The 48460-nt window shown below is 60.3% G+C and carries 47 protein-coding genes and 1 tRNA gene (1 of these 48 cut by a window edge); 18 read left to right on the top strand and 30 right to left on the bottom strand.

Features of this window, described 5'->3' with window-relative positions; genetic code table 11:
* Positions 1-284: 284 nt before the first annotated feature.
* Positions 285-1406, top strand: coding sequence for a serine/threonine protein kinase (locus tag RBB29_RS08540; protein ID WP_306114414.1), 1122 nt, complete (start codon positions 285-287; stop codon positions 1404-1406).
* Positions 1407-1749: 343 nt separating this feature from the next.
* On the opposite strand, the gene RBB29_RS08535 is transcribed toward RBB29_RS08540, so the two are convergent.
* The 4 genes from RBB29_RS08535 to RBB29_RS08520 form a co-directional block, all read right to left on the bottom strand.
* Positions 1750-2505: a LuxR family transcriptional regulator gene (locus RBB29_RS08535; RefSeq protein ID WP_306114413.1), complete on the bottom strand. Its 756-nt coding sequence runs from the start codon at positions 2503-2505 to the stop codon at positions 1750-1752.
* Positions 2502-2945: a type II 3-dehydroquinate dehydratase gene (aroQ, locus tag RBB29_RS08530; protein WP_306114412.1), complete on the bottom strand. Its 444-nt coding sequence runs from the start codon at positions 2943-2945 to the stop codon at positions 2502-2504. Before aroQ ends, RBB29_RS08535 begins: the two co-directional genes overlap by 4 nt.
* Positions 2946-3254: 309 nt before the next feature.
* Positions 3255-4652, bottom strand: coding sequence for an MATE family efflux transporter (locus RBB29_RS08525; RefSeq protein ID WP_306114411.1), 1398 nt, complete (start codon positions 4650-4652; stop codon positions 3255-3257).
* 157 nt (positions 4653-4809) lie between these two features.
* Positions 4810-6033, bottom strand: coding sequence for an acyl-CoA dehydrogenase (locus RBB29_RS08520; protein ID WP_306114410.1), 1224 nt, complete (start codon positions 6031-6033; stop codon positions 4810-4812).
* A 117-nt stretch (positions 6034-6150) separates the two neighbouring features.
* On the opposite strand from RBB29_RS08520, the gene RBB29_RS08515 reads away from it, so the two are divergent.
* Positions 6151-7056, top strand: a complete 906-nt coding sequence (locus tag RBB29_RS08515) for a LysR family transcriptional regulator (RefSeq protein ID WP_306114409.1) — start codon at positions 6151-6153, stop codon at positions 7054-7056.
* Between the two features lie 21 nt (positions 7057-7077).
* Here RBB29_RS08515 and RBB29_RS08510 read toward each other — a convergent pair.
* From RBB29_RS08510 to RBB29_RS08455, 12 genes are all read right to left on the bottom strand, one after another.
* Positions 7078-7154, bottom strand: a tRNA-Arg gene (locus RBB29_RS08510).
* Between the two features lie 180 nt (positions 7155-7334).
* On the bottom strand, positions 7335-7463 hold the full coding sequence (locus RBB29_RS08505) for a hypothetical protein (protein ID WP_306114408.1): 129 nt from the start codon (positions 7461-7463) through the stop codon (positions 7335-7337).
* Between the two features lie 205 nt (positions 7464-7668).
* Positions 7669-8889, bottom strand: a complete 1221-nt coding sequence (locus RBB29_RS08500; RefSeq protein ID WP_306114407.1) for a cysteine desulfurase — start codon at positions 8887-8889, stop codon at positions 7669-7671.
* Positions 8890-8892: 3 nt separating this feature from the next.
* Positions 8893-9495: a Yip1 family protein gene (locus tag RBB29_RS08495; protein ID WP_306114406.1), complete on the bottom strand. Its 603-nt coding sequence runs from the start codon at positions 9493-9495 to the stop codon at positions 8893-8895.
* A complete protein-coding gene (locus tag RBB29_RS08490) occupies positions 9492-9977 on the bottom strand; it encodes a YIP1 family protein (RefSeq protein WP_306114405.1) in 486 nt (161 codons plus the stop codon). Before RBB29_RS08490 ends, RBB29_RS08495 begins: the two co-directional genes overlap by 4 nt.
* Positions 9977-11260 carry a SufD family Fe-S cluster assembly protein gene (locus RBB29_RS08485; RefSeq protein WP_306114404.1) on the bottom strand — a complete coding sequence of 428 codons (1284 nt, stop codon included), beginning with the start codon at positions 11258-11260 and terminating at the stop codon, positions 9977-9979. The genes RBB29_RS08490 and RBB29_RS08485 overlap by 1 nt, the downstream gene beginning before the upstream one ends.
* A complete protein-coding gene (gene sufC / locus RBB29_RS08480; RefSeq protein ID WP_306114403.1) occupies positions 11260-12015 on the bottom strand; it encodes a Fe-S cluster assembly ATPase SufC in 756 nt (251 codons plus the stop codon). Before sufC ends, RBB29_RS08485 begins: the two co-directional genes overlap by 1 nt.
* Before the next feature lie 50 nt (positions 12016-12065).
* Positions 12066-12380 carry a heavy metal-binding domain-containing protein gene (locus RBB29_RS08475; RefSeq protein ID WP_306114402.1) on the bottom strand — a complete coding sequence of 105 codons (315 nt, stop codon included), beginning with the start codon at positions 12378-12380 and terminating at the stop codon, positions 12066-12068.
* 12 nt (positions 12381-12392) lie between these two features.
* Positions 12393-12653: a hypothetical protein gene (locus RBB29_RS08470; protein ID WP_306114401.1), complete on the bottom strand. Its 261-nt coding sequence runs from the start codon at positions 12651-12653 to the stop codon at positions 12393-12395.
* Between the two features lie 6 nt (positions 12654-12659).
* Positions 12660-14183, bottom strand: a complete 1524-nt coding sequence (gene sufB, locus RBB29_RS08465; RefSeq protein ID WP_306114400.1) for a Fe-S cluster assembly protein SufB — start codon at positions 14181-14183, stop codon at positions 12660-12662.
* A gap of 17 nt (positions 14184-14200) precedes the next feature.
* The gene (locus RBB29_RS08460; RefSeq protein ID WP_306114399.1) at positions 14201-15235 is read right to left on the bottom strand and encodes a cysteine desulfurase family protein; all 1035 of its coding nucleotides are present in this window, start codon (positions 15233-15235) and stop codon (positions 14201-14203) included.
* Between the two features lie 115 nt (positions 15236-15350).
* A complete protein-coding gene (locus RBB29_RS08455; protein ID WP_306114398.1) occupies positions 15351-15812 on the bottom strand; it encodes an Rrf2 family transcriptional regulator in 462 nt (153 codons plus the stop codon).
* Between the two features lie 158 nt (positions 15813-15970).
* On the opposite strand from RBB29_RS08455, the gene RBB29_RS08450 reads away from it, so the two are divergent.
* A complete protein-coding gene (locus RBB29_RS08450; RefSeq protein ID WP_306114397.1) occupies positions 15971-16624 on the top strand; it encodes an alpha/beta hydrolase in 654 nt (217 codons plus the stop codon).
* A 4-nt stretch (positions 16625-16628) separates the two neighbouring features.
* Positions 16629-16880 (top strand): hypothetical protein, encoded by a 252-nt coding sequence (locus RBB29_RS08445; RefSeq protein WP_306114396.1) that lies wholly within the window; start codon positions 16629-16631, stop codon positions 16878-16880.
* Positions 16881-17440: 560 nt separating this feature from the next.
* Here RBB29_RS08445 and RBB29_RS08440 read toward each other — a convergent pair.
* Together RBB29_RS08440 and hemB are read right to left on the bottom strand one after the other, a co-directional pair.
* On the bottom strand, positions 17441-18001 hold the full coding sequence (locus tag RBB29_RS08440; protein WP_306114395.1) for a YSC84-related protein: 561 nt from the start codon (positions 17999-18001) through the stop codon (positions 17441-17443).
* 117 nt (positions 18002-18118) lie between these two features.
* Positions 18119-19123, bottom strand: coding sequence for a porphobilinogen synthase (hemB, locus tag RBB29_RS08435; protein ID WP_306114394.1), 1005 nt, complete (start codon positions 19121-19123; stop codon positions 18119-18121).
* A 121-nt stretch (positions 19124-19244) separates the two neighbouring features.
* On the opposite strand from hemB, the gene RBB29_RS08430 reads away from it, so the two are divergent.
* Both RBB29_RS08430 and mfd read left to right on the top strand, forming a co-directional pair.
* Entirely contained in the window at positions 19245-19775 is a 531-nt protein-coding gene (locus tag RBB29_RS08430; protein WP_306114393.1) for a component of SufBCD complex, read from the top strand.
* Between the two features lie 32 nt (positions 19776-19807).
* Positions 19808-23263, top strand: coding sequence for a transcription-repair coupling factor (mfd, locus tag RBB29_RS08425; protein ID WP_306114392.1), 3456 nt, complete (start codon positions 19808-19810; stop codon positions 23261-23263).
* Between the two features lie 82 nt (positions 23264-23345).
* Here mfd and RBB29_RS08420 read toward each other — a convergent pair whose 3' ends face one another.
* Positions 23346-24224 carry a LysR substrate-binding domain-containing protein gene (locus tag RBB29_RS08420; protein ID WP_306114391.1) on the bottom strand — a complete coding sequence of 293 codons (879 nt, stop codon included), beginning with the start codon at positions 24222-24224 and terminating at the stop codon, positions 23346-23348.
* A 127-nt stretch (positions 24225-24351) separates the two neighbouring features.
* On the opposite strand from RBB29_RS08420, the gene RBB29_RS08415 reads away from it, so the two are divergent.
* Positions 24352-25092: an SDR family oxidoreductase gene (locus RBB29_RS08415; RefSeq protein WP_306114390.1), complete on the top strand. Its 741-nt coding sequence runs from the start codon at positions 24352-24354 to the stop codon at positions 25090-25092.
* Positions 25093-25467: 375 nt separating this feature from the next.
* On the opposite strand, the gene RBB29_RS08410 is transcribed toward RBB29_RS08415, so the two are convergent.
* The gene (locus tag RBB29_RS08410) at positions 25468-25737 is read right to left on the bottom strand and encodes an usg protein (protein ID WP_306114389.1); all 270 of its coding nucleotides are present in this window, start codon (positions 25735-25737) and stop codon (positions 25468-25470) included.
* Positions 25738-25929: 192 nt separating this feature from the next.
* Here RBB29_RS08410 and gyrA point away from each other — a divergent pair, with 192 nt between their 5' ends.
* The 4 genes from gyrA to RBB29_RS08390 all read left to right on the top strand — a co-directional run bounded on the left by gyrA (position 25930) and on the right by RBB29_RS08390 (position 32478).
* Entirely contained in the window at positions 25930-28671 is a 2742-nt protein-coding gene (gene gyrA / locus RBB29_RS08405; RefSeq protein WP_306114388.1) for a DNA gyrase subunit A, read from the top strand.
* 172 nt (positions 28672-28843) lie between these two features.
* Positions 28844-29443 (top strand): hypothetical protein, encoded by a 600-nt coding sequence (locus RBB29_RS08400; RefSeq protein WP_306114387.1) that lies wholly within the window; start codon positions 28844-28846, stop codon positions 29441-29443.
* Between the two features lie 72 nt (positions 29444-29515).
* On the top strand, positions 29516-30388 hold the full coding sequence (locus tag RBB29_RS08395) for an NAD(P)-dependent oxidoreductase (protein ID WP_306114386.1): 873 nt from the start codon (positions 29516-29518) through the stop codon (positions 30386-30388).
* Positions 30389-30600: 212 nt separating this feature from the next.
* Positions 30601-32478: a nucleoside-diphosphate sugar epimerase/dehydratase gene (locus RBB29_RS08390; protein ID WP_306114385.1), complete on the top strand. Its 1878-nt coding sequence runs from the start codon at positions 30601-30603 to the stop codon at positions 32476-32478.
* A gap of 365 nt (positions 32479-32843) precedes the next feature.
* Here RBB29_RS08390 and tsf read toward each other — a convergent pair whose 3' ends face one another.
* The 4 genes from tsf to RBB29_RS08370 all read right to left on the bottom strand — a co-directional run bounded on the left by tsf (position 32844) and on the right by RBB29_RS08370 (position 36333).
* The gene (gene tsf, locus RBB29_RS08385) at positions 32844-33716 is read right to left on the bottom strand and encodes a translation elongation factor Ts (protein WP_306114384.1); all 873 of its coding nucleotides are present in this window, start codon (positions 33714-33716) and stop codon (positions 32844-32846) included.
* A 76-nt stretch (positions 33717-33792) separates the two neighbouring features.
* Positions 33793-34605: a 30S ribosomal protein S2 gene (gene rpsB, locus RBB29_RS08380; RefSeq protein ID WP_306114383.1), complete on the bottom strand. Its 813-nt coding sequence runs from the start codon at positions 34603-34605 to the stop codon at positions 33793-33795.
* Between the two features lie 173 nt (positions 34606-34778).
* Positions 34779-35378: a GNAT family N-acetyltransferase gene (locus tag RBB29_RS08375; protein WP_306114382.1), complete on the bottom strand. Its 600-nt coding sequence runs from the start codon at positions 35376-35378 to the stop codon at positions 34779-34781.
* A complete protein-coding gene (locus RBB29_RS08370) occupies positions 35368-36333 on the bottom strand; it encodes a homocysteine S-methyltransferase family protein (RefSeq protein WP_306121126.1) in 966 nt (321 codons plus the stop codon). Before RBB29_RS08370 ends, RBB29_RS08375 begins: the two co-directional genes overlap by 11 nt.
* Positions 36334-36687: 354 nt before the next feature.
* Between RBB29_RS08370 and RBB29_RS08365 the strand changes: the two genes are divergently transcribed.
* On the top strand, positions 36688-37596 hold the full coding sequence (locus tag RBB29_RS08365) for a pseudouridine-5'-phosphate glycosidase (RefSeq protein WP_306114380.1): 909 nt from the start codon (positions 36688-36690) through the stop codon (positions 37594-37596).
* Between the two features lie 124 nt (positions 37597-37720).
* Complete coding sequence (locus RBB29_RS08360; protein WP_306114379.1) at positions 37721-38413, top strand: DUF502 domain-containing protein; 693 nt, start codon at positions 37721-37723, stop codon at positions 38411-38413.
* Positions 38414-38486: 73 nt separating this feature from the next.
* Here RBB29_RS08360 and RBB29_RS08355 read toward each other — a convergent pair whose 3' ends face one another.
* Positions 38487-39509, bottom strand: a complete 1023-nt coding sequence (locus RBB29_RS08355; protein WP_306114378.1) for a patatin-like phospholipase family protein — start codon at positions 39507-39509, stop codon at positions 38487-38489.
* 92 nt (positions 39510-39601) lie between these two features.
* Positions 39602-40375, bottom strand: coding sequence for a 3-hydroxybutyrate dehydrogenase (locus tag RBB29_RS08350; protein WP_306114115.1), 774 nt, complete (start codon positions 40373-40375; stop codon positions 39602-39604).
* Positions 40376-40646: 271 nt separating this feature from the next.
* On the opposite strand from RBB29_RS08350, the gene RBB29_RS08345 reads away from it, so the two are divergent.
* Together RBB29_RS08345 and RBB29_RS08340 are read left to right on the top strand one after the other, a co-directional pair.
* The gene (locus tag RBB29_RS08345; protein WP_306114114.1) at positions 40647-42476 is read left to right on the top strand and encodes an extracellular solute-binding protein; all 1830 of its coding nucleotides are present in this window, start codon (positions 40647-40649) and stop codon (positions 42474-42476) included.
* A gap of 128 nt (positions 42477-42604) precedes the next feature.
* Positions 42605-42790 carry a hypothetical protein gene (locus RBB29_RS08340; protein ID WP_306114113.1) on the top strand — a complete coding sequence of 62 codons (186 nt, stop codon included), beginning with the start codon at positions 42605-42607 and terminating at the stop codon, positions 42788-42790.
* Here the strand turns inward: RBB29_RS08340 and RBB29_RS08335 are convergent.
* Positions 42787-43509 (bottom strand): RlmE family RNA methyltransferase, encoded by a 723-nt coding sequence (locus RBB29_RS08335; RefSeq protein ID WP_306114112.1) that lies wholly within the window; start codon positions 43507-43509, stop codon positions 42787-42789. The two genes, RBB29_RS08340 and RBB29_RS08335, sit on opposite strands and share 4 nt — an antisense overlap.
* Positions 43509-44624, bottom strand: coding sequence for a Ppx/GppA phosphatase family protein (locus RBB29_RS08330; protein ID WP_306114111.1), 1116 nt, complete (start codon positions 44622-44624; stop codon positions 43509-43511). The genes RBB29_RS08335 and RBB29_RS08330 overlap by 1 nt, the downstream gene beginning before the upstream one ends.
* A 237-nt stretch (positions 44625-44861) precedes the next feature.
* On the opposite strand from RBB29_RS08330, the gene RBB29_RS08325 reads away from it, so the two are divergent.
* The 3 genes from RBB29_RS08325 to RBB29_RS08315 are packed head-to-tail and all read left to right on the top strand — an operon-like array spanning position 44862 to position 47182.
* Positions 44862-45158, top strand: coding sequence for a virulence factor (locus RBB29_RS08325; RefSeq protein ID WP_306114110.1), 297 nt, complete (start codon positions 44862-44864; stop codon positions 45156-45158).
* Between the two features lie 26 nt (positions 45159-45184).
* On the top strand, positions 45185-46117 hold the full coding sequence (locus tag RBB29_RS08320; RefSeq protein ID WP_306114109.1) for a methylenetetrahydrofolate reductase: 933 nt from the start codon (positions 45185-45187) through the stop codon (positions 46115-46117).
* Positions 46118-46120: 3 nt separating this feature from the next.
* Positions 46121-47182: a methyltetrahydrofolate cobalamin methyltransferase gene (locus RBB29_RS08315; RefSeq protein ID WP_306114108.1), complete on the top strand. Its 1062-nt coding sequence runs from the start codon at positions 46121-46123 to the stop codon at positions 47180-47182.
* Positions 47183-47260: 78 nt separating this feature from the next.
* Here the strand turns inward: RBB29_RS08315 and RBB29_RS08310 are convergent, their stop codons facing one another.
* Together RBB29_RS08310 and RBB29_RS08305 are read right to left on the bottom strand one after the other, a co-directional pair.
* Positions 47261-47896: a hypothetical protein gene (locus RBB29_RS08310; RefSeq protein ID WP_306114107.1), complete on the bottom strand. Its 636-nt coding sequence runs from the start codon at positions 47894-47896 to the stop codon at positions 47261-47263.
* A 314-nt stretch (positions 47897-48210) separates the two neighbouring features.
* On the bottom strand, positions 48211-48460 hold the final stretch of the coding sequence (locus RBB29_RS08305) for a response regulator transcription factor (protein ID WP_306114106.1). It continues 356 nt past the right edge of the window; the window shows 250 of its 606 coding nt (coding positions 357-606); its start codon lies beyond the right edge, outside the window; it ends in the stop codon at positions 48211-48213.

The raw sequence follows: 48460 nt of genomic DNA, 5'->3' as shown, positions 1-48460 counted from the left end.
GCGATCGCCAGACCGCCCGCAAGGGCTGGCGATCGCGCGGCTCATGCTTGGATATCTGGTTAGTCCGCATAGCCGGTATCTGCATTTAGCAGATTATTTGGCCCCAAATAGCCTAACGCATTGAAGTGACTTTATACCCAATGCTATATCTCGATCCGGCAATCGACGATGGCGTCGTCGGAGAGCATGTCTCTTGGCCGTCTCAAACGTTCCTGTACGCCGGGACTTTCAATCGGGAGATTGAGGGGCCCGCCTTCATCTCCGTAGTCGGAGGAGGCGTGGCCATGTCATGGTCGCCGGAAAAAACAGTCGTCAATAGCTGGAACGAATGGGATCCGCTGAAACATGTGATCGTGGGCCGCGCCGACGATTGCCATATCCCACCCGAAGAACCGGCGCTCGATGCCAAGGTGCCCGAGGACAGCGATATGCGCGGCCAATGGGGCAGGCGACCTCAGGAGACGATCGACCGCGCCAACGAATTGCTCGACAACTTCGCCGACATGCTTCGCAAGCGGGGCATCCGCGTGGATCGCCCGACGCCGATCGACCACAGCCTGCCCGCGACCACGCCGGATTTCCACACCGATAGCCAGTTCGGCTGCATGCCCCCGCGGGACGTTTTGCTGACCGTCGGGCCAGAGATGCTCGAGGCGACGATGTCCTACCGCTGCCGCTGGTTCGAATACCTGAACTATCGCCCGCTGATGCAGCAATATTTCAACGAGGATCCGAATTTCCGTCACGAATGCGCGCCCAAGCCACGCCTGACGGACGCGGATTACCAGCCGGATTACCTCAACGAAAAGATCGGTGTCGAGAAACGCCTGAAATGGACCGCGGAGAAATTCTTTGTCACGACCGAAGAAGAACCGCTTTTTGATGCGGCCGACGTATTGCGCTTTGGCCGCGATCTGGTGGTGCAGCATGGGTTCACGACCAACCTCAAGGGCATCGAATGGATCCGACGGCATTTCCCGGACCACCGTGTACATGCGGTCAATTTCCCTGGCGACCCGTACCCGATCCATATCGACGCGACCTTTACGCCGCTGCGTCCGGGTCTCATCCTGAACAACCCGCAGCGTCGGCTGCCGGATGATCAGCGCAAGATGTTCAATGACAATGACTGGGAAATCGTCGACGCGGCGCAGCCTGCGCATAACACGCCACCGCCGCTCTGTTATTCGTCCACATGGCTTTCGATGAACGTGCTGGTGCTGGACCCCAAAACCGTCTGCGTCGAGAAATCCGAGGTCTACCAGGCCGAACAGATGGACAAACTCGGCATGGAAGTGGTCGAGGTCGAGTTGCGCGATGCCTATGCGTTCGGGGGCGGCCTGCATTGCTGCACCGCGGATGTTTACCGCGAAGGAAGGTGCGAGGATTACTTTCCCAACCTGTAACGCCGCCGGGGCAGGGGGATCGCCTTAAACGGGAGCGGTGTCGCCTTGAGGAGCGACACCGCAGGTAGTAGGACTGTCCTCTGATTGGGGATGAAACGACAGTCTTGGTAAGCGTCGGCCACCAACCCGACCAATAAGATCGGCGACCGACATCCGGTAGGACCGGCAGACCCGAGTGCCCTGATATCACAGAGGTTCCGGGCCTGATGTTCCCGGGCTTAAAGCCACCACTCACGGAACATCACCATATTGCGATGTAACGCCGCACAACGAAAGTCTGGATTTCCTTACCAGAGGCCAAAATTTGGTTAATTTCGGAAACAATGTTCTCGTATTGCGGGAATTATGTATCAAACACGAACATTTGATTCTGGAATGCGGCCTTGAGAACCGCCTGTGCCGTGGTCTCAACGCTCAGGGCTTCACGGGCCAGCCGAAGGTGTTTTTCGACGGTCGCGGGCGTCAGTTCCAGCAGCATCGCAATGTCCTGAATGGTCTTGCCGTCGCCAACCCATTCCAGCACTTCGCGCTGCCGTTTGGTCAGGGACCGGCCGGGCGCAGTATAGGGCAGGGACAGGATACGCAGATGCGCCATGTTGTTGAGCGCCACGATATCCTCGCCATGTTCTTCCCAGATCGCGTCGACGTCATCCTGGCTCAACCCCTCACGCGCGGTAAGAGCGATCGCGCCCTTGGTCCGCGGTGAAATCGACTTGAAGCTCACGGAGTATCCGGCGGTCACGCCCTTGGATTTGTTGAACTCAAGAACCTTCGCTTCCTGCTCGGTCATCGCGCCCGACGAAATCATCATGCCCAGCACGGACCAGGAACAGGCACCGTCATGCTCAAGCGCCCAGCGAACCATCGGCGCATGAAAAAACAGGCCGTCACCGATGAAAACATCCGTATAATCCGGCTTGTGGTTGGTCAGCAGGACAAAATCTTCGGGATCACCAAGCGATGTCGCCGTGCGATACCGTGTATAGCCATAGATCAACCGGTCAAACCCATAGTCGGCCATGCAGCGCGTGTGCATGTCCCAGAGCGCCTCGATGCTGGGCGTGTTCAGGAGTGAATTGATCTGGTTTGTCGGTATCATCCAGCGGCCTCCAGATGCCCGTGCATCGCGGCAATCGCCATCGGATATCCCGCAGCACCAAAGCCGCAGATCAGGCCAAGCGCCACGCCGCTGATGTAGGAATGGTGCCGAAACTCTTCACGGGCGTGAATGTTCGACAGGTGCAGTTCAATCACCGGAAGCTCAACCGAGCTGATCGCATCGCGCAGGGCGACGGAGGTGTGCGTATAGGCGCCCGCGTTCAGGATAATGCCCGCATGAGTCCCGCGCGCGCCATGGATCAAATCGAGAAGCGCACCTTCGTCATTGCTCTGGCGGAACTCGACGGTCACGCCAAGCTCATCCGCCTTGGCATGGCAGAGCTTTTCGATATCCGCCAATGTCGTTCTGCCATAGACGTCAGGCTGCCGTTGACCCAGCAGATTAAGATTGGGACCGTTGAGAACTAGTAGTGAAGTCATGGTGAATGTATTCCTCGTCAATCTATTTAGACTGGAATGGCCAACGCTGTCGAGCATGGGCACACCAAGTTATTGAAATTCGCGGGATTTCGTCGTCTTTGGTAACGTAGGGCGCATGATGGTAAATGACAGGTAACCAGGTGGGGACGGAAGTTTCACATTAGCGAAATCATGTAAGCTATAGTGATTAAATGATATATTTCCGTTCAAGTTGGTTTTCTGCATTCCATTTTTATTTACATAATACTGATTATGCGATTAACGGATGCGCAGAAATTGCTGTAACGACGAAGACGCCCGACGGCCGCCCTAACGTCCACAGCGGTTGCAGAGCGTGTGGATGCGGTCTTCTTGATATTTGAACCCTGTCGGGATCAGATCCTCTTCCGGGTTGGCAATGACCCGCAGACCGAGCGCGACGGCGATGCCGGCGAAAACCACGCCACCGACCGCCTGACCAATCAGAACGCCAGGTGCGCCCCAGATCATCCCGCCAGCGACTGCGAGCGGCCAGGTGCCGAGCGTATGACGCGCCCAGTTGATGATCGTCGAATAGCCCGGATGGCCGAGATTGTTGAACGATGCGTTCGAGATGAAGATCGCACCGTTGAAGAACGACGCCAGCGCCAGCGGCCCGCAGAAGAGCACGATCAGTGTCCGGGTCATGCCGGTGGCGTCAAAAAGGCCGACAATCGGCTCTCGGAATGCAAACAGGAGTGCTGCGGCCAAAAGAACGTAGATACCGACAAACTTGAGGGCATCGAAAAACGCTTCTTTCACGCGGTCCATCTGCCTTGCCCCGTAATTCTGTCCGATGATCGGACCGATCGCGCCGGAAAGCGCCAGGACGACGGAAAAGACAACGGGGATGATCCGGCTGATGATGGCCATGCCCGCGACAGCATCGGTGCCATATTTCGCCATCTCACGGGTCACGATGGCGGTGCCGACCGGTGTCGCGACCGTAGCAAGAACCGCAGGAACGGCGATCTGCATGGCGGCGCGGGCATCGCGCCCGACGCATTGGGGCCGGATATAGGTGAAGGCATTGTAGCGTTTGACCGCGGGATAGAGCGCCATGGCGAGCGTGACGAAACGTGCCGCAACCGTGGCCCAGGCGGCGCCGGGCAGACCGAGGCCAAGCGCAAAGATGAAGATCGGATCGAGGATGCCATTCGCCGCGCCACCGGCCAATGCCGGGTACATTGCCCGAGAGCCATCGCCATGCGCCCTGAGCACCGCAACCGCCGTCATCGACAGGCCGGACACCATGGTCGTGGGCAGGATGATCCACAGGTATTGCGCGGCCTTGTCCGCCACATGCCCCTCGGCGCCCAGAAGGCCGAGGATCGCATGAACATTCGGAAGCGCCAGAATCGGCAGGACGATCCCCACTGCCACCGAAATGATCGCCACGCTGGTGGCGAATTCGCGGGCGTCGACCTCGTTATCGGCGCCGATGGCCCGGGAAACCAGCGCACCGGCGGCAACGGACAGGCCGATATTCACGGCGCTGGCAAAGAACATCACCGTGCTGGCGTAACCCGCCGCCGCGGCCAAGGCATCCTGCCCGAGCATGGAGATGAAGATGATGTCAATGAGGTCGACGACAAAGACCGCCATCAGGCCGAGGCTGGCCGTGAAGGACATCATCGAGACATGCCGCATCAGGCTGCCTTGGGTAAAGCTGGCTTCGGCCAATGCCATATGGGGGAACTCCGTCGATCCGGATCATGCCGGGACGACAAATATGTAAACAAAGCCAGGCAATTGCAACGTCAGCACCGCCCAGATGCCTGTTCAAAAACGCACATGAAATCCGGGGCGGACGCGGGGTTCATGCGCCCTGCCCCACATTTTTATCTCAGAAAAATGCCTGCAATCCGGTCTGTGCGCGGCCCAGGATCAGGGCATGCACGTCATGGGTGCCCTCATAGGTATTCACCGTCTCGAGGTTCATCATGTGTCGGATGACCTGGAATTCTTCCGAGATGCCGTTGCCGCCATGCATGTCACGGGCGTGACGCGCAATGTCGAGCGCCTTGCCGCAATTGTTGCGTTTGATGAGCGAAATCATCTCGGGCGCGGCGTTGGCATTGTCCATCAGGCGTCCGACGCGCAGCGCGGCCTGCAGACCCAAAGTGATCTCGGTTTGCATGTTGGCGAGCTTGAGTTGGAAGAGCTGCGTTTGTGCCAAAGGCCGTTTGAACTGCTGCCGGTCGAGCCCGTATTGCCGCGACGCATGCCAGCAGAATTCAGCGGCGCCCATCACGCCCCAGGCGATGCCGTAGCGCGCCCGGTTGAGGCAACCGAACGGCCCCTTGAGGCCCTGCACATTGGGCAAAAGCGCCTCTTCACCCACCTCAACACCATCGAGCACGATTTCCCCGGTGATCGACGCGCGCAGGCTCAGCTTGCCGCCAATTTTCGGTGCGCTCAGGCCTTTCATGCCCTTGTCGAGCACGAAGCCGCGGATCTTGCCGTCATGGGCGTCGGACTTGGCCCAGACCACGAACACATCGGCAATCGGGCTGTTGGAAATCCACATCTTGGAACCGGTCAGACGATAGCCGCCTTCGATTTTCTCGGCGCGGGTTTTCATGCCAGCGGGGTCACTGCCCGCGTCTGCTTCGGTCAGGCCGAAGCAGCCGATCCACTCGCCGCTGGCCAGCTTCGGCAGGTATTTCTGCCGCTGCTCTTCGGAGCCATAGGCATAGATCGGATACATCACCAGCGAGGATTGCACCGACATCATCGACCGGTATCCACTGTCGACGCGCTCGACCTCCCGCGCGACCAGACCGTAGCTCACATAGGAACTGCCAAGCCCGCCATATTCCTCGGGGATGGTGGTCCCCAAAAGGCCCATCTGTCCCATCTCGCGGAAGATCTCCGGATCGGTTTCTTCGTTGCTGAATGCCTTGACCACACGGGTTTGCAGCTTTTCCTGCGCATAAGCGCGGGCGCTTTCGGCGATCATGCGTTCATCTTCTTCGAGTTGATCGTTCAGGCGGAACGGATCTTCCCAATCAAACTGCCCGAGGTCCGGGGCGTCCTTGGCCTTGAGTTGCGGGGTATCGAGTGTCATGCGGAACTCCATTTCATGAGTTTTTTGCAATTTATATGTGGTTTGAATGGACAATACCTGACATCTGGCGCTAATAACATCGACTATTCCGCAAGAATTCATGAGTTTTTCGCAATTATGCCTGCCCCACGCCGCCTGCTGCCCTCCATCGCGTCCCTCCGGGCGCTCGAAGCATTGGATCGTCTTGGCAGTGCAACCGCGGCGGCCACCGAATTGTCACTGAGCCAAAGTGCGGTGAGCCGGCAATTGCAAGCCCTCGAAGAACAGCTCGGTGTTGAACTGATCCACCGCCAGGGCCGCGGCATGGTCCTCACGCCAGAGGCCCGGGATTATGCGGCGACCATCCGGCAGGCATTGCAGCAGATCACCCAGGCCTCGCTCAAACTCACCGTCAATCCGGCAGGTGGCAGTGTCGATCTGGCCATCCTGCCGACCTTTGGGATGCGCTGGCTGGTCCCGCGCCTGGGGGATTTCGCGCGGCTCAATCCGGAGGTCACGATCAACCTTGCCACGCGGCTGAAGCCCTTCAACTTCGCGGTCGAACCTTACGATGCCGCCATCCATTTCGGAAAGCCCGACTGGCCCGGCACGGATCACCTCAGGCTGAAGGATGAGCGGGTCATTGCCGTCTGTGCGCCTGAATTGCTGCCCTCTCCGCTCGGGAACGTTGCGGAGGTTCTGCGCCTGCCGATCCTGCATATCGAAACCCGGCCCGATGCGTGGCAACACTGGTTCGCAGCCCAAGGCGTCGAGGCGTCCGCGATCACCGGGACCGTGCATGACCAGTTTTCGACCATTACCCAAGCGGCGCTACACGGTTTGGGCGTGGCGCTCCTGCCTGACTACCTGGCGGAGCAGGACCTTGCGACCGGACGCCTCGTGCCTGTATGGGGCGGACCAACCGAGTCGCCCGGCGCCTACTACCTGGTTTGGCCCTCGGAGAAATCCGGTGACCCGGCGCTGCGCAAGTTCCGGAACTGGCTTGCCGATCAAAGCGAAGACGAAGACCCCCTGCCCCGGTAGCCATCACGGATTGTCTTGAAGTGGCGCACCTGAGAGGATTCGAACCTCTGGCCTCTGCCTTCGGAGGGCAGCGCTCTATCCAGCTGAGCTACAGGTGCGTCGTTGCGCGGTATAGGGCAAAGCCGGGACCGCCTCAATTGGAAAATGACAGCGGTGTGAACAATGGCGGATCACGTGCTTCGCAGGGTGCAAATGCATGATGTAGGCACGAAAAAGCCCAGGCAAGCGAAAACGCCAGCCTAGGCTTAATTGTGATTCTTTCGGAACTAGGTCGTCAGTTAGACCGGGTTGCCGTATTTGTCGTAAACCGGCTCTGGCTCGACCATCGGTGCGGGTTCTTCTTGCTGCGCGCAGGCAGTCAGAAAGGCACCAAGTGCAATCACTGTCATGATGTTGAAGAGTTTCATATTTGTCTCCGTTGTTGGCAACACCTGCACTCTAACAACACCTGTGAGCAATTGTCGATCCCTAGTTACCCTGACCGGCAAAGCTGTGCCGGGATTGCAACTTTGCAACAGACCGAGGCCGGAAAACGATGCAAAATACGGCACAAACCACCGATTTTAAACGATCTTCGCCGATTTGAGGCATTCCGGCCCGGCCGGGCGTCGCCTAGGCGAAAAGCTCGTGGGCCAGTTCGAGTGCTTCGACCAAGGTATCAACCTCAGATTCGGTATTGTACATTCCGAACGACGCGCGGCAGGTCGCCGTCACGCCCAGGTGATCCATAAGCGGCCCGGCGCAGTGATGACCGGCCCGCACGGCGACGCCTTTTTTGTCGAGAATCGTCGAAATGTCATGGGCATGGGCCGCGCCGTCGAGCGTGAAGGAGAAGATCGCGCCCTTGTCCGCGGTGGTGCCTTGGAGGTTGAGCCAATTGAGGCCTGTCAGGCGGTTCGCCGCATAGGCGCTCAGCCGGTCTTCATGGGCGGCGATCGCCTCCATGCCGATATCCATCATGTATTCAAGTGCGGCACCGAATCCGATGGTTTGCACGATCCCCGGCGTACCGGCCTCGAACTTCATCGGTGGCGTGTTGTAGGACACGCTGTCCTTATGGACTTCGCGGATCATGTCGCCCCCGCCCATGAAGGGGCGCATCTCGGCGAGCCGTTCCTTGCGCACGTAAATCGCGCCGGAACCCGAAGGACCATAAAGCTTGTGACCGGTTATAGCGTAGAAATCACAGCCAAGGTCCTCGACATTCACCGGCATATGCACGGCGCCCTGGCTACCATCGACCAGCACGGGGACGCCCATGTCGTGCGCGGCGTCGCAGATCGCTTTGATGTCCACCTTCGTGCCCAGCACATTTGACAGTTGCGTCACGGCAATGAGTTTGGTCCGGGGCGTGATCGCGTCGATGATCTTCTGCGGATCAAGCGCGCCGGTTGCATCCACATCGACCCATTTGAGCACAACCCCTTGCCGTTCGCGCAGGAAATGCCAGGGGACGATGTTGGCGTGATGCTCCATCACGCTCAGGATGATCTCGTCGCCCGCCTCCATCCGCGGCATGGCCCAACCATAGGCGACCATGTTGATCCCTTCGGTGGTGCCGGAGTTCAGCACGATCTGATCCTCATCCGCCGTGCCAAGGAACCGCGCGATGATGCCGCGCACGGCCTCATATTTCTCGGTCGCGATGTTGCTCAGCGTGTGCAGCCCGCGATGCACATTGGCATATTCGTGGGCATAGGCATTGGTCACCGCGTCGATCACCACCTGCGGCTTTTGCGCCGAAGCGCCATTGTCGAGATAGACCAGCGGCTTGCCGTTTACCTCGCGCGACAGGATGGGAAAATCCGCGCGGATCTTGTCGACGTCCAGCATGGCTCAGGAGCCTCCGATGAAGGGGGACATGACCGCCCCGAGGATGATCGACAGGCCAAAAGGCACCACGAAGGTCGCCATCAGGAAAACCGCGATTGCCTTGCCGATGCTGTTGAAATCATGGGCCACGTCGATCATCGTGACCATGGCCCAGATTGCCCATACGGCAAAAAGTATGAATGCCAACGCCGACACGAAGGGCAAGAGCATGCTGGCCACCGCGATGATGAGCAAGAGCGCGATCACCGTGGCCTGGAAGAGGACAATGACCGACAGAACATCGCGGATCTCTCCGGTGCCGCCAAAGAGGCGCCCGGACCAGAACAGCACAAAAATCGACAGGACCGCGTTGCCGAGGTTCAAAAGCGCAAATCCGATGGGCGAGCTGTAGAACAGCATCGAGCGGACAACCTCCCCCGCCGGGTCGGCCGGCAGTGGCATGATGTGGAACATGCCCGAGACCATTGCGGACATGGTGATGGAAATGAGCGTCAGCGCCATCCACAGAACCTGCGTCGAGAAATTCAGCGAAATGATCGCCTCGGCGCCCGAGCGAGGCCGGGTCAACGTCGTCCGAAACAGGTCCTTGATGGAAAACGCGCTCATGTCACACCCCATTCCGCTTCGCGCAGGTTCATGGCCCAGAACCAGCCGAATACAACAATCCAGATCACGCCGACGATCTGCAACTCGATCCCCGGCCCAATAAAGCCCGCCACCAGCCCATGCAACAGGATGAGCGGACTGGCGGCCAGAAAGGACCAGAAGAGCGCCATGCGCGCGCCGAAACCGGTCCCCTGCCCGCCCATGGCACGGGCGATCAGGTGGCTGGTGAAGGAGACAGCGTAAAACAAGAGCGGCGCGATGAAGATCCACGCCATCAGGGCCCCACCCAGAAGCGGGTTCAGCTCCTGCCCGGTCAGGTGCGCCTCGCGCGCCAGACGCGGCCATTGGCCGATAAACACCACCACGCAGCCCGCCATCAGCACGGCAAGCGCCCGGTCTTCACGCGCGCCCATCTCGAGAAGGCGACGCATGACCCGGCGCGGCCCGCGATAGGTGGCCACGATATCGGCGGCAACAGGCATTAGCCCCTTCTGCGCTCCAACCAGCTTTGGAGCCGGGTGTTGATCTCGTCGCGCAGGTCCTCGTTCTCGATCTCCTCGACCGCCTCGGCCAGGAACGCCAAGGTCAAAAGGTCGGTGGCAATCGGTTTGGGAACGCCCCGCGCGCGGAGATAGAACATGCCATCCTCGTCAATCGCCCCGCTGGTCGAGCCATGCGAGCAGACGACATCGTCGGCATAGATCTCAAGCTCGGGCTTGGCGAGGAACTGGCTGTCATCATCGAGAAGCAGAGATTGGCTGATCTGATAGCCGTCGGTCTTCTGCGCGCCTTCCTTGACAAGGATCTTGCCCTGGAACACGCCCGTCGCGCCATTCCTGAGCACTTTCTTGAACACCTGGCGGCTTTCGCAATTCACCGCGTCATGGGTCACGAAAACCGTATCGTCATGGTGAAAATCACCGTCGCCCACGCAGGCCCCGGCCACATGGGCAAGGGCATCGTCCCCGGTCAGTTCGATCACGCATTCATTGCGCGTGAGCACCCCGTTGGCGGTCAGCGTGAAGCTCTTGAAAACGCTTTCACGGCCAAGGCGCGCGAACATGTGGGTGACGGCGCGGCGCTGGTGGTCGCGCCCCTGCGCGCGGATATGGTGCAGAATGCCGGTATCGGCGATGTCGATTTCCATGCATTTGTTGAACCGTGCCGCCGCCGGGCCGTTTTCGAGGATCGTGGCCTCCGCCCCGCTTTCGACCCGGATCACGTGGTGCAGAAAGACGTCCGAATCTTCGGCCTCATGGGTGTAGATCAGGCTGATCGGTTTCGACGGTTTGCCGGTCACGCGGATCGTGACGCCATCACCGGCATAGGCCGTATTGAGCGCCGCAAGCGGGCGCGCCACCGGTGTCTGGCCTGCCGCTTCCAAGGTGCCGTAAAGCTCTTCGGCCCAGTGATCGTCGGTGCAGCAGACGTCTTCAAGACGGTCGATTTCGACCCCCTCAAGGCTCAGGTCATCGGACAGGTCCGGTGCGAACACGCCATCCACGAAGACGATTTTCAACCGGTCAAAGCTGTCGAAGACCGGCGTTTCGTCATCCTTGAAGATCGACGCTGCCGGCGCATCGGGCTGAACCAACGTGTCGGGGCGGGTGAATTTCCAATATTCGTCCCGACCCTGCGGCAAGCCTAGGCTGCGCACCCGGCCAAGGGCGGCCTGGCGTGCTTCGGCAGTGCACCCAACATCCGGCACGACCATGGCCGACAGCCGCTCATCGGTTACCGATTGTCTGCGATCATCGAGCGCCATCACGCCATCTCCGCCAGAATGTCGGCATAGCCGTTGTTCTCGACTTCCAGCGCCAGTTCCGGGCCGCCGGACTTCACGATGCGGCCCTCGGCCATGATGTGCACCACATCGGGTTTGATGTGATCGAGAAGACGCTGGTAGTGGGTGATGACAAGGAAGCCGCGCCCTTCGTTTCGCAGGGCGTTGACGCCCTCGGCCACCAGTTTCATCGCATCCACATCAAGGCCCGAATCCGTTTCGTCCAGGATGCACATTTTCGGTTCCAGAACAGCCATTTGCAGGATTTCGTTGCGTTTCTTCTCCCCGCCCGAGAAGCCCACATTGACCGGCCGTTTCAGCATGTCGGCGTCGATCTTCAGGTCTTTCGCCCGCGCCCGCACCATCTTGAGGAAATCCGCCGCGCTCATCTCGTCCTCGCCGCGCGCCTTGCGTTGCGCGTTCACCGCAGTCCGCAGGAAGGTCATGTTGCCGACGCCCGGGATTTCGACCGGGTATTGGAACGCCAGGAAAAGCCCCGCGGCGGCGCGTTCCTCGGGTTCCATCTCCAGAAGGTCATCCCCCTCGAGCGTGGCCGATCCCTTGGTGACCTCATAGCCATCGCGGCCTGACAGAACATAGGAAAGCGTCGACTTGCCCGAGCCATTGGGCCCCATGATCGCATGCACCTTGCCCGCTTCGACCTCAAGATCGACCCCCTTCAGGATGGTCTTGGTTTCTTCTTCAAGATCGACGTGCAGATCTTTGATTTTCAACATTTCTTGGTTCCTCTGTTTTCCCGTATCGACGCCTCTGAGGGCCGGTGTCTCTATCCCAGCACCACGGCGGTGCCCGAGGCGCTGACCATCAGCATGGATTGTCCCACCACCTCGTAATCCAGATCGACGCCCACAACGGCATCCGCGCCTTTGGCCCGTGCGCGCTCTTCCAACTCCGCCAATGCCGTATCCCGCGCATCCTGCAACTTGGATTCGTATGCGCCAGAGCGTCCACCCACGATATCGGTGATCGAGGCAAACACATCGCGCACCACATTCGCGCCCATGATCGCCTCACCCACGACAATGCCGCGGTAGTCGGTGATTTTATGGCCTTCGATGCTGGGTGTTGTAGTGATGATCATCGCTCTGGCTTTCTAATCCTCTCGATCGTTTTCCTGTTGTGCCTCACGTTCGGTTAAACGAATGGCAAAGAAAAAGTAGGTTGGTAGCAAAATTCCAGCTGAAACGGCGGATCCCGAAACGGCAACGATTTTCCACCACTCAGCATCCTGCCCCTCTGGCCAAAAGGCCACTATGAACATGGCGGGTATCAAGAACACCAGCGCCAGAAAGAGCCCCAACATTACCTGCGCCCAAAAGGTTCGTGGGAAGAGGGTCGCCAGCAACGGGTGCATTGCCAATCACCCCACCGATCCCTCAAGCGAAATCGCCACCAGTTGCTGCGCCTCCATGGCAAACTCCATCGGCAGCGCCTGCAACACATCCTTGCAGAATCCGTTCACGACCAGCGCCACGGCCTCTTCCTCGTCCATGCCGCGCTGGCGGCAATAGAACATCTGGTCGTCATCGACCTTCGATGTCGTGGCCTCATGTTCCACCCGCGAGGAGTTATTCTTGACCTCGATGTAAGGCACCGTATGGGCGCCGCATTTGTCGCCGATCAGAAGGCTGTCGCACTGGGTGTAGTTGCGCGAATTCTTCGCCTTCGGGTGCATTGAGACCAGCCCGCGATAGGTGTTCTGCGCCTTGCCCGCGCTGATCCCCTTGGAGACGATCCGCGAGCGTGTGTCTTTGCCCAGATGGATCATCTTGGTCCCGGTATCGGCCTGCTGCATGTTGTTGGCAATCGCGATCGAATAGAACTCGCCCTGGCTTTCATTCCCGCGCAGAATGCAGCTTGGGTATTTCCACGTCACCGCCGATCCGGTCTCAACCTGCGTCCACATCACCTTGGCACGGTCACCCCGGCAATCGGCGCGTTTGGTCACGAAGTTATAGATCCCGCCCTTGCCGTTTTCATCGCCGGGATACCAGTTCTGCACGGTCGAGTATTTCACCTCGGCGTCTTCCTCGATGATGATCTCGACCACCGCGGCATGAAGCTGCGACGTGTCCCGCTGCGGCGCCGTGCAGCCTTCGAGGTAACTCACATAAGAGCCCTTGTCGGCAATGATGAGCGTGCGCTCAAACTGGCCGGTATTTTCCGCATTGATCCGGAAATAGGTGGAGAGCTCCATCGGGCAGCGCACCCCGGGCGGGACGTAGACGAACGAGCCATCGGAGAAGACCGCCGAGTTCAGCGTGGCATAGAAATTGTCACTGACCGGCACGACCGATCCGAGGTATTTCCTCACCAGCTCGGGATGTTCTTTGATCGCCTCGGAGATCGAACAGAAGATCACCCCCGCCTTCTTCAATTCAGCCTGGAAAGTCGTCCCGACCGAGACACTGTCAAACACCGCGTCGACGGCGACCTTGCGGCCCTCGGCCGGCGCATCTTCCGCGCCTTCGACACCGGCAAGGATCATCTGTTCTTTCAGCGGGATACCGAGTTTCTCGTAGGTGGCCAGCAGCTTCGGATCGACCTCATCCAGCGATTTCGGCTTTACTTCCATCGACTTGGGCCGCGCGTAGTAATACTGATCCTGGAAGTCGATTTCCGGGTAATCGACCATCGCCCAATCGGGCTCTTCCTTGGTCAGCCACCGGTCATACGCCTCCAGCCGCCAGGTGGTCATCCATTCCGGCTCTTCGTTTTTCTCCGAGATCAGGCGCACGATATCCGGCGTCAGCCCCTTGGGCGCGTACTCCATCTCGATATCGGTTTCCCAGCCGTATTTATACGCGCCACCAACCTCGCGGACCGCATCGACCGTTTCCTGATCCACGCCTTCCTTGACCTGGGTCTCGTCCAGAACCGCCATGCTTGTCTCCTTTCGTCTCACGCCGCGCGGGCGCGATGTTTGTCCAACTGCTTCAGCCAGGTCTCGGCAAAGCGGTAAATCTCGTCCTCGGTCGTCTCGGGCCCCAGGCTCACCCGGATCGCAGAGCGCGCGACCTCCTCGTCATATCCCATCGCCCGCAGCACACGGCTCTCGCGGACCTTGCCGCTGGAGCAGGCGCTGCCCGCGGAGATGGCAAACCCGGCCAGATCCATCTGCATCACCTGCGTTTCCCCCTTCCAACCGGGGGTCGCGATGCAGGAGGTGTTGGGCAACCGTTTCTCCGATTTCCCGACAAAAATAGTCTCTCTTGCGGATTCCTCAATAGATGATTCTAGAATGTTTCTAAGTTTTTCCACCTGCTGCCACTTTCCGTCAGCAAGATCGCGCATCGCGGCCTCCGCGGCGGCGCCAAACCCGGCGATGCCGATGACGTTTTCGGTCCCGGAACGCCGCCCCATTTCCTGCCCGCCACCGACCGACAGGGCGGGGATATCGACACCTTGGCGGACGATCAACGCACCGACGCCTTTCGGGCCGCCCAGCTTATGCGCGGAACAGATCGCAAAATCCGCACCCGACCAGGCAAAGGAAAACGGGATCCGCCCAAGCGCCTGCGTGATGTCCAGCAACAAGCGGCGACCTTCCCCGGCCTCGGGCACCTCGCTGATCACGCCGGTTTCCGAGTTCGCGAGACCGATGGCCAGCAGGTCCACCGCACTCATGTCGCCCCCATCCGGCGGGCCATTGGCGATCAGTGCGTCATGTGCCGTTGGATCGACGCCAACATGCGCAAAGGCCACAAGCAAACGTGCAGCTTCCGTTGCGCCGGAGGTGAACACCACTTCCTGCGGGGCGCAGCCGACAGCTTCGGCCACCTGGCCCCGAGCCCGCTCCACCAAGGCCATGGCCGCGCGCCCCTCACCATGCACACTTGACGGGTTTCCCACGACGTCCATCGCCGCGACCATCGCCGCCCGTGCTTCGGGCCGCAACGGCGCCGTTGCGTTGTAATCCAGATAGACCCGGCTCACGCCGAAGCTCCCCTGCTTTCATCTTGGCAGAAATACTCTCGCCGAAGGCAAGCGCCCGGCAGGGCGCTCCACCGCGACGCCGAAGGCGGCGCAATCCCTCTGACGGAGACGCAAATCATTCCTCATCCACCACCGCGAAAAGGTTTGGCACCGCAGGGCACGGAGCCAACTCATTGCCGACCACATCGCTCAACCGGGTCTGATGCAGGAAGACGTAGACATGGGCACTCAACCCTTCCCAGAGGCGGTTGGTCACCGATTGCGCCCTGGATCCCGACGCCGCACCCGAGGCCCCTGCCCCCTTGTGCAGCGCATCCACGGTTTCATCGACCGCCGCCAACACATCCGACACCCGGATATCCGATGCCGACCGGGCCAGGCGATACCCGCCACCGGGTCCGCGCACGGACGTCACCAGATCCGCGCGCCGCAGCTTGACGAAGAGCTGCTCCAGATAGGGCAGCGAAATGTCCTGGCGTTTCGAAATCTCCCCCAGGGTCACGAGGGTATCCGCCGGCTGAAGGGCGATATCGGTCAGCGCAACCATCGCGTAGCGGCCTTTTGTGCTCAGTTTCATGGCCCATACCCCCGCGAATAGATTGACCTGCCGCCGCGCAAGCCTTATCTCGCTTGCAGCGTGTCCGGATCACACCGGAACTTAGAATTGTTCTAAGGTGCTCGAGTGAATTCGTCAAGAATATCCCGGCACCTCTTATGGGAGACAGTGGGACCAATATGCCCGAGGTTATTTTTCCCGGCCCGGAAGGCCGCCTAGAAGGTCGCTACCACCCGCAAAAAGAAAAAGACGCACCGATCGCCATCGTGCTTCATCCGCACCCCCAATTCGGCGGGACGATGAACAACAAGGTCGTCTATAACCTGCATTATGCCTTTTACAATATGGGCTTCACGGTGCTGCGGTTCAATTTCCGTGGCGTCGGTCGCAGCCAGGGCGAGTATGATCAGGGTGTGGGGGAGCTTTCGGATGCGGCCTCGGCGCTCGATTACCTGCAATCGATGAACAACAACTCCAAGCATTGCTGGGTCGCGGGTTTCAGCTTTGGCGCCTGGATCGGGATGCAGCTCCTGATGCGCCGCCCCGAAATCACCGGGTTCATCAGCGTGTCACCTCCTGCCAACATGTATGACTTCTCGTTCCTGGCCCCCTGCCCGTCCTCGGGCCTCATCATCAACGGCTCGAACGACCGCGTGGCCCCGCCCGCGGATACCGTGGCGCTGGTCAACAAACTGCATGAGCAGCAGGGCATCACCATCACCCATACCGAAATCGACGGCTCCGGGCATTTCTTTGAGGAGCCCTACATGGACACGATGATCGGTGACGTGACCACCTATGTGAAACGCCGTCTGACCGAAAGCACGCGGTAACCCCATGGGCGTGACCGAGGATATGGCCGACGAGCTGGCGACCAACACGATCAAGTATATCGAGGCCTCGGGGGACGAGGACATCATCGCCGACCTGGTCAAGGTTCTGGGCGCCACCTCACAGACCGCCGAAGAAGCCTTCCTGACCTCCATCCGCGTCCGCCGCGCCAATCAGAAAGCCAAGGCACTGCTGGTGGAGCGGGTCAAGGCATTCAAGGCCAAGCAGGACACGACGGGCGGCACACCAGAAAGCTGACTTTCGACTTCGAGCTCGTGACTGACGTTCGAGTTCGATCTCCGCGCGGAATCAAGGGCGAAGCCCGCCTCGCGATCGCCAGACCGCCCGCAAGGGCTGGCGATTGGGAGACGTGGCTCAACGAATTTTGGTTTTCCGAACTTGGCAAAGATAAAGTATACCTGAAAACGGTTGGTCGCCACCCCGCGGTCTGGCCATCGTGCGGCTCGTTCTTGGATGCCCGGTTAGTCCGTGATGCAGTCATTCGGCTCTGGAATTGCCGAGTGAATACATCGGATGTCTGTTGTGAGCCCCTTGCGGACAGTCCCCCCGCCCGGAATCAAGGTGCGCAGCACCGCCGGGCAGTGCCCGACCGCCCCATGGGCGGGCGCTTCGTCACCGTTTCAATCCCAACGATTGTTGGAGGGATACGTGACCATAAAGCGCGATGAACGATCTGAGTGCGCCCACCTGCGATCGGGCGATGCCCTATGTTGCAATGATGCCCGAAAGTCTGCTTCGTTCCGCAAAGCAAGCAACTGCCGACGTCATTCGTGCTTCTGATTACGTTCACGCAGCAGTCACGGAATGATCCGTGTGTATTTAACACCTTCCAGCGAGGCACCTGCCATCAGGCCCGCCTGGCCAAAGATCACCGCGGCGACGGGGGCGTTGAGGGTGGTGGTATCCGCGCGCAGGTTTTCGCCCTCATCCTTGAAGACATACTCGACATCCGCGCCAGCGACCCAGCCCGACGAACGGCGGAATTGTCCCAGGGACTCTTCGGTCATGAAGAACAGGACGTGGGAGAATTGCTGCCCGCCGATCTGCAACCCGAAACTGCCCTTAGCGGCCGAGTAATAATCGACCGTGGACCCGTTGATCCGCAGCGCGCCGCGCCCATAGCCGCCACCGGCTAGGAAGCCGGCTTCGGTGATAAGCGGCATGACCAGCATCCCGGCGGAGCGGGCCGCGATTTCCTGCGTATTGGGATATTGGGTGAAAAGGTAGTTCAGCGTTGAATCGACCCGCGCGTCGATGCGCGAACTGCCCTGGCTGCCGACACCGTTGTTACATGCGGCGGTCACGGTCGCGCCTGCAAGGGCGGCCAGCGTGAAACTGCGTCTGGTGAAATTGCTCATGATGTTGCCTGTCTCTTTGCCTGACTTTTGGAATGCCGGTGTTTGAAGATCACCGATCTGCCCTTAGTATAGTGGCCTATTGGAACGCTGTCACTACGGATTGTGGCGGTGCACCGCCTATCCGCCCGACGCCAAGGCCCGCGCCACCGCCGGAGCGAAATAGGTCAATACCCCGTCACAGCCCGCCCGCTTGAAAGCCATCAGGCTTTCCATCATGGCCAGATCGCCGTTGATCCAGCCGTTTTGTGCGGCCGCCATGATCATCGCGTATTCGCCCGATACCTGATAGGCGAAGGTCGGCGCGCCGAACGTCTCCTTGGCACGGCGGCAGATATCGAGATACGGCATGCCGGGCTTGACCATGACCATATCCGCCCCTTCGCCCAGATCGCGCTCGATCAGGCGCAGGGCCTCGTCGGTATTGGCCGGGTTCATCTGATAGGTCTTCTTATCGCCCTTGAGCGCGCCCGAGGCGCCAACCGCGTCGCGGAACGGGCCGTAGAAGGCGCTGGCATATTTCGCCGCATAGCTCAGCAGAAGCACGTCCTTGTGCCCGGCTGCCTCAAGCGCCGCGCGGATTGCGCCGATGCGCCCATCCATCATGTCCGAGGGGCCGATGATATCCACCCCGGCCTCGGCCTGACTGAGCGCCTGCTTGACCAGGGCCTCGACGGTTTCGTCGTTGACGATCTCGTCGCCCACCAAAAACCCGTCATGGCCGGTGTCCGAATAGGGGTCGAGTGCCACGTCGGTCATGATCGCGATCTCGGGCACCGCCGCCTTGACCGCCCGAGTGGCTCGGTTCGACAGGTTGTCGGGGTTCCAGGCCTCGGCGCAATCCGTGCTACGATTTTCATCGGAGGTGTAGGGAAAAAGGCAAATCGCCGGGATGCCCAGATCGGCGGCCTCGCGGGCGGCCTCGACCACCTTGTCCACGCTGCGGCGCACGACGCCCGGCATCGACGGCACGGGCTCTTCCACGCCCTCACCTTCGCGCACGAAGACGGGCCATATCAGGTCGGCGGCCGACAGGGAATTCTCGGCCACGAGCGCCCTGAGGGCTGGCGTGCGGCGGGTGCGGCGCAGACGGGTTGCGGGAAAGGAGGCTTGGGTCGGACGCATGGGGCTGACTTTCAACATGTTGCTGATTTCTGAGTGGCATGGAATTTCCCGCATCTCAAGGGTAGGAATTGCCGCGTCCCGGCGCTAAGAGAAACACGAGAGTGACTTCAGAGGCGCCGCAGTGGACTGGTATCAAACCGTTTTCGAACTTATTGACATGCGCAGCTTCAGTAACCTCTGGTTCTGGATTGCTCTGGCCGTCATGTGGTCGTCGACCAGCCACTGGGTGCTTGGTGTCCCCTGGGACATGGCGCAGCGCGCGCGCAAGGAAGAAAACGGCCAGGGCGTCATCGATTTTGAGGATCTCGTGCGGATCTACACCAACCGGATCCTGTATATCGCAGATACCTCCGGGCTTTTGCTGGCGGGCTTCATCTGTTTCATTCTGACCGTTCTGGTGTTGCTCGGCTTTGTCTATGGGCAGGAATTCGCGCAAGCGGTGTTTCTGCTGGGCTTTCCGCTCAGCATCGTGGCGTTGATGTCCGTGGCGACGGCCCGTCGCATCCAAGATGAATCGCTTCGGGGCGAGGCGCTTTACAAACGGCTCTATCGACACCGGATGCTGACCCAGTTTGTCGGCATCGCGTCGATCTTCGTGACCGCGATGTGGGGCATGCTGCAGAATATGTCGGTGGGGGTCTTGGGCGGTTAACCCCCGGGATCGCAGAGCAAGGCGCTTTTGGCATGAGCAAAGCAGGAAAAATTACCGTCGGCGGGGCGCCGGAAGGGTTCGATGCCAGGCTGATCCTCGACGAGGTGGCGCAACGGGGCAGCCCGGTCCTGCACATCGCCCGCGATGACAAGCGCATGGCGGCAATGGCCGAAGCGTTGCGCTTTTTTGCGCCTGACATGCCGGTCATTCGCTTTCCCGGTTGGGATTGCCTGCCCTATGATCGCGTGTCGCCCAATGCCGATACTTCGGCGGCACGGATGGCCACGCTGGCGGGGCTGGTGCACGGGATGCCGGGACAATTCGTCCTGCTGACCACGCTCAACGCCGCCATGCAGCGGGTTCCGGCGCGCGACGTGTTGCGGGAGGCCGCATTCTCGGCCCGTGTCGAACAACAGATTGACGAGGGTGCGCTGCGGACCTTCCTGACCCGCATGGGCTTCAGCCAGGCCCCCACGGTGATGGAGCCGGGCGATTTCGCCATCCGCGGCGGGATCATCGACATCTATCCCCCCGGTGATAGCGGCCCGGTGCGGCTGGATCTCTTTGGCGATGTGCTCGATGGCATCCGCCGGTTTGATCCGGTGACGCAGCGGACCACCGAAAAACTTGAACAGATCGACCTCTCACCGGTCTCCGAAGTCATCCTCGACGAGGCTGCGATCACCCGATTCCGGCAGAATTACCGGATTGAGTTCGGCGCGGCCGGCACGGACGATCCGCTCTATGAGGCGGTCAGTGCCGGGCGCAAGCACCAGGGGATCGAACATTGGCTGCCCTTCTTCCACGAGACGCTGGAAACCCTGTTCGATTATCTGCCCGACGCAACAATCACGCTCGATGATCAGATCACGCCCGCCCGCCTTTCCCGGTGGGACAGCATCGCGGATCAATACGAGGCCCGCACCCATGCGCTGGCGCAGAAAACGCGCGGCGACACGGTCTACAAGCCCGTCCCGCCGGGGCTTTTGTACCTGGATGATGCCGCGTGGGAGGCCGCGACCTCGGACCGTCGCATGCTCGGCATGGCCCCGCTGCCGCAGGCGCTTGGCCCCGGTGTGATCGACGCGGGTGGGCGGATTGGGCGGAACTTCGCGCCCGAACGGCAGATGGAATCTGTGGGCCTTTTCAGCGCCTTGAAGACGCATATCGAGGCGAAACTGAGCCTTGGCCCCGTCCTGCTTGCCGCCTACTCCGAGGGTGCGCGCGAGCGGCTTGAGGGGTTGTTGGAGGATGAAGGCCTGATCGGGGCGGTGATGGTCAGCGATGCCACCCGGCTCGACAAGCGCGGGCTGCACCTGGCGGTCTGGGCGCTGGAGCATGGGTTCGAGGCGCCGGGGCTGACCGTCATCGCCGAGCAGGATATCCTGGGCGATCGGCTGATCCGCGCGCCCAAGAAACGCCGCCGGGCCGAGAATTTCCTGACCGAGGCCAACGCGCTGAGCCCCGGGGACCTTGTGGTGCATGTTGATCACGGGATCGGGCGGTATCATGGGCTCGAGGTCATCACCGCCGCGGGGGCCGCCCATGAATGCCTGGCGCTGGAATATGCCGAGAGCGCGCGTCTCTTCCTGCCGGTCGAAAACATCGAGCTACTCAGCAAATATGGCCACGAGGAAGGCTTGCTCGATCGTCTTGGCGGTGGTGCGTGGCAGGCCAAGAAGGCCAAGCTCAAGGAACGCATCCGCGAGATGGCGGATCGGCTGATCCGGATCGCGGCGGAACGGACCCTGCGGTCCGCGCCCGCGCTGGTGCCCGAACATCATGCGTGGGAAGAGTTCTCGGCCCGCTTCCCCTATCAGGAGACCGACGATCAGCTCCGCGCCATTCAGGACGTGATGGAAGACCTTGAGGCCGGCACGCCGATGGATCGCCTGATCTGCGGCGACGTGGGCTTCGGCAAAACCGAGGTTGCGATGCGTGCGGCCTTCGTCGCGGCCATGTCGGGGATGCAGGTCGCGGTGATCGCCCCTACGACGCTTCTGGCGCGACAGCATTACCAGAGCTTTTCCGAACGTTTCCGGGGCTTTCCGGTCAGCGTCAAGCCACTCTCGCGTTTCGTCTCTGCGGGCGAGGCAGCAAAAACCCGCGATGAACTTGCCCGTGGGCAGGTCGATATCGTGGTCGGCACCCACGCGCTGCTGGCCAAGAGCATCCGGTTCAACAACCTCGGTCTGCTGGTCATCGACGAAGAACAACGCTTTGGCGTGGGCCACAAGGAGCGGCTCAAGCAGTTGCGCAGCGATGTGCATGTGCTGACCCTCACCGCCACGCCGATCCCACGGACCCTGCAACTTTCGCTGTCGGGCGTGCGCGATCTGTCGATCATCGGCACCCCCCCGGTCGATCGCCTGTCGATCCGTACCTATGTGAGCGAATTCGACACCGTCACCATCCGGGAGGCCCTCCTGCGCGAGCATTACCGGGGCGGGCAGAGTTTTTTCGTTGTGCCACGCATCTCGGACCTGCGCGAGATCGAGGATTTCCTCGAAACACAGGTGCCGGAGGTGAGCTACGTGATCGCCCATGGGCAAATGGCCGCGGGAGAGTTGGACAGCCGCATGAATGCCTTCTACGACGGCAAATACGACGTCCTTCTGGCCACGACGATTGTCGAATCCGGTCTCGACATCCCGACGGCCAATACGATGGTCATCCACCGCGCCGACATGTTTGGCCTCAGCCAGCTTTACCAGATCCGCGGTCGCGTGGGGCGGTCCAAGACCCGCGCCTATGCCTACCTGACGACGAAACCCCGGATGCGCCTGACGCCAACCGCTGAAAAGCGCCTGCGGGTGCTGGGCTCACTCGACACGCTTGGGGCGGGGTTCACACTCGCCTCGCAGGACCTCGATATTCGGGGCGCTGGCAACCTCCTGGGCGAAGAACAATCGGGCCAGATGCGCGACGTGGGCTATGAGCTGTACCAGTCGATGCTCGAAGAGGCGATTGCCAAGATCAAGGCCGGGGAACTCGAAGGCCTCAGCGATGCCGACGATCAATGGGCGCCGCAGATTAACCTCGGTGTACCGGTCCTGATCCCCGAGGCCTATGTGCCGGATCTGGACGTTAGGCTTGGATTATATCGCCGTCTCAGCGGGTTGCAGACCAAAGTTGAACTCGAAGGATTTGCCGCGGAGTTGATCGACCGCTTTGGCAAATTGCCGCGAGAGGTCAACATGTTGATGCTGATCGTGCGGATCAAGGCGATGTGCAAAAGGGCTGGAATAGCCAAGCTCGACGGCGGGCCCAAGGGGGCCACGATCCAGTTCCACAATGACAAATTTGCCTCCCCCACTGGCCTCGTTGAATTTATCAAGGATCAGCGCGGGATGGCCAAGGTGCGCGACAACAAGATCGTCATCCGCCGCGATTGGAAGAAAGACAAGGACAAGATCCAAGGGGCGTTCGCCATCGCCCGGGATCTTGCGGAAAAGGTGATCGCGGAGAAGAAGAGGCAAAAGAGCTGAATGCCGGTCTTGCCGGGCGAAGTGGCTTTTGACCACTGATAAGGCCGATAACCGTTTTGATGAGTGTTTTGGGGTCTGGCGCTCAGATTGACATGAGCCACTTCTTGAAAATTCTGACGGTGATCCGCTCCTTGTCGCCGGGTCGACAAACGAAATACAGCCCACGGTCCAGAGGAACCCGGCTGTCATCGAGACGGATCAGCCGACCAAGGTTCAAATCCCTCTCCGCCAGCAGATGCCTTGCCAGCGCCACACCTTGCCCGTCTATCGCAGCCTCGAGCAGGACAGCACTATCCACATACCTGATCTTTTGCGAATTGATCCGATCCGGACTGAGCCCGGCCTGCTCAACCCAACTATCCCACCCGACGTTGAAGGCATCATGCAGGAGCGGAAGCCCAAGAATATCCTCGGCGCGCATCGGCAGGTTCCTTTCCCCGATGAGCGATGGCGAGGCGACGACGATCAACTCCTCTTGCCTAAGCCGCTCATGGTAAAGCCCCTCCCAACCGGGTTTCCCGAACCGCAGGGCCACGTCGACCTCGGACGCCTCAAAGTCGGCGAACGCATCATTCGTGTCCAAAAGCAATGCGATGCCCGGATGCTTCTGTTGAAACGAGCTCAACGACGGCACCAGCCATTTCAGCGCCAGTGACGTCGACAGTGACACGATAATTGATTGCCGGTGATGCAATCGCTTCACGTCCGATACGCCTGATTTCAATTCCGAAAACGCGGCTCGGGTTGATTGATGCAATCGCGCCCCGGCCTTCGTCAATTCAACGCCGTTGGGGCGGCGATTAAAGAGGCTTACGCCAAGGTGCAGTTCCAGAAGTTTGATCTGCCGACTGATCGCCCCGTGGGTGACTTTCAACACATCCGCCGCCTTTGTCAGGCTGGACTGCGTTGCCGTTTCGTCAAATGCCTGCAGGGCGCGGAGGTGGCGGAGGTTTTCAATCATGTGAGAAAATCTAACACCGTTATCCGAAAAACTCGATGGTTTTATGGACTATAGGAGACCCATGCTGAGGTGAGTGAATGAATAATCACATCATCCAAACCTGACGAAGGAGGGTATCGTGTCCGAAGTGAAAGTCGCGCTGATGACGGGAACCGGCCAGGGAATTGGCCGCGGCTGCGCCGTTGAAATGGCAAAGGCGGGCTACAAGGTCTCATTGATGTCCCCGTCCAACCGGTCTGTGGAACTGGCGGCGGAGTTGGGGGGCATCGGCCGCCGCGGCTCTGTCCTTGATGTCGATGACCTGCAGGCCATGATCGACGACACCATGCGCGAATACGGACGGATTGATGCGATCGTCAGCAATATGGGCCACGGCGGGACGGTACCGGAAGCGATCAAGACGGTGGGCTTCGATGCGGACTTCGATGGCCCACTTCTGGAGCTTCCTGACGAGCTATGGCACGAAAGCCTGGACATGTACGTTCTGAACGTCGTCAAGATCGCCCGCATCGTCACGCCGATCCTGATCGAACAAGGCGGCGGCGCTTTTGTGAACATTTCCTCCATGAACACGATCGAGCCCCGCGCGCCCTATCCGATGAGCATGTTGCGAGGCGCGTTGCACAGCTTCTCGAAGCTTTATGGAGATCGCTACGCTCGCCACAACATTCGCATGAACAACCTGCTTCCCGGGTTTTGCGAGAATGTGAACCTGTCGGAGCGCGCGCGCCGGGAGATCCCCGCGCAGCGGCCCGCAACATTCGAGGAAATCGGGCAAGCCTGCGTCTTCCTTGCCAGTGAGGGTGCGCGATACATCAATGGGCAGAGCATCCTTTCCGACGGCGGCATGAACCGCGCGGTGCGCTGACTGAATTTCGGTGAAAAGGCGGTGGCCACAAACCGCGATGGCATTGTCGGCGCCGGGTGAGGCCTGGGGTCAGGGCTTGAGCAGCAGCAGGCGGTGCGATGAAGAGGCGTGGCGCGTGCAGTTTCTATGCTTCGGATGATCATGACCGGCACGTTGTGCGGGCGTCGGGCGCGGGATACGTTGATAATGTGCTTTCAATCCGCCCTTGAGCAAGCTGGATGTGCATCAAAACGCGGAAGCGACGCAACAGGTGAACCCGGAGGACAGACCGGCCAGTCGACCCTAATGCAACCTAGGTCAACCCGGCCCAAAGAAGATACCTGACGCTATAAAGCATCCGGCCCAAGGCCCCTTCCGGTTCGGAGGACGCCCACGTCAGTGCAGGGTGAATTCACCGGTGACGTTGCGCCATTCGCCAGGGGCGACCAGTTTGCGGTGGCTGAAGGCCACGGAATGCAAGGGGCCTTCAATCTCGCGTTGCCAGAATTCGATGAATTCGAACAGGCGCGGATGGTCGGGCGCCGTGTCGTATTCCTGCCAGACATAGCTGTTTAACACGTTCTGATAATCCGGCATGCGATAGAAGAATTCAGCCGTGGTCAGGCCATAGCCTTTCAACAGCATCTCAGTCTCGGACATACTCATCTTTCTGCTCCTCGTTAATTATGATTAACATCAGTCTGCCCCAATAAAATTACTTTTCAATGAAAACAGTATGTTGGCAGCGTACGCCGAGTGCTGCCAGTGCCGAAGTGCAACAACCATTGCACCCCATATCCTGCCTCTGATATAGTTTCGGCAACAAAATATAGAACAGTGAACAGGACAGGCACCAACGTGAGCGATACGCCGCAACCCCCTGAAGATTCAGAAGAAAACTCGCCCGAACCCCCTTCGTATGATGGCCCGAAGATCTCGATTACCGACGAGATGAAGACATCCTACCTGGACTACGCCATGTCGGTGATCGTCAGCCGGGCGATCCCGGACCTGCGCGACGGGTTGAAGCCGGTGCACCGGCGTATCCTTTATGCCATGCACGAGACCGGCAACAGCCACGATAAACCGTACCGCAAATCGGCGCGCCCCGTCGGGGATGTCATGGGTAAATACCACCCCCACGGCGACAGCGCGATCTATGACGCGCTGGTGCGGATGGCGCAGGATTTCTCGATGTCCCTGCCGCTTCTCGACGGTCAGGGCAACTTCGGCTCCATGGACGGCGATAACCCGGCCGCCATGCGTTATACCGAGGTGCGGATGGACAAGCCCGCCGCCTCGCTGCTGGCAGATATCGAAAAAGATACGGTCGATTTCCAGGACAATTACGACGGCAAGGATCAGGAACCCACCGTCCTGCCTGCGCGCTTTCCGAACATGCTGGTCAACGGGGCTGGCGGCATCGCCGTCGGTATGGCCACCAACATCCCGCCGCATAACCTTGGTGAAGTTGTCGATGCGACGCTGGCGTTGATCGAGGACCCGGACCTGACCAGCGAACAGTTGATCGACTATGTCCCGGGCCCGGATTTTCCGACCGGTGGCATCATGCTGGGCCGCTCCGGCGCGCGGAAGGCCTATATCGAAGGCCGCGGCAGCGTCATAATCCGCTCGAAAACCCGCGTCGAGGAAATCCGCAAGGATCGTTACGCCATCGTCATCGACGAGATCCCCTACCAGGTGAACAAGGCCGCGATGATCGAAAAGATCGCGGAGCAGGTACGAGAGAAGAAGATCGAAGGCGTGAGCCATGTCCAAGACGAATCCGATCGCAATGGCGTGCGGGTCGTCGTTGAATTGAAACGCGATGCCACGGCTGAGGTCGTGCTCAACCAGCTTTTCCGTTTCACGCCGATGCAAACGCATTTCGGCTGCAACATGCTGGCGCTAAACGGCGGACGGCCCGAGCAACTGACCCTGCGGGCGTTCCTCACGTCCTTCATCACCTTCCGCGAAGAAGTTGTGGCCCGCCGCACCGCGTTCGAGCTGCGCAAGGCCCGCGAGCGCAGCCATATCCTGTGTGGTCTGGCGGTTGCGGTCAGCAATGTCGATGAGATCGTTGCGACGATCCGGTCTTCGGCGGATGCGGCGGAGGCGCGTGAAAAGCTGATGACCCGTCGCTGGCCCGCCGGCGACATCCTCGAATATATCGCGCTGATTGACGATCCGACCCATACGGCGAACGATGACGGGACATATAACCTCTCTGAGGCGCAGGCCCGTGCGATCCTTGAACTGCGCCTGCAACGCCTGACCCAGCTTGGCGTCAAGGAAGTGACCGACGAGCTGCGCGAACTGGCCGGTAAGATCAAGGAATACCTGACCATTCTGGCCAGCCGTGATCGGATCATGGGCATCATTTCGGACGAGTTGCGCGAAGTTCGCGATCAGTTTGCCGTGCCGCGTCGCACAGAAATTGTCGATTGGTCCGGCGACATGGAAGACGAGGACCTGATCGAGCGTGAAGATATGGTCGTGACGGTCACGTCCGGCGGGTACATCAAACGCACCGCCCTGGCCGACTTCCGCGCGCAGAAGCGCGGCGGCAAGGGCCTCAGTGGCATGCAGACCAAGGAAGAGGACGTGGTGACCACGCTCTTCGTCGCCAACACCCATACACAGCTCTTGTTCTTCACCACCGATGGCATGGTCTACAAGCTCAAGACCTGGCGGCTGCCGCTTGGCGGGCGCACGTCCAAGGGCAAGGCCATCGTCAACATTCTGCCGATCCCGCAGGGGGTCAGCATCGCGGCAATCATGCCGGTGGATGTGCCAGAGGATCAATGGGCCGACCTGCAGATTGTCTTTGCTACATCTGCTGGAACTGTGCGCCGTAACCGTCTGAGCGACTTCACAAATGTGAAATCCAACGGCAAGATCGCGATGAAGTTCGAGGATGATCACGCCAAGACGAAGCTCATCAACGCGCGGATCTGCTCGGACGAAGAAGACGTGATGCTGGTCACCAAATCCGGCCGTGCCATCCGCTTCCCGACGACCGAGGTGCGGGTGTTCAACTCACGCTCGTCGGTGGGTGTGCGCGGTGTGAAACTCAGCGGTGATGACGAGGTCGTGTCGATGTCCGTCATCCGCCATTTCGTGGCCACGCCGGACGAGCGCGCCGCTTACCTCAAGATGCGCCGGCAACAGGCCGGGGCCGAGGACGAGGCGGCCCCCGACGAGGAAGGCAATGCCGATGCCGCGATCAGCCAGGAGCGGTTCGAAGAGATGAAGGCGGCCGAAAACCTGATCCTGACGATCACATCGCAGGGCGCTGGTAAACTGAGTTCCAGCCATGATTACCCCGTCCGCGGGCGTGGTGGCATGGGCGTGACCGCGATGGACAAGGCAATGCGTGGCGGGCCGCTGATCGCGTCCTTCCCGGTGGCGCTTGACGATCAGATCATGCTCGCCACCTCCAAGGGGCAGTCCATTCGCGTCCCAGTCAACGGTATCTCCTTCCGGTCCCGCAGTGCGGGGGGTGTGCGCGTCTTCAATACCGGCAAGGGCGAAGAAGTTGTCAGCGTCGCCTGGATTGCCGAGCAGTCCGAGGATGAGACCGTCGAGGTCGACGAATGAGCGGTTAAGGGCGGGCTCTACTCGCCCTTAACCTGCATTAACCACGAATTTTCACGCAAATGGCGTAATCCTGCCGGATTTCCGGGCATAACTCTTTCCGGCCCGTTACCGTGTTTGGGCCGTCACGAGTTTCGCCGTTTTCCCTGCAATTCGCATTCGTCAGGAAATTCTCGTGGTCCCAAAAGATGATCGTTGGCTGAACCAGACCGGCCTGAACCTGATCCGTATCGTCATCGGCTCTTACTTTGCCGCGGTATCGCTGGATCTGGTTGTCGGCGTCGATCAGAAAGCCCTGTTCTTGCCGGTAGCACCAGGCATCATGGCCGATGTGATCGGCTCGACCCTCTTGTTGCTGACCAGTGTGGCATTCATGAGCGGCTTCCAGTTGCGTATCACGGCGCTCGTCCTTGCCCTATTTGTCTTCTGCTCCAGCCTGGTCCAGAATTTCCTCCTGGCGCCGATCGAAGATGTTTCTGCGTTCTGGCGCGACGTGACGCTGGTTTGCGCGATCATCCTTAACTATTCCAACATGAACCGCCGGGAAATGCGCCGAGCCGACCTGATGCGGCGCCGCAATCTCGCCCGGGCGCGCAAGATCCGCGTCATTGGCCCGGACGTGACCCCCCGCCGGGTCCAACCGCAGCCCCCGGAAAGACCACAATCGGAAAAACACGCCCGCCCCGCGTTGCAACTGCCGTCCTTCATGAAACATCCGCAGGAGCGTCAGCGGGATCGCGACCTCGTCGACATCAACCTCTTCGCCAATATCTGATCCACGCCGCATCGTCCCTTGACAGGGCCGCCCGTGCCAATCACCTTCCGCGCCTGATCCGGAAAGGGCAGCATGGCAGGGAAGCGCGTGGCACATGACCCATCATCATCGGTTTTGATCTTGGGGTCCGGTGGCCGCCTGGGACGGATGTTGCGCCGGGTCTGGACGGCTTTCCCGCCACCGGGGATGGAGATCTGGTACCAGACGCGCGGCGATCGTCCGTGTGAAAGGACCATCCGGTGGTCCCCAGGTGATGATCCCGACCTTCTGCCCGACTGTGGGACGGTCGTTGCCCTTTGGGGGTCAACCAGCGGGGATGCGGCGGCGCTTGAGGCCAATGTCACCCTCGCCCGCGATAGCCGTGACGTGGCGCTGACCTGCGGCGCTGCGCGGCTGTTTCATCTTTCGAGTGCGGCGGTTTATGGCCCCGCCCAAAATGCGACGGAGGCAACACCCCCTGCCCCCATCAACCCCTATGGGCATTCGAAACTGGCCATGGAGCAAGCCGTGGCCGGGTTTGATGATGCGGGGCTGCACCATTGCTGTTTGCGGCTGGCAAATGTTGTTGGCGCAGACAGTCTTGCGGCAGGTCTGGCGAGCCAGTCACCCGTCACGCTTGATCGGTTCTCCGACGGCAACGGCCCGCGCCGGAGTTATATTGGCGCGACGGACGTTGCGAATGTCCTGATCGCCCTGGCCCGATACCCGGCCAAGGATCTGCCGCGCATCCTGAACGTGGCCGCCCATGAACCGATCGCGATGCAGGACCTCATCGCTGCTGCTGGCAACGCCATCCTCTGGCGTGATGCACCGGTCGCGGCGGTCCAGGAGGTCACGATGAACACCGGCGCGCTCAGGCGGCTGCTGCCCGATGTGACCCTGGAAACCGATCCGCCAGCCCTGGTTGCAGAGCTTCGCCAACAAGGGGCATCCACAAAACCGTGATGGAATTTGTCACCCCCATCGAAAATATGTCCCTTCGCCCCCGGGAACGCGGAACAACCAATTAAAATCAAACGCTTACTCCTGTCGTATTCGTGACTTGTTCGGTCAAGCCGCGACAGGTTATGATGCCGCCCAACGACGAACAGGCACCATCTCGCACATATCGCTTTGGGCCATGTCACGGCGGGCTATCCGCTTTGGGGGTATCGGGCATGTTGTTTAACTTTGCATTGTCGCTTTCTCGGGCGCAAAAGGGGTGGCTGCTCTTTACCGTGGACATCGCCCTGATTGCCGCCTCCTATTTCCTGGCGGCGTTGCTACTTTCCGGCACCGAGATGTGGATGACCTTGCCGGAGGCGACCATGACCGATCTGGTTGTCTTGTTGGGAACCGGGGCGACATTGACCGCCCTGCTGGGCCTGCACCGAATTCGGCTTGGGGCCTACCAGATGCAGGGCGTTCTTCAATCGGCGCTGGTGGCATTGGTTATGGGCGTGATGGGGGCCGGGGCGTCCATGCTGATCGCGCAGACTGCGACGCCGGCGCATGTCTTTGTCGTCTTTGGCATGGTGTTTCTGATCCTCACGGTCAGCGCGCGACTGCTGCTCCGGCAGGCGATGATCTGGATCTATGCCAGCCAGGGGCAACGCGCCCGCCTGATGATCTATGGCGCGGGCCAGACCGGACAGCAATTGGCCACGGCCCTCAGCACCGATGACAGCGTCACACCGGTCGTCTTTGTCGATGACAACCCGTTGTTGCATGGCCACACGATTGCGGGGCTGCGTGTCCATCCGCCAGCGGAACTGCGCGATCTGGTCAAGAGCCAGCGCATCGACCGGATCATCCTCGCGATGCCCAGTGTCGGTGCGGCAGTGCAAGGGCGCATCATTCGCAAGCTGGCCGATGTTGGCTGCGAGGTGCATGCCCTGCCCTCCTTCGCCAACCTCATCGCCAGCCGCGCGACCGCCCTGCCCGCCACCAAGCCCGTCGATCTGAACGCGCTTCTGGGCCGCGACCGGTTGGAAGAGGAACTGCCCGGCGTGTCCGACACCTATCGCGCGCGCTCGATCCTGGTGACCGGTGCGGGCGGGTCGATCGGCTCGGAAATCTGCCGCCAGTTGATCGCCTGTCAACCTGAACGGCTGGTGCTGATGGATCATTCCGAGTTGATGCTGTTCGAAATCGACCGGGAGCTGCGCCATATGGGCAGCGATGTCGATGTTCAGCCGGTTTTGGGTTCGGTCTGCGAGCAGGACCTCGTGACCGGCGTGATGGCCAAGTACAAGGTTGATACGGTACTGCACGCCGCGGCCTATAAGCACGTGCCGCTGGTGGAGTACAACGCGCTGGAAGGCATGCGGAACAACGTGCTGGGCACCAAGGTCGTGGCCGACGCGGCCCGGGATGCCGGGGTGGAACGGTTCATCCTTGTCTCCACCGACAAGGCGGTGCGGCCCTCGTCGATCATGGGCGCGTCGAAACGCTTTGCCGAGCTTTTGATCCAGGACCTCGCCACCCGCTCGACCACCACGCGGTTCTCGATGGTTCGCTTCGGCAATGTCTTGGGGTCGAGCGGATCGGTCATCCCGCTCTTTCAGGAACAGATCGCCCGGGGCGGCCCGGTCACGCTGACGCATAACGACATCACGCGCTATTTCATGACCATCCCCGAGGCGGTGCAGCTTGTCCTGCTGGCCGGGACTTTTGCGCGGGGTGGCGATGTATTTGTGCTCGACATGGGCAAACCCGTCCCGATCCGCGATGTGGCGCGCAAGATGATCGAAGGCGCCGGCCTCAGCGTGCGCGACGCGGACAACCCCCAGGGCGACATCGAAATCCTCATCACCGGCCTGCGTCCGGGTGAAAAACTGCATGAAGAGCTGCTCATCGGCTCCGACATGCTGACCACGCCCCACAGCCGCATCCTGCGGGCGCAGGAGGGGCACCTGTCCGAAATCGAAATGGCCAACGCGCTGAATGCGCTGAAACAGGCCATCGAGACCCGCGACCCCAAGCTGATGAACCAGACCCTGTCCAAATGGATCGAACGCCACGACGAGGCGAAACCGGTGATCGTGAACGAATGATACGTAAGCAATCTGGTGAGCCGCACTTGTCGAGCGGCATGTCCGCTTTGCGGACACTGCCGCCGTTCGGCTTTCGCCCCCGGCGCGGAATCAAGGCCGCAGGCCGCCGCGCGATCGCCAGACCGCCCGCAAGGGCTGGCGATTTGGTGAGGTCGCGACAACGAATTGAGGTTCTTCGGGCTTGGTGAAGATAAAACGCGTCCAACGACGGTTGATCGCCATCCCGCGGTCTGGCAACCCCGCGGCTTTGGACTCAGGATGGAGATGTCCGCACTGGGCTCAAAGCGGGCAATCGACAAATTTGGCGACGCCACGAAAAAGGGGCATCACCTTGGATGCCCCTCAACTATTTCGGGTTCGAAGGCTTAGCCCTGAACAGCTTTTGCGACCTCGGCGGCGAAGTCTTCTTTTTCGACTTCGATGCCTTCGCCAACCTCAAGCCGGACGAAACCGAGGATCTCGGCACCGGCTTCCTTGGCGGCGGCCTCGACGGTCAGGTCGGGGTTCATCACGAAGGACTGACCGAGGAGCGTGACCTCGGACATGAATTTCTTCATGCGGCCGACGATCATCTTTTCGATGACCTGCTCGGGCTTGCCGGATTCGCGGGCGATGTCGATCTGGACCTGTTTTTCCTTCTCGACAACCGCCGGGTCCAGCTCGGCCTCGTTCAGCGCGGCCGGGTTGGTGGCGGCGATGTGCATCGCGACCTGCTTGCCGAAACCGGCATCGCCTTTCAGCGCAACCAGAACGCCGATCTTGCCCATTCCTTCGACAACAGCATTGTGCACGTAGGAGACAACGGTTTCGCCTTCGATGGAGGCCATGCGGCGCACGTTCATGTTTTCGCCAATGGTGGCAATCTTGTCGGTAACGACTTCCTGAACAGTCTTGCCGCCCATATCAGAAGCCAAAAGATCTTCGTAGTCGCTCGCCGTCATAGCAACTTTGGCAATACCGCCAACCATAGCTTGGAACTCGGAGTTCTTGGCCACGAAGTCAGTTTCTGAGTTCACCTCAATGGCAACGCCTTTCGATCCTTCCACCACCACAGCCACCAGACCTTCGGCCGCGGTCCGACCCGATTTCTTGGCCGCCTTCGCCAGACCCTTGGTGCGCAGCCAGTCAACGGCGGCTTCCATGTCGCCGTCGTTTTCGGTCAGCGCTTTTTTCGCGTCCATCATGCCTGCGCCTGTGGAATCGCGCAGTTCTTTCACCATTGCAGCAGTGATCGCCATCTTGGCTCTCCTCAAAATTCGTGTGCATCGCTGGGGGCGGGCCTACCCTGCCCCCATGTCAGTTTTGTAAAGCGGCTCAGCTTTCGGCGGCGGCTTCTTCGGCAGGCGCTTCAGCAGCGGCTTCTTCGGCGGGCGCCTCAGCGGCGACTTCCTCTACCGGGGCCTCTTCCATCGCACCGAGGTCAACGCCAGCCGCGCCCAGTTGGGCCGACATGCCGTCCAGCGCGGCGCGCGACGCCAGATCGCAGTAGAGCGAGATCGCACGGGCCGCGTCATCGTTGCCGGGGATGATGTAGTCGATCCCGTCGGGCGAGCAGTTGGTGTCGACCACAGCCACGACCGGGATACCCAGCTTGTTGGCTTCGGCCACGGCCAGGGCTTCTTTCTTGACGTCGATGACAAAGAGAAGATCCGGCACGCCGCCCATTTCGCGGATCCCGCCAAGCGAGGCCTGCAGCTTCTCCTGGTCGCGCTCGATGCCCAGACGTTCTTTCTTGGTCAGGCCGTCGGCGCCGCCTTCCAGGGCTTCGTCGATCTGCTTCAGACGTTGGATCGATTTCGACACTGTCTGCCAGTTGGTCAGCGTGCCGCCCAGCCAGCGGTGGTTCATGTAGTATTGCGCGCATTTCTCGGCGGCCTCAGCCACGGGCGCGGACGCCTGACGCTTGGTCCCGACAAAAAGAACCCGGCCATTCTTGGCAACGGTTTCCCGGATGACGTTCAGCGCCGCGTCCAGCATGGGAACGGTCTGCGTGAGGTCCATGATGTGGATGCCGTTGCGCGCGCCATAGATGAACTCGCCCATGCGGGGGTTCCAACGCTGCGTCTGGTGGCCGAAGTGAACGCCCGCTTCAAGCAGCTGACGCATGGTGAACTCTGGAAGAGCCATGTCGTTTTCCTTTTCCGGTTTTCGCCTCGGCACGGGGAGAGAGGCCAATTGCCTCAACCGGTGGACATATGGGGATGTCTCCCCCACGGGCCCGCCCGTACCTGCGGATTTCAATGATCGGGCGCATACTGGAGAATGCGCCCCATGGCAAGGGCTAATTCGGCGCCCCCGCCCTATGCCGGCGGACGGATCATCAGGATCCAGTTCTGACCCGGCGAAGTCCACCCCGCCCCTTCGACCACCGGGAGCCGCGCGGTTTCGACATAACCCTCGCTTTGATAGAGGCCGATGGCATTGGCGTTGGCATCTTCCGCAATCAGGCTCATGCCGTTTTCCAACGCATTGGCTTCTGCCGCGCGAAGGAGCTTGCGACCGACCCCCCTGCCCTGAAACGCGGGAAAGACAGCCAGGGCATTGACGTAATGGGTACGCAGCGCGCGGTTTTCCAACTCGATCAACGGCACGAAAACCCCCGGTGTGTCGTCCTCGATCTCTTCCGGGGTGTCACCGATATCATAGGTGATGACACCACCGGCAACCTGCCCATCGACCTCGGCCACGATCGCGGTACCGGGCGGCGCATCGGCCAGTTTCTTTTCGCAGCGTTGCAAACCAATGGCGGCGGCATCCATCTCTTCGGTCGCCGACTGTTGCCAGACCCATTGTGCAAGCCCCTCGCCGGCCAGCTCGAAGACGCGGCGGAAAACCGGCGCATCCTCGATCGTGGCCGGACGCAGCAACACGTTTTGCATCTCAACTCCCTCAAGCGGCATGGGCTTGACCCTCGACGCAACATTTGCCCACGGCACCCACATGGCGGTGATCTGTCCCGCAGCAACCCCCAAGAACCCTGATGTCGGTCAAACCCTGCAGCATCGCGGCATGCAACTGCCCGAATTCCTGCGGATCGCCATCGTCAAGCTCGTCTGAATTGTCGAGTTCCTCATGGCTCATTCGGCTGGCATTGCAGCGCAGCCCACCAAGGCGGGAAGTCCATGCGGCCCCCTCAAGGATATCCGCAAAATGATCCGGATGGGCACAGTTGATCATGTAGTAGATCGGCGCGCCGTCGGTTGCGGCATCCACCTCGGCGATGGCATCGCCAACGCTTTGCCCGGTAGGCAGCTTGCCATCGGTCTCGACCGTGAAAGACACGACCACCGGCAATTCCGCGGCCATCGCAGCGCGGGTGATCCCGATCGCCTCTTCAACATAGTTGATGGTAACCGCCGACACCATATCTGCCCCGGCAGACGCAAAGCAGGCAATCTGCCGCGCGTGGTAATCCCGCGCCTCGGTGATCGTCATGGCATTGTCCGGCACATACCCGTCACCGGCGGGGCCGACGACACCGTTGATCACCACCGGCACGCCCTGCGCCATCCAGTCCGACGCGATATCGCGGGCAAAATCCACCGCCCTGATGTTGAGGCGATCGATGTCCTGTGGGGTGTGGCCCGTATCGGCCGCCCAGCCATGGCTTGCGCGCCATGTCGGCGTGTCGAGAACGAAACCCGTCTCGTTGTCCTTGGCCAGTTGCAGGAATTTCCCGAAATAGGTCTTGAGGGCCGCGCGGCCGTCTTCGTCACCAAGAAGCGGAAAGGATGCAAAGGCAGGCAGATCCATCCCTTCGAGGAAAACAAGGGTTGTCTCAAGCCCGCCATCGGTCAGGAATGGACGGTCGGTTGCCATCAATGCGGTGATATTCGAATTCGTAAAATGTGCCATACTATATGGTTCCTGTACGCTAGGTGCTCACACCAATTTAAGAACATGCCCGCCGAACCAGCCGTCTCAATTCCGTCCAGCCCGGCGGTGTGCCGTATTTGAGGCGCCAAGGTTGCAGTTTCATTTCTGTGCGACGCGCTTTGCGTTTCAATTGTTGCAACCGGACCCGACGTTGGATCGACGGGTGAATGACTTGAATTCAACGGGTTAGACGATCTGTTCCATGGCCCCTTGTCATCGCCTTGTTACAAACGAAACACGCCGGGGCGTTTTCGGGGTCATATGCACGATCCGGCGGCCAGCCCTGCGCTCTGCCGATTGCGAAACCGACCGCATCGGTTCATGATCCCGCTCATGGAATTTCTGATCTACTCGCCCGATGTCCGCCACGCGCTCGACCGCAATACGCCTGTTGTGGCCCTCGAAAGCACGATCATCACCCATGGGATGCCCTTCCCCCAAAACCTGGAGACGGCCCGGCAGGTCGAGGCTGCCGTGCGCGACGCGGGCGCGACACCCGCTACAATCGCGGTGCTCGACGGGCGTCTGCATGTCGGGCTGACCGACGCGCAGCTCTCCCAATTGGCGCAGGCGCAGGATGTGGCCAAGCTCAGCCGTGCGGATCTGGCCGTTTGCATGGCGCGGGGTCAGACCGGGTCCACGACCGTTGCGGCCACGATGATCGCAGCCCACCTTGCGGGGATCGACGTTTTTGCAACCGGCGGCATCGGTGGCGTGCATCGCGGCGCGGAGGAAAGCTATGACATCTCCGCGGACCTGCAGGAATTGGCGCAGACACCGGTGACCGTGGTCTGTGCCGGGGCCAAGGCCATCCTCGACCTGCCGAAAACCCTCGAAGTGCTGGAAACCCTCGGTGTACCTGTCATCGCGGTGGGTCAGGACATGTTGCCCGCGTTCTGGTCTGCCAGCTCCTCCTTGCCCGCCCCATTACGCATGGATGACCCCGCCGGGATCGCCGCCGCCCACCGCTTGCGCGCGCAGCTCGGCCTGCCCGGTGGTCAACTAATCGCCAACCCCATCCCCACCGCTTCCGAAATCCCCGCCGACCGGCTTGCCCCCCTCATCGCGCAGGCCACCGAAGAGGCGGAGGCGCAGAAAATCACCGGCAAGGCCGTCACGCCTTATCTTCTGCGACGCCTTTTCGAATTGACCGATGGCCAAACGCTGGAGGCCAACATCGCGCTGGTCCTCAATAATGCGCGCCTTGCCGCGGCCATCGCTGCCGAATTGGTGGACACCTGACAACGCATGGTTGAAATTTCGACCAAACCATCGAAATCCGTAAGAAATCTCCGGTGGACCCCCATTGTGGGTCAGCAGTTTTCTGCTTACATGTTCGCTGTCGCGATCCAATAGTCTGCACCTGATGAACACGCCCTTCGACGAAGAACCGCCACAGCCCAAGAAACCACGCCTCTTCGGAGGTTTGCGCGCCAGTTTCCTGACCGGGCTTGTCGTGATCGCGCCGGTGGGTCTCACGATCTGGCTGATGTGGTCGGTTGTGGGTTGGGTCGATGGCTTCGTGCTGCCGCTGGTGCCTTATAATTTCAACCCCGAGAAGTACATCGGCATCAACCTGCGCGGCGTGGGCGTCATCATCTTCCTGATCTTCACGATTTTCGTGGGCTGGATCGCGAAGGGGTTAATCGGACGGTCGCTCATTGCTTATGCGGAATCGCTTGTCGAACGCATGCCGGTGGTGCGCACGGTCTATTCCGGCATCAAGCAGATCTCCGAGACAGTTTTCGCCCAATCCGAACGCAGCTTCGAGAAAGCCTGCCTGATCCAGTATCCGCGCAAGGGCATATGGGCCATCGGCTTCATCTCGACCACCGCCAAGGGCGAGGTGGCAAACCACCCCGAGACCGCCAATGAGATGCTCAGTATCTTCCTGCCGACCACGCCCAACCCCACCTCGGGTTTCCTGCTTTTCGTGCCGAAAGAAGACGTGATCGAGCTTGAGATGAGCATCGAAGAAGCCGCCAAGCTGGTCATCTCGGCAGGGCTCGTCTATCCGGGGCAAAACGGCAATGGCAACGGTCTCGGCGGTCAGGCCTGACGCCTCTCACCGCCCGCTTTGGCGCCATCGATGATCTGCCGCGCCCGATGGCGCAGAAATCCGGGGCCAGGCGCTAACCGAACATCGCTTCAAGGTCGGTCGTGCTCGCCACGTTCAGATCGTCGAAGTGATCCGCAAGGAACCGGTCCGCCGCCGCACGGCCTGCCTCCTTCAACCGACCCAGCAGGTAGGGATTGGGCAGAAGTTTCGTCGCTACCGACAATTCCCGCATCAGGTCATCATCGGCGATCATGTGGACCAGCACGTTTTTCATTGCCCCCTCGGTGACCGCCCCGTCGGCGATCAGCCTCTGGACGAAATTAATCGCCCGCAACTCCCGCAAAAGCGATGAATTGAAACTGATCTCGTTGATCCGATTCTGGATCTCATGCGGCGCCTTAGGCACCTCCGCACGGTCCAGCGGGTTGATGTTCACGATCACGATGTCGTCGGGCAGGTTCTTCGTAAAAAGCGGAAAGAGCGCCGGGTTGCCGGAATACCCGCCATCCCAGTAATGCGCGCCATTGATCTCAACGGCCTGGAACAACGTCGGCAGGCAGGCCGATGCCAGAAGACTGTCGGTGCTGATCTCATCGCCCGAAAAAATCCGGATCTTGCCGCTATGCACATTGGTGGCGCCCACGAAAAAGGCCGGACCGCTCTCGGCACAGACCTTGTCATATTCAAACTGCTCGGCGACCTTCCGCAGCGGGTTCGAATAGAACGGCCCATAGGCATAGGGCGACACCACCCGCGACATCGTATCCGCGACGGCAAAAGGCCAGGAATGCTGTAACGCATCGCTGAAAACACCGGGGGCGGGCAGGAACCCGGCCATCCAGACCGGCATCCGCATGTCCTGCACCGCGCCGATCCGCCCCCAAAGCCAGTCGAGGTTCTCGCGGGCACCCTCGCGCCCGCCCATGAGCCACCCTGCCTTGAAGGCTGCCCCGTTGAGCGCCCCTGCCGACGTGCCAGAAATACCCGCCACCTCAAGCCGCTCATCTTCCAGCAGCCGATCAAGCACACCCCAGGTGAACGCTCCATGCGCGCCGCCACCCTGCAGCGCCAGATTGATCCGCTTTACCTGAGCCATTCCGTCGCCTTTTCATCTTGCCAGAAATACTGTCGGGGGTGCGGGGGCAGCGCCCCCCCGTCGGTCGGATTGCGACAGCAATTCGAAACCGTTCAGAGCGCCGTCCACCCGCCATCGACACTGATCGTCGTGCCGGTGATCTGGGTCGCCGCGTCCGAGCAAAGGAACACCGCCGTGCCGCCGATCTGATCCACTGTCGCCATCTCCCGGCTGGGCTGGCGCGTCAGCATCACCTCGCGCAGCACGGTTTCGCGGTCCATGCCGTATTCCTTCATCGTATCGGGGATTTGCGCTTCGACCAGCGGGGTCAGCACATAGCCCGGGCAGATCGCATTGGCGGTAATGGGTTCCTCCGCCGTCTCCAACGCCGTCACCTTGGTCAGGCCAACAACCCCGTGCTTGGCCGCCACATAGGCCGATTTGTAGGGGCTCGCCGTCAATCCATGCGCCGAGGCGATATTCACGACCCTGCCCCACCCGGCCTTGCGCATCATCGGCAAGGCGGCGGCGGTGGTGTGAAAGGATGAATTGAGATTGATCGCTATGATTGCGTCCCACTTCTCGACCGGAAACGCATCAATCCCCGCCACGTGCTGAATACCTGCGTTGTTCACCAGGATATCGCAGGCCCCGGCCTTTTCGATCAGCGCCCGGCATTCGTCGCCTTTGGACATGTCGGCCTTGATGTAGCGCGCGGAAACCCCATGCTCCGCCCCGATTTTCGCGGCCAAAGCGTGGTCCTCGTCCGAATCGGTAAAGGAGTTCAGCACCACATCTGCCCCCGCCTTCGCGAGCTCGATCGCGACGCCGAGGCCAATGCCGGAATTCGATCCTGTGATGACGGCGGTTTTCCCTGATAGCGACATGTTCAGCTCTCCTTTGATATATGGGGCTTGCATATCATGCTGCATCTGCGAAGTGCAGGGAAGCGCGATCACAACCGCGCACAAAAAAACGCCCGCACGAAGCGGGCGTTAAGTTATTGAGGCAGGTTTCATACAGGCAAGAAACCTATCGAGCAGTGACACCTTTATAAGCAATCTGGCGCTCGCATCCAAGCTAAAAGTTTGAAAAGACGTAAAACCCTAATTACGTTCAGCGGCAGAGAAACAAGGTGGATGAGGAATTGTTGCCAAAATGAGATCAGAATTTTTCCGCCGATCGCGGGCCCTGGCAGCAGCAATTCTTGCAATTTCCTTCACTCAGCCGTCGGTTGCAGAACCCACCCATGGCATAGCTATGTATGGCGATCCGGCCCTACCACCGGATTTTGTGTCCCTGCCCTATGCCAACCCCGACGCGCCCAAAGGCGGCCGGGTGGTGACCGGCAATGTCGGCGGTTACGATTCGCTTAATCCCTTCACCGTCAAAGGCACGCCGCCCTGGCAGTTGCGCTACCTCACCCACGAGACGCTAATGGGCCGGTCCTATGACGAACCTTTCACGCTTTACGGCCTTCTGGCCGAATCGGTCGAGGCCGGACCGAATCGCGAATGGGTCGAATTCACCCTCCGTCCGGAGGCCCGGTTTTCCGATGGAAGCCCGGTCACCGTCGAGGATGTCATCTGGTCTTATCAGACACTTGGCAGCAAGGGCCATGGCCGCTATCGCGGCGTCTGGTCCAAGATCGAACGCATCGAGGCCACCGGACCCCGCAGCATTCGCATCACCTTCAACGCGGCCGACCGCGAACTGGCGCTGGTGGCCGGCTTGCGGCCGATCCTCAAGAAATCCCAGTGGGAGGGCAAGGATTTCGCCAATGCCGGGATCGAGGAAGTTCCCATTGGCTCTGCGCCATACGTGATCGAGAGTTTCGAACCCGGGCGGAACGTCGTCCTGCGCCGGAACCCGGACTATTGGGGCAAGGATCTGCCGCTGCGCCGTGGCACCGCTAATTTCGATGAGATCCGCATCGAGTTCTACGGCGACGACACCGTGCTTAAAGAGGCGTTCAAGGGCGGCGCTATCTCTTATGTGCGCGAATTCAACGCCGAAAAATGGGAAGCGCAATATAATTTCCCCGCAGTGACAAACGGCGATATCGTCAAATCCGAAATCCCGCATCAGAAACCTTCGGGCATGACGGGATTTGTGTTCAACACCCGCCGTGCGCCGCTGGATGATATCCGCGTCCGCGATGCCTTGATCCATGCGTTCAATTTCGAATTTATCAACGACAAACTGACCGGCGGGCGGCAGCCACGCATCACCTCCTATTTCTCGAATTCCGAACTGGGCATGCGACCGGGCCCGGCAGAGGGTCGTGTGAAAGAGCTGCTCACCCCCTTCGCCGCCGCCCTGCCCGCCGAGGTGCTGACGGGTTACGCCTTGCCCCAGGGCGATGGCAGCGTCCGCAACCGCGCCAATCTGCGCAAGGCGCGCGCGCTTCTGGCCGAGGCCGGTTGGCAGGTCGACGATGCCGGTGTTCTGACCAACGAGACTGGTGAGGCGCTGGAGCTTACCGTGCTCCTGAAGCAGGATGGGCTGATCCAGCAGGCCTCCGCCATGATGGATATCTATGCGCGCGCGCTAGAACGGCTCGGCATCAAGCTCACGATCCAATCGACGGACCAGGCGCAATATGATGCGCGGGAGGCCGAGTATGACTTCGACCTCGCCTTCTTCCGCCGCTCGATCTCACTCAGCCCCGGCAATGAGCAGCTCTTCTATTGGGGGGCCGAGGCCGCGGATCAACCCGGTGGGCGTAACCTGATGGGCATGAAATCCCCGGCGGTCGAAGCGATGATCGACGCCATGTTGCAATCGCAATCCCGCGAGGACTTCATCGCCGCCACCCGCGCGCTCGACCGGGTGCTGACCACCGGGCGGTATGTCATTCCGATCCAGCAATACGCTGTTGGCCGCATCGCCCATGTCAAGGAATTGAAATACCCCGAGGATGCCCTGCCGATCTATGGTGACGGTGTGCATTTCCTGCCCAACGTCTGGTGGTACGAGGAAGAGTGACACGTCACATCCTCCCCGCAATTGTCCCGCGAAAGCCCCATTTTTGTTCTGAGCCGGCACAAAATACGCCTTAATGGGATGTCAATCTGATCCAACGATAGTCGTCTTGACGGCAAATTGAGGATCCGATGGCACAGTCAAACCATGATGCAGAAACAGAGCGCCATGCACGCCTATTCGAATTGATCCGGCAGGATAACATGGTGCAGGAAGCCAAACTTGCAGCACCTACCACCCCCGCGCTCGACCTAGGTCAGATGCAGCGGTTCCTGAAACGTGCCGACCGGTCCTTCGGCCGCGACAATCAGGTTTAATTATCGCCCCTAAATCCCGTCGCCACAACGAATTTCTCGGAACTGTCCGCGCGTGACGCCGGTGGTTTGACATTAGCCACCTTGGTAAACCGTTGCTTCAGGATCTTTTGCAGCTCGCCCTCGGCCCCACCAGCAAGAACCTTTGAGACGAACGTGCCGCCCTGTTCCAGCACATCAAAGGCAAGGTAGGCCGCCGCCTCGCACAGCGCCATGATCCGCAGATGGTCGGTCTGCTTATGACCGGAGGACGCCGCCGCCATGTCCGACATGACCACATCGGCCTTGCCGCCCAGCCATTCCTTGACCTTGTCATCGGCACCCTCATCCATGAAGTCGAGCACGTGGAATTCACATCCTGCAAGCGGTTCGACCTCCTGCAAATCGACGCCGATGATCCGACCCACGGCCTTACCCGATTTTTCGCCAAGCGCATTCACCCGCGGCACGGCGACCTGACACCACCCCCCGGGCGCACAGCCGAGGTCTACCACCCGCGCGCCGGGCACGAGAAAGCGGAACTTGTCGTCCAGCTCCATGATCTTGAAGGCCGCGCGACCGCGATATCCCTCGTTCTGAGCGCGTTTGACATAAGGGTCGTTCAATTGCCGTTGCAACCAGCGCGTCGATGACGCCCGCCGCCCGCGCGCCGTCTTGACCTTGACCGTCAGATCACGCTGCCCGCGCCCCGAGGTGTTCTTGCCGTCCGGTCCCTTGGCCATCACTCGTGTTCCTCATCTGTCAGCACACCGTCCTCGGACATCTGCGCATAGAGCATCCCTTCGCGCAGGCCGCGGTCCGCCACCGACAGGCGATCCGTCGGCCAACACCGCAAGAGCGCCTGCAAGATGGCCGCGCCGGACATGATAAGCGCCTGCCGATCCATGCCGATACGCGGGTCGCGCCGCCGTCCGGTGGGTCCAAGTGCCAGGTAAGAGCGGATCACCTTGTCGATCTCGTCGCTGGTCATCCGCAGCCCGTCCACCTTGTTACGGTCATAGCGTTTGAGGCCGAGGTGACTGGCCGCGACGGTGGTGACGGTGCCGCTGGTGCCGACGATCTGGAACCCTTCGCGGGGCGGCTCGTCCTTGTAAGGCGCGAATTCGGCAAGGTTTTCTTCGAAGAACCAGCTCATCAATGCAAACCGCGCGCTGTCATCTTCGACATCGTTGAACTGATCGCGCAGCGTCGCCACACCAAGCGGCACACTGATCCAGTCGACCACTTTCGCCGCCGGGGAGGATCCATCCGAAGAATGGAAGCCGTTATGCATCCGCATGATGGATTTCGGCCGCTCCGCCGGAGGAACATTGGTCAGGTCGATCCACACCAACTCGGTGGAGCCGCCGCCAATATCGACGACCAGAAGCTGATCCGTCTTGCGGCTGACTAGCGGCGCGCAGGAGACCACGGCCAGCTGCGCCTCTTCCTGCGGTTCGATGATATCGAGATGAAGGCCGGTTTCCCGCCGGACGCGGGCCATGAATTCGCCCCCGTTGCTGGCGCGGCGGCAGGCCTCGGTCGCGACAAGGCGCATGCGGGTCACGCGATTGCGCTTGAGCTTCTGCTGACACACCCGGAGGGCCTGAATGGTGCGATAGATCGACGAGCGCGACAGGCGCCCAGAGCGTTCGAGCCCGGCCCCGAGTTGTACCGATTTCGAGAAGCTGTCCACGACAACGAACTGACTGCCCTGTGGCTGGGCAATCAGCATACGACAGCTATTTGTTCCAAGGTCCAGCGCCGCATAGAGGTTGGCTGGACCCGGCGAGCTCAGTGCGGGGCTCTCTACCGATTTCGGGATCGCGCCCGCACCTTCGGGACGCTTGGGCGTCATGACGTCACGCCCTCCATTTCGAGTTGCCCTCAAACTAGTTCCAATCCGCCCGCCACGCAAGCATTGGCGAGATTGATGATGATCTTGAACGGATTTCACAATTTGGGCGGTAGCGGCGCCGGGTCGCCTTGCGCTAGGGTGCGCGCGTCGTTCACGGCCTTAAACTTGTCGAAAATGGATGCCGCGTTCACGCCGCGCTGCATTAGAGAAAGGCAACTGGGCATAGAGGAATCAGCCATGGTTGATGTCACCATCGTGTATTGGCGGGATATTCCCGCGCAGGTAATCGTCGGCAAGGGCCGCCGGGGCGCGAAAAAGCAGCTTCCCGAGCGGTTTGAGCAGGCCATTGATCGCGCCGCCATGAAGGTGAACGCGAAGAGCACGGATGACTACCTCGCCGAATGGCGCAAGGCCGCCCCCTACCCGGTTGAAGGAGACGCCGGTGAGGTGGCCGAGGCCGAGGCCGCCCGGCTTGACGCCGAATACGATCAGGACCGGATCAAGGCCCTGATTGCCAACGATGGCTGGGCATGAGCCCACGATCTTTATGGGAGGCCGCAATGGCTCTTTTGAACTTCCGCAAGCGTGAAAAAACCGGCGCGACACCGGCGAATGGTCAGGTCGAGGCGTTCCTCAAGGATTATTCCATCGAGGTGATGCCGCGCACCGCCGAAAAGGTCGAGGATTTCCGCGCCCTGCTGCCCGCCGGCACGCGCGTCTACATCGCTCATATCGAAGGCACCCCGATCGAGGATATGGTCGCGACCGCCAAGCGCATCAACGCCGAAGGGTATCCGGTGATGCCGCATTTCCCGGCGCGGATCATCAAGGATCAGGCGACGCTGGCCGACTGGATCGCGCGCTACCAGGGTGAGGCAAATGTCGATCAGGCGCTGCTGCTGGCCGGTGGCGTTGAGAAACCCCATGGCGACTTCCACAGCTCGATGCAGCTTCTGGAAGCAGGTGAGTTCGACAAGGCCGGGTTCAAACGCCTGCATGTCGCGGGTCACCCCGAGGGCAACAAGGATATCGACCCAGATGGCTCGATGAAAAACGTCGAGGACGCGCTGCGCTGGAAGCAGAAATTCAGCGAGACCACCGATGCGGAGATGGCTCTTGCCACGCAATTCGCCTTCGATGCCAAGCCGATCATCAAATGGGCGGACGATCTGGCCGCGGCGGGCATCACCCTGCCCATCCATATCGGCATCGCCGGTCCCGCCAAGCTGCAGACGCTTATCAAATTCGCCATCGCCTGCGGTGTTGGCCCGTCGCTCAAGGTCCTGCAAAAGCGCGCGATGGATGTGACCAAGCTGCTCTTGCCTTATGAGCCGACCGATGTGATTGCCGAACTGGCCGCCCACAAGGCCGCCAATCCGGATTTCAACATCACCAATGTGCACTTCTTCCCGCTGGGTGGCATCAAGACCAACGCCACCTGGGCGATTGAAAACGGCGGCGCCTCGACCGTGCCCGCCAACCAACAAGGATAAGACATGACCCGCACCATCGTCGAAAGCAAAACCAAAACCGCCGTCATCGGGTTTGACGAACCGTTCTGCGTGATCGGAGAGCGGATCAACCCGACGGGCCGCAAGAAACTGGCGGCCGAGCTGGAAGCGGGCGATTTTTCGACCGTCGAATCCGATGCCATCGCACAGGCCGCGGCGGGTGCCACGGTTCTCGATATCAACGCGGGCGTGGTCTATAACTCCAACCCCAACCCAAACGAGACCGAACCGCCGCTGATGACCAAGGTGGTCGAGCTGGTGCAGGGGCTTGTCGATCTGCCGCTTTGCATCGACAGTTCGGTGCCGGGCGCGCTTGAGGCCGGTCTTGAGGCTGCCGAGGGGCGTCCGCTCCTGAACTCGGTCACCGGCGAGGAAGACCGGCTTGAGATGGTCCTGCCGCTCGTGAAGAAGTTCAACGTGCCGGTCGTGGCAATCTCGAACGACGACACCGGCATTTCCGAGGACCCGGATGTGCGCTTCGCCGTGGCCAAGAAGATCGTGGAACGCGCGGCAGATTTCGGCATCCCCGCCCATGACATCGTGGTCGATCCGCTGGTCATGCCCATCGGTGCGATGGCGACCGCCGGTCAGCAGGTGTTTACCCTGGTGCGCAAACTGCGCGAAGAACTTGGCGTGAACACGACTTGCGGCGCCTCGAACATCTCCTTCGGCCTGCCCAACCGTCACGGCATCAACAACGCTTTCCTGCCGATGGCCATGGGTGCGGGTATGACGTCGGCGATCATGAACCCGATTGCGTTGCCTGTGAAGCAGGCCGAGATCGACGCCAAGAAAGCCGAGATCGCTGCTGCGGGTCTGGTGGTTCCGGAAGACATGGACATGGAAACCTTCTGCCAGCTCTTTGGCCTTGGCTCGACCAAACCCAAAGCGGGCAAGGAGATGGAGGCAATCATGGCCGCCAACTTCCTGACCAACAACGACCCCCATGGCGGCAACTGGATCAAGTTCAACAAGGCCCCGCCAAAGGCCGGTGAAGAGGGCCGTGGCCGTGGTGGCCGCGCCGGAGGCCGCCGCCGCCGCGCCTAGGGACATTTGCCGAGAGAGTAGTTAAAGGCCCCGCATATCTCTCAGCGGGGCTTTTTGCCTGATGCCCGCTCTGAGCCCCTAATGACTGGAGTTGTCGGCTGACAGTCGTGCTTCATACTCATCGACATAAGCGAACCATTGAGCAAAAAGACCCGAATACTCGCTGTTTCGATCAAGTGATCGAGCCAGCGAAAGCTGCGCTCTCATGCCATCTAGCCCTTTACGCCAATCATCATGGTCAATGAGAATTCCAGTGGGCCACTCGTGAAAGCTATATCGCAATAAGCCCAATAAAGCCCCAAGGTAGGCGCTCTGGTATCGCGTTGAACTTGGATCGGAATCAAATGCTTCACGAAAAAGTTCTAACGCCGTGCGCTGATCCAGCTGATTGAAGAGAGCACGATCAGAATAAAGGTTTTGTGAATATTTTCCGAAAAGATAACTGGCTTCCGCTTCTCCACGGTCAAAGGCAGCCTTCAATGATGGAAAGACGATTTCCTTGAAAATTTCGTGTCTAACGCGGCTCGCTCTGTTTCTGGGCATTCGAGACAAATTAACTTTGGTCCATCTATCCTTCGCTGCGTTGTCAGAAACTTCTTTGATAAGCGCAGAAACAGCTCTTTTTGCCTCTTTGCGCATTCCTAATGCGTCAAATTTCAGGAACTGCTCAAACAGCTCTTCCGCGTGTTGTTTTGTTTCGCCCTTGCTAGTCATTTGGTGATGCTACATGCAGGCTATGTTGAACTTCAATGACCGCTTTGTCCGCTCAGGTCCCAATGCGACCCCTGCTGCCTTTCAGGAACAGCCGCGCTATAGCCAGACCGCGGGGTGGCGATCAACCGTCCTTAGGCACACTTTATCTTTGCCAAATCCGAAAATGCCCCGATCATTGCGCAACCTCTCCCAATCGCCAGCCCTTGCGGACGGTCTGGCGATCGCGCGGCGGCCTGCGGCCTTGATTCCGCGCGGGACATGAAAGTCGAACGGCAGCTTCATCCTCAGAGCGGACATGAGCCAGGGACTACCGGCTACATCAACCCCAGATCACGTCCCAGCATCGCCGCGTGGGTTCGGTTCCGGGCGCCGAGTTTGCGCGACAGTGTCTTGACGTGCAGTTTGACGGTCACTTCCTGAATATCGAGATCCCGGGCGATTTCCTTGTTGGATTTCCCCTCGGTGATGCCCAGAAGCACATCGCGTTCCCGGGGCGTCAGGTTGACGTCCAACTGATCTGCGCTCTCGTCATTGAGAAATTCCAGCGGCATATAGACTTCACCG

It is taken from the genome of Roseovarius sp. MMSF_3359, assembly GCF_030733385.1.
Classification (GTDB): Bacteria; Pseudomonadota; Alphaproteobacteria; order Rhodobacterales; family Rhodobacteraceae; genus Roseovarius.
The sequence above is the reverse complement of the archived record's forward strand: the minus strand, read 5'-3'. Positions and strand labels throughout refer to the sequence as shown.

Excerpts from the sequence above, each read along its gene's own strand:
- RBB29_RS08450 (WP_306114397.1), top strand. The coding sequence starts at position 15,971 with ATGCCCGAGGTTATTTTTCCCGGCCCGGAAGGCCGCCTAGAAGGTCGC.
- RBB29_RS08365 (WP_306114380.1), top strand. The coding sequence starts at position 36,688 with ATGGAATTTCTGATCTACTCGCCCGATGTCCGCCACGCGCTCGACCGC.
- RBB29_RS08525 (WP_306114411.1), bottom strand. The coding sequence starts at position 4,652 with ATGGCATTGGCCGAAGCCAGCTTTACCCAAGGCAGCCTGATGCGGCAT.
- hemB (WP_306114394.1), bottom strand. The coding sequence starts at position 19,123 with ATGCGTCCGACCCAAGCCTCCTTTCCCGCAACCCGTCTGCGCCGCACC.
- mfd (WP_306114392.1), top strand. The coding sequence starts at position 19,808 with ATGAGCAAAGCAGGAAAAATTACCGTCGGCGGGGCGCCGGAAGGGTTC.
- sufC (WP_306114403.1), bottom strand. The coding sequence starts at position 12,015 with ATGTTGAAAATCAAAGATCTGCACGTCGATCTTGAAGAAGAAACCAAG.
- RBB29_RS08325 (WP_306114110.1), top strand. The coding sequence starts at position 44,862 with ATGGTTGATGTCACCATCGTGTATTGGCGGGATATTCCCGCGCAGGTA.
- RBB29_RS08500 (WP_306114407.1), bottom strand. The coding sequence starts at position 8,889 with ATGCTGGACGTCGACAAGATCCGCGCGGATTTTCCCATCCTGTCGCGC.
- RBB29_RS08410 (WP_306114389.1), bottom strand. The coding sequence starts at position 25,737 with ATGAGTATGTCCGAGACTGAGATGCTGTTGAAAGGCTATGGCCTGACC.
- RBB29_RS08375 (WP_306114382.1), bottom strand. The coding sequence starts at position 35,378 with ATGCCGCTTGAGGGAGTTGAGATGCAAAACGTGTTGCTGCGTCCGGCC.
- rpsB (WP_306114383.1), bottom strand. The coding sequence starts at position 34,605 with ATGGCTCTTCCAGAGTTCACCATGCGTCAGCTGCTTGAAGCGGGCGTT.
- RBB29_RS08445 (WP_306114396.1), top strand. The coding sequence starts at position 16,629 with ATGGGCGTGACCGAGGATATGGCCGACGAGCTGGCGACCAACACGATC.
- RBB29_RS08420 (WP_306114391.1), bottom strand. The coding sequence starts at position 24,224 with ATGATTGAAAACCTCCGCCACCTCCGCGCCCTGCAGGCATTTGACGAA.
- RBB29_RS08540 (WP_306114414.1), top strand. The coding sequence starts at position 285 with ATGTCATGGTCGCCGGAAAAAACAGTCGTCAATAGCTGGAACGAATGG.
- aroQ (WP_306114412.1), bottom strand. The coding sequence starts at position 2,945 with ATGACTTCACTACTAGTTCTCAACGGTCCCAATCTTAATCTGCTGGGT.
- tsf (WP_306114384.1), bottom strand. The coding sequence starts at position 33,716 with ATGGCGATCACTGCTGCAATGGTGAAAGAACTGCGCGATTCCACAGGC.
- RBB29_RS08320 (WP_306114109.1), top strand. The coding sequence starts at position 45,185 with ATGGCTCTTTTGAACTTCCGCAAGCGTGAAAAAACCGGCGCGACACCG.
- RBB29_RS08515 (WP_306114409.1), top strand. The coding sequence starts at position 6,151 with ATGCCTGCCCCACGCCGCCTGCTGCCCTCCATCGCGTCCCTCCGGGCG.
- RBB29_RS08520 (WP_306114410.1), bottom strand. The coding sequence starts at position 6,033 with ATGACACTCGATACCCCGCAACTCAAGGCCAAGGACGCCCCGGACCTC.
- RBB29_RS08315 (WP_306114108.1), top strand. The coding sequence starts at position 46,121 with ATGACCCGCACCATCGTCGAAAGCAAAACCAAAACCGCCGTCATCGGG.
- RBB29_RS08475 (WP_306114402.1), bottom strand. The coding sequence starts at position 12,380 with ATGATCATCACTACAACACCCAGCATCGAAGGCCATAAAATCACCGAC.
- RBB29_RS08470 (WP_306114401.1), bottom strand. The coding sequence starts at position 12,653 with ATGCACCCGTTGCTGGCGACCCTCTTCCCACGAACCTTTTGGGCGCAG.
- RBB29_RS08360 (WP_306114379.1), top strand. The coding sequence starts at position 37,721 with ATGAACACGCCCTTCGACGAAGAACCGCCACAGCCCAAGAAACCACGC.
- RBB29_RS08370 (WP_306121126.1), bottom strand. The coding sequence starts at position 36,333 with ATGGCACATTTTACGAATTCGAATATCACCGCATTGATGGCAACCGAC.
- RBB29_RS08310 (WP_306114107.1), bottom strand. The coding sequence starts at position 47,896 with ATGACTAGCAAGGGCGAAACAAAACAACACGCGGAAGAGCTGTTTGAG.
- RBB29_RS08330 (WP_306114111.1), bottom strand. The coding sequence starts at position 44,624 with ATGACGCCCAAGCGTCCCGAAGGTGCGGGCGCGATCCCGAAATCGGTA.
- RBB29_RS08335 (WP_306114112.1), bottom strand. The coding sequence starts at position 43,509 with ATGGCCAAGGGACCGGACGGCAAGAACACCTCGGGGCGCGGGCAGCGT.
- sufB (WP_306114400.1), bottom strand. The coding sequence starts at position 14,183 with ATGGCGGTTCTGGACGAGACCCAGGTCAAGGAAGGCGTGGATCAGGAA.
- RBB29_RS08350 (WP_306114115.1), bottom strand. The coding sequence starts at position 40,375 with ATGTCGCTATCAGGGAAAACCGCCGTCATCACAGGATCGAATTCCGGC.
- RBB29_RS08395 (WP_306114386.1), top strand. The coding sequence starts at position 29,516 with ATGGCAGGGAAGCGCGTGGCACATGACCCATCATCATCGGTTTTGATC.
- RBB29_RS08345 (WP_306114114.1), top strand. The coding sequence starts at position 40,647 with ATGAGATCAGAATTTTTCCGCCGATCGCGGGCCCTGGCAGCAGCAATT.
- RBB29_RS08390 (WP_306114385.1), top strand. The coding sequence starts at position 30,601 with ATGTTGTTTAACTTTGCATTGTCGCTTTCTCGGGCGCAAAAGGGGTGG.
- RBB29_RS08355 (WP_306114378.1), bottom strand. The coding sequence starts at position 39,509 with ATGGCTCAGGTAAAGCGGATCAATCTGGCGCTGCAGGGTGGCGGCGCG.
- RBB29_RS08340 (WP_306114113.1), top strand. The coding sequence starts at position 42,605 with ATGGCACAGTCAAACCATGATGCAGAAACAGAGCGCCATGCACGCCTA.
- RBB29_RS08535 (WP_306114413.1), bottom strand. The coding sequence starts at position 2,505 with ATGATACCGACAAACCAGATCAATTCACTCCTGAACACGCCCAGCATC.
- RBB29_RS08485 (WP_306114404.1), bottom strand. The coding sequence starts at position 11,260 with ATGGCGCTCGATGATCGCAGACAATCGGTAACCGATGAGCGGCTGTCG.
- RBB29_RS08455 (WP_306114398.1), bottom strand. The coding sequence starts at position 15,812 with ATGAAACTGAGCACAAAAGGCCGCTACGCGATGGTTGCGCTGACCGAT.
- RBB29_RS08495 (WP_306114406.1), bottom strand. The coding sequence starts at position 9,495 with ATGAGCGCGTTTTCCATCAAGGACCTGTTTCGGACGACGTTGACCCGG.
- RBB29_RS08490 (WP_306114405.1), bottom strand. The coding sequence starts at position 9,977 with ATGCCTGTTGCCGCCGATATCGTGGCCACCTATCGCGGGCCGCGCCGG.
- RBB29_RS08505 (WP_306114408.1), bottom strand. The coding sequence starts at position 7,463 with ATGAAACTCTTCAACATCATGACAGTGATTGCACTTGGTGCCTTTCTG.
- RBB29_RS08440 (WP_306114395.1), bottom strand. The coding sequence starts at position 18,001 with ATGAGCAATTTCACCAGACGCAGTTTCACGCTGGCCGCCCTTGCAGGC.